This window comes from Leisingera sp. ABM4_101 (genome assembly GCF_056158725.1).
In genome coordinates this window covers 874644-929667 of the sequence record NZ_JBSWTV010000002.1, presented here as the reverse complement: position 1 = coordinate 929667, position 55024 = coordinate 874644, and the positions used below count along the sequence as shown (strand labels likewise).

Genomic DNA, 55024 nt, shown 5'->3' with positions numbered 1-55024 from the left:
TGCCGGCAGAGGAACAGCCCGGCATCCTGGGCCTCACCTTCTTCCTTGGCATGGCTGCGCACTATGTCATTTACGCCATTGGCATCCCGGTCCTGCGCACGCTGGCCTTTGCAGTGGCAGCGCTGTCTTCCGTTCTGCTGGGCTTCACGCTGCTGGGGGCCGCATAGAGTTTCTTGCCCGGGCGAATCACTTGGCATAGAATTGCTGCATGGCCACCTGTCTGCTCTACCGCCAAGCCCCCTCGCGCCCGTCGCGGTTCTACCGCATTGAGCTGGCGATGAACCTGTTTTCCGAAGTCTCCGTGCTGCGGGAATGGGGCGTGGCCGGCGGCAACGGGCAAAGCGTGATCAATATCTATGCCAACCTGCGCGAGGCCTCGCTGGCCGCCGACAAACATCGCAACCGGATGATCAAGCGCGGCTACGGCCGGGCCTGACCCGCGCCGCGCAAGCGGCGCCCGGCCCAACGGTGACGGTCCTCCGGCAGGAGGTCCGGGAACAGGCGGGAGTTCACCCGGCCATCGCCCGGGCCGCGCGGTCCAGCACCTGCAGGCCCAGCACCAGATCTGCCTCATCCGTGTCCTCGTCAAAGGCATGGCTGATGCCGCCTTTAGAGGGGACAAACAGCATCCCCGCAGGCATAACCGTTGCCAGATTGGCCGCATCATGCAGCGCGCCGGAGGGCATTTTCTGCCATCTTCCCGGGGCCAGCGCCTCCGCTGCCTTGCCCAGTTCAGCCTGAAGCCGCGCATCCATCGCCGCCGGTTCGATGCCCATCACCGGGCCGAGCGCTGCCTCTACATTGTGACCGGCCGCAATCTCCTGCGCGGTTTCATTGATGATGGTCTCCATCCGCGCCAGCCGGTCCGTATCCGCATCCCGCCACTGCATGGAAAATTCCACCCGCCCCGGCACCACGGAGGACGCATTGGGATGCAGCCCCACATGACCGATGGTCCAGACCGTGGCGGGCGTCACTACATGTGCAAACCGGCTGTTTAGAGCCGCATTGAAGGAAGACAGCGCCTGAAACGCATCCTGGCGCAGATGCATCGGCGTGGTGCCTGCGTGGTTCTGCCTGCCTTCAAAAGTGATCCGCATGTCCCTGATGCCAACGATGTCCGTCACCACCCCGATTCTCTGACCGGTTTCTTCCAGGTAAGGCCCCTGCTCGATGTGCATTTCAAGGAAACCGCTGAACCTGTCATGCGGCAGGAAATCCCCGGCCTGGCTCGCTATCCGCTCCCGCATGTCCGCAAGCGTATTACCCTGATTGTCGGCAAACCCGTCCGCCTCCGCCAGTTTCAGCTTGCCGCTCCAGACGTCCGAGCCGGTCAGCACCCCGAACCGCCCCTCCTCATCCTGGAAGCTGACGCAGGAAATGGGCGGACCTCCAGCCTCCTTGGCCGCCCTCGCAATCTCCAAACCGGCCACCACGCCCAGCGCCCCGTCCAGCCAGCCGCCTTCGGGCTGGCTGTCGCTGTGCGATCCCACCAGCAGGCCTTGCCTGCCCGCCAGTCCGAACAGATTGCCGAGCGGATCAAAATGCGGCTCTAATCCGGCCTCTTTCATCCGCTCCGCCAGCCACCTGCGCGCAGCGATGTCTGCATCAGAATAGGCCTGCCGCACCACTCCCTTGCCCACACCAGAGGCACCAAAGCTGCGCAGCTTTTGCAGGTCTTCGAGAAATCGCTGAGGGTCGAGCGGCATGGCAGGTCTCCAATCTGGCATGCGCACATTGCGCCATGTCTTTCCGGCCGGCAATGAATTTAGCAGGCGCGGCTTCAAGCTGCCCTTTTCTCTGCCTGCAAGCTCCCCTAAGACTCCCCCGGTAACAACGGAGCCGCTGCCCCATGTCCCATATCACGCTGATCCGCCACGGCCAGGCCAACACCGGCGCCCGGGACGAGGCCAGCTATGACCGGCTTAGCGATCTGGGCCACCAGCAGGCGGCCTGGCTGGGTGAGCATCTGCGCGCCAGCGGAAGCCATCATCCGCGTATCTATTGCGGCACGCTGACCCGGCATCTCGAAACCGCCGCCTCGATGGGCTTTGCGGACCCTGTTCAGGATGAACGCCTGAACGAGATGGAGTATTTCACCCTCGCCGAGGCTATGCGCGATCAGCACGGGCTACCGATCCCGGAAGAGCGCGAGGGCTTTGTCGACCATCTGCCTAAGGTCTTTGCCGCTTGGTCCGCCGGCGACATTGCCGCGCCTTACGAAAGCTGGGAACAGTTTGAGACCCGTACCCGGCAAGCTTTGGAGGAGATCGCATCAGGCTACGGTCCGGCCCTCGTGGTGACCTCCGGCGGGCTGATCTCCATGGCATTGCGGCAGGCTATGGGGCTGGACACCGCGGGCATGGCGCGGATTGCGCTGGCGGTAATGAACACCTCGATGCACCGGCTGTTCCCCATCGGCGGCCACTGGAGCCCGGTTTTGTTCAATGCGGTGCCGCATCTGGAAGCGCCGGACCGGCATTTTGCCCAGACACATCTCTGAGACACAAACGGGAGGGACGACATGCAGCTCTATTATGCCCCCAATACCATTTCGGTGGCTGTGGCTATCGCACTCGAAGAAGCCGGGGTCGAATATGAGGCGGTGAAAATCGACTTTGCCGCAAAGGAGCAGACCGGTGCGGCCTATGCCCAGATCAACCCCAAGGGCCGGGTGCCGGCACTGGCGGTTGAGGGCGGCATCCTGACCGAGACCGGTGCGCTTCTGGAGTATATCGCCGACATGGCACCCGAAGCGTCTTTGCGCCCGCAAGACCCGGTGGTGCTAGCCCGGATGCGGGAAGTGATGTTCTATCTCGCCTCCACCATGCATGTGAACCATGCTCACAAACTTCGCGGCGCCCGCTGGGCCAAGGAGCGCTCCAGCTGGAAGGACATGCAAAAGATGGTTCCGCAGACCATGACGGCCTGCTGCGAACACATCAGCCAGTTCGGCCTCCGCGGCCCGTTTGTGCTGGGCGAAGACGTCAGCCTGGCCGACTGCTACCTTTATGTGGTTTGCACCTGGCTGAAAGGCGACGGAGTCAAGGTCGCGGACTTCCCGAAAATCCAGAACTTCATGACGGCAATGGAACAGCGCGAGTTGGTGCGCGCGGTCTATGCCAAGGGAATGCTTTAAAGGACATGACAATGACGCATCTGTGGGTACGGGCGGAACAGCGCCCCAACGAAGAACGGGTTGGCCTGACCCCCGAAGGCGCCAAGGCACTGATGGCCGCGGGCATCAAGGTCACAGTCGAGGAAAGCTCTGTCCGGGCAATCCCGCTGCAGGGCTACATTGATGCAGGCTGCGAAATTGCGCCGGAAAACTCCTGGCCAGAGGCGCCTGCCGACGCGATCATCTTCGGCCTCAAGGAACTGCCCGAGGACGGCACTCCGCTGCCGCACCGCCACATCATGTTCGGCCATGCCTTCAAGGGCCAGCACTCCGGCAAGGCGCTCTTGGAGCGGTTCAAGGCTGGCGGCGGCACGCTTTATGACCTGGAATACCTGGTCGACGAGACCGGCCGCCGGGTTGCCGCCTTTGGCTATTGGGCGGGCTATGCCGGCGCCGCGGTGACGCTGAAAGCCTGGGCGGCGCAGCAGCGCGGCGAGCTCTGCGGCCCGGTTGGCGTCTACGGCGGCAAAGACGCGCTGCTGGCGGATCTGGGCGCCGAGCTGGATGCCCTGAACAGAGACCGCCCCACCGCCATCGTGATCGGCGCGCTTGGCCGCGTCGGCACCGGTGCTGCCGACCTCTGCGAGGCAATGGGCATCGCCGTCACCAAATGGGACATGGCGGAGACCGCCCACGGCGGCCCCTTCCCGGAAATCCTGGCCCATGACCTGTTCCTGAACTGCATCTTTGCACGTCCCGGCACCCCGGTCTTTGTCCCGCAAGAGGCGCTGACCGCGGACCGCAAGCTCACCGCCATTGGCGATGTCGCCTGCGATCCGGACAGCGACTACAACCCGGTGCCGGTCTACGACCGCGCCACCACCTGGGAGGCCCCCGCCCTGCGCGTCGCCGAAAACCCGGTGCTGGACGTGATGGCGATCGACAACCTGCCGTCAATGCTGCCGGTCGAAAGCTCCGAGGATTATGCGGCGCAGCTGCTGCCATCGCTGCTGACGCTGGCCGATTTGGACAGCGGCGTCTGGGGCCGGGCCAAGGCCACATTCCAGGAGCACCTGCCGGAATGACCGCAACCTACATCGGATTTCTGGCAGCTCTTCTCGGCACCGTTTGCTGGCTGCCGCAGGCCTGGAAAGCCTGGGCAACGCGCGATACCGCCGGTCTGTCCCTGCCAGCCAACCTGATGTTTCTCGGAACCGTCAGCCTGTGGCTGATCTACGGACTGCTGGTGGGCGATGCGCCCATCATTCTTGCCAATGCCTGCTCCATCGTCATCGTTCTGGCGATCATCGGGGCAATCCTGAAATACAAGAAAGGGACTGACACATGACTATTCACTGGTGCGGCACCGGCCTGTCGGCAATCCCCGGCCTGCGCCGTCTGCTGGAAGCGGGCCACGACGTGGCGGTCTGGAACCGGACCACCGACAAGGCGCGCGAGGCCGTGGGCGACCTGACCACCAACATTCACGCGTTCAGCATCGCCAACCTGGGCCAGATGCTGAGCCCCAAGGACGTCATCGTGTCGATGCTGCCGGGCGACTGGCATGTGCCGCTGGCGGAACTGGCGATCGAGCGCGGCGCGCATTTCGTCTCCTCCTCCTACATCGCGCCGGAAATGCGCGCGCTGGACCAGAAGGCCAAGGACGCTGGCGTTTGCCTGATCAACGAGGTGGGTCTGGATCCGGGCATCGACCACCTGATGGCGCATGCGCTGGTGGCGGACTACAAGGCCTCCGGTGCCTTCGACCCGGCAAACGAGATCAGCTTCATCTCCTACTGCGGCGGCATCCCCAAGACCCCGAACCCGTTCCGCTACAAGTTCAGCTGGTCGCCCCTGGGCGTGCTGAAAGCGCTGCGTTCGCCGTCGAAGTCGATCCGCGACTTCAAGGAGCTCGACGTTGCCCGGCCGTGGGATGCGATCTCCTCCTACGAGGCTCCGCTGCCCGCGCCGGAAAGCTTCGAGGTCTACCCGAACCGCGACTCGATCCCCTTCATGTCCCAATACGAATTCGGCGACGACTGGAAGGTCAAGGAATTCGTCCGCGGCACCCTGCGCCTCAACGGCTGGGCGGATGCCTGGGCGGATGTCTTCAAGGAGGTCGAAACCCTCTCCGGCCCCGAAGGCGACGCCCGGCTCAAGGAAATGTCGGATCAGTTCTGGGCCGAGAACGCCTATGACGAAGGCGAACCGGACCGGGTGGTGCTGTGTGTCGGCCTGAAGGCCGAGAAGGACGGCGCCGAGGTCTGGCACAAGACCTATGTGATGGACGCATGGGGCGACGCGCGCGGCACCGCCATGGCGCGCCTGGTGTCCTACCCGGTCTCCTTTGCCATCGAGGCTGCGATGAACGGCAAGATCGCCGCCGGGGTCCACGCCGCCCCCAGCGACTCTGCCCTGGTCGAAAAATGGATGGGCGAGATCGGCAAGCTGGCCCAGCATCTGGAGATCGTCGACAGCAAGGCCTGATCGCTCCGGATATCCCGGCGGCTTGCCGCAAGGATCCCCTGTTCTTCTGGCTGAAAATATCCCGGGGCCCGGGGCAGAGCCCCGGACGCCTTCCGGAACTCAAAGGGCGCCGTCACATGCGGCGCCCTATGTCCAAGAAACAGGCTCAAAAAACCTCAGCGGCCGATCACATCGTCCTCGACATCATTGACGTCGATCCCCAGCGCCTCCAGCCCGGCCTCCAGATTGTCGGCCAGATGCGGCGTACCAAGCAGGTAATCAACGGTCGGTGTGGTGGCTTCCTGCCGGGCGGTATAGATCGCCTCCCCCAGCTCCTCCGGTTCGAAACTGCCGCGGCCGACCCACATAATGCCGACCAGCTCCGATTGCTGATCCTCGCTCATCCGGTCGATAAACGCGCGCAGCTCACCCTCCGCCCGGCCCAGCTCCCGGGCCATCATCGCCACCTGTGCCACCTTGCGGGCCGAGATCTCCAGCATTGCTCCATTCCTTCTGTTCGCTGCCTCAGCATATCAAACAGTCAAGCAAACACCTAAGTCTTTGATCTGAGGCAAATGGCGCAGCGGCTACCCGGGCGCCTTGCCGAAGAGCGCGAGCCCCTTGCTGCGCCCGCGCAAAACCTCTGCCGGCAGCGCAGTCCAGCCTTCGCGCGCGGGCTCTGCTCCGGCCTCCTGCAGCAGGTCGGCAGAGGCGATCAGCGCCATCCCTTGCACCTTGGTAAGCTGCTCCAGCCGCGCCGCGGTGTTCACCGTGTCACCGAAGACAGAATACTCCAGGCGCGCCGAGGTCCCGGTCACCCCGGAGAACACCTCGCCCCAATGCACCCCGATCCCGACACCCAGGCCTGTGTCCCCGGCCTGCTCCCGCGTTTGGCGCCAGTCCTGCATTTGCACCGCCAGCCCTTCGGCGCACTCCAGTGCCCGCGCCGCCGCCCGCTTGCCGTCAAACAGGATCATCGCTGCATCGCCGATGTATTTGTCAATCAGCCCCCCGGTCCGGTCCGCCACATCTTCGACCTGACCCCGGAACCCAGTGATCAGCCGGCTTACCTCGTGCGGGGCGCGCCCTTCGCACCAGCTGGTAAAGCCACGGATATCGATGAACAGAATAGCCATGTGCTGCTGGCGGCCTTCCTGCATCGCCTCCAGCCCGCCGCCCGCCAGGCGGTCAGCCAGCTGCGCCGGCAAATAGCGGGTCAGATTGGCCTTTTGACGGGCTTCCTCGATGGAACGGTGCAAAAGAATCCGCATCCGCACGGACGCCACAACCAGGACGGCCCCGGCCAGGCACAGCATAACCAGGCGCATGAAATTCGGCGGCGCATCCAGCGTAAGCCTTATCCTTTCCACCAGATCCGGCGCAGCTTCGGGCGGCTGCCACAAGATCATCCAGCCAAACCCGGCTGCAATCAGCGCCAGCATCACCGCAAGCCTTAATGGGCTAAGTCTCAGCACCCCAAAGGCCAGCACAACGGGAGCCATCCAAACCGCTGGCATGGCAAACAGCGCACCGCCGGGCACACCAGTATTCACCAATGACAGAAAGGTATTGAGAAGCAGAAAGGCGCAGTCCGCCAAAACGGCCAGCCAGATCATCCAGGGTTTGAACAGACCTCTGCCAATCGCCCAGTAAATCAGCACACCAACTGCCAGGTAAGACAGCATAGTGGCTGCTGCCAGCCCGACCTGGCGCCGCAGATGCGGCTCCTCAATCACCCGGACGGACTCTATGGCCAGCATCATCGCCAGCATCAGGCCCAACGCCACCGCAATCCGCAGCAGCGCGACAATGCGTTCGGCCTCTACCTCCGCGGCGCTCAGAAGGGCCGCCTCGGCACGGCGGCCTGCGTGCAGGCCAAGGAGAGACCGCATCTACTCCTCCGCCAGCAGCGCGACCTGACGCGGCTCGACTTCCACCTGACCCGGGTCTTCCAGTTCCGCCCCGTTCGCCACCACGCCCATCGCCTCGAACCGGCGGGCCGAGGGCAGCACCCGGGCTTCCAGAGAGCCCACCGCCTTGTTGTAGTTGTTCACCGAAGAGGAAAGCGACCGCCCGACCGACGCCAGGTTCTTGGAGAAGGTCGCCAGCCGGTCATACAGCTCCTTGGCGGTCTTCTGCACTTCGACCGCATTTTCCGCCATCTTTTCCTGCTGCCAGCCATAGGCAATCGACTTGACCAGGGCCATCAGCGTGGTCGGGGTGGCGATCAGCACCTTGTTTTCAAAGGCATATTCGATCAGTCCCGGGTCCGCTTCCGCTGCCGCCGATACGAAGGTCTCGCCAGGGATAAACATCACCACGAAATCCGGCGTTTCACCCAGGGCGCTTTGATAGGATTTCGAGGCCAGCTGCCGCACGTGGGTCTTCACGTGGTTTGCGTGGCGGGCAAGCGCCGCCTGCTGAGCGTCGGGTGTCTCCGCCTCCAGCGCATCCAGATAGGCCTCCAACGGGGTTTTGGCATCCACTACGATGCTCTTGCCGCCGGGAATGCGCACCACTGCGTCGGGGCGGCGCAGGCCCTCATCAGTGCCGACGCTCTTCTCCAGCTCATAGTCCACGTGTTCAGCCATGCCCGCCATCTCGAACACCTGCCGCAGCTGCATCTCGCCCCAGCGGCCGCGGGTCTTGGGTGCGCGCAGGGCCTGCACCAGCTTGCGGGTCTCGCCGCCCAGCGCCGCCTGGCCTTCGGCCAGATGCTTCACCTGAGTTTGGATGGCGCCATAGGCCTCGTTGCGCGCCTGTTCGATCTCCTTGATCCGTTCCCCGAACTGGCCAAGCTTCTGGTCCAGCGGTTTCACCAGGTTTTCGATCGCGGCGTGGCGTTTGGCCAAATCCTCATCCGCCGTCTTGCTATGAGCCTGAAACCGCTCGCTGACCAAGCTCAGGAAGCTTTCGGAATTTTGCTTCAAAACGCCATTGGCCAGAGACGCAAACTTGTGCTCCATCTGCTGGTTCATGTGGCTAAGTTCCTCCAGCCGCGCGGCGTGCTCCGCCTTCAGCGCCTGCACCTGCGCCTCTGCCTGATACCGCGCTGTACGCTCGTTATCGCTGGTGCGGCGCAGGGTGGCCAGTTCATCCGTCAGCTCCGGCAGCCGCGCCACTTCGGCCTTCAACCCGGCAATATGGCTGCGCTGTTCTGCGTTGATTTGTTCCAACTGCCGCGCCGTGCTGCGCAGCCTCAGCGCGGCCAGCGCCAGAAGCGCGGCCAATCCGGCCAGCGCGTAGATCGCCCATTGGGCTTGTTCCAGTGTCACTGCTCGTCCTCCCTTAAACGGGGGTTCTTGTTCATGTGCGCCCGAACAGGCGCTCGATATCTGCCAGTTTCAATTCCACATAGGTGGGGCGGCCATGGTTGCACTGGCCGGAATGAGGGGTGGCCTCCATCTCCCGCAGCAGCGCATTCATCTCCTCGCCCCGCATCCGGCGGCCTGAGCGGATCGAGCCATGGCAGGCCACCCGGCTCAGAATCGCCTCGACCTTGGCCTGCACCAGCTGGCTTTCGCCCTGCTCCGACAGCTCGTCCAGGATGTCCTTGATCATCGCCTCGGCGTTGACCTCTCCCAAGATCGCCGGGGTTTCCCTGACTGCAATGGCATTGCCGCCGAAGGCCTCGATGCCGAGACCGAATTTCGCCAGCTCATCGGCCACGCCCAGCAGGCAAGCGCAGTCGTTGTCGCTCAGTTCGATGATCTCCGGGATCAGCAGCGCCTGCGCCGCGACACCGTTCTCTGCCATCTGGCGTTTCAGCTTCTCATAGACCAGCCGTTCATGTGCGGCGTGCTGGTCGACAATGACCATGCCGTCGGCGGTCTGGGCGATGATGTAGTTCTCATGCACCTGGCCGCGTGCCGCACCCAGCGGCAGGGCCTCGGCCCCGGGCGCGGCACCCTTGGGCGCACCCAAAGGCTGACCCGGGGCCATCGGGGCTTCCGGCGGTTCTGTCACCCGGCCGCTGTAGGCACCGGCCAGCTCGGCAAATCCCTGAGACGCCAGCGGCTGGTAGGCGGGTGCGGGCGCAAAGCTCTCTGGCTGCTGCGCCGTATAAGATGCCGTCCGTGCACCATAAGACGGCCGATCCATCTGATAGATCCGGGGGGCACCGCTCGCGGTGGGCTGCTCTACCTTCATTGCTCCGAGCGTGGCACCAGCCACGGTGGTCGAGGCGCGGTGCCCGGCTTCTGCCAGCGCATGGCGCAGGGAGGAAACGATCAGCCCGCGCGCCAAGCCGGGATCGCGGAACCGCACTTCGGACTTCGCCGGGTGCACGTTCACATCGACCAGCTGCGGATCGCAATCAATGAACAGCGCCGCCGCCGGATGCCGGTCGCGGCTGAGGAAGTCGAAATAAGCGGCGCGCAGCGCGCCGGTCAGCATCTTGTCCTTCACCGGGCGCGTGTTCACAAACAGGAACTGCGCCACCGCCGCACCGCGGGAATAGGTTGGCAGTGCCGCATAACCATAAAGCCGGATGCCCTCGCGGGTGGCGTCGATCTTCAGCGCATTTTCAGCAAACTCGCGCCCCAGCACCGAGGCCAGCCGCCCGTGCAGCGCATCAAACAGGTCGCCGGACAAAGGGTCGGCGCGGAAGGTGACCCGCCCCTCGCCGCCGCCAGAGACATCCCGCAAAGTGAAGCCCACCGAAGGCTCTGCCATCGCCAGCCGCTTCACCGTGTCGCCGATCGCCTGCGCCTCGGCCCGGTCGGTTCGCATGAATTTGAGCCGTGCAGGCGTTGCAAAGAACAGGTCGCGCAGCTCGACAATGGTGCCTGTGCGCAGGGCGGCTGGCTTCACCGGTTCCAGCTTGCCGCCGGAAACCCGGATCTGCGCTGCCTCATGGCCTTCGGCCCGGCTGGTGATGGTCAGCCGCCCAACCGCGCCCAAGCTTGGCAGCGCCTCGCCGCGGAAACCGAAGGTGTGGATATTCAGCAAGTCTGAACCGTCGATCTTGGAAGTCGCATGGCGGCTCAGCGCCAGCGGCAGGTCCTCCGGGGTCATGCCGCAGCCATCATCCGTGACCCGGATTAGCGTCTTGCCGCCATCGGCGATCTCCACCGTGATCCGGGTTGCACCGGCGTCAATGGCGTTTTCCACCAGTTCTTTCACCGCCGAGGCAGGCCGTTCCACCACCTCGCCGGCGGCAATCCGGTTAATGGCGCTGTCGTCCAGCTGGCGGATCACAGGCCGGCTGCCTGAAAGACCGTCTGCTTGCGGTTTGTCGCTGATATGGGGGTCTGCACTGCTCATACCGCTAAATTTAGCATGTGGAGGCGATTCTGCCACCGGAATGCGCAGCCCTGGGCTCAAAGACGCGGAAAACACGATTTTCACACCGCGCTGCTAGATTCAGGAGCTTTACGAGAGCTATGGTCCGGCCTTCGCGGAATTTTTTGTCCATTTAGTCAAAAAACATGCCCGCACGCCCCGGCCCTCGCTTGCCAAGATGCCGCACCCGTGCGATTTTCGCACGGAACTCTTCCGAGGATTTCCAATGGATAGCCATACCGCTGAACGAAGCGCGCAGCTGCCGCAGCTGGCAGAGCCGCGCAACCCGGGCATGGAGCTGGACCTGGACTGGGTCGCTGCCGTGCAGGCCAACACATCGGCCATCGAACGCCGCTGCGCCACCCTGCCGGGCCGCCGCAGCGTCAAGAAGGACCACCAGGCTGCCTGGCTCTTGAAAGCGGTCAGCCTGATTGACCTGACCACCCTGTCCGGTGACGACACCGAAGGCCGGGTCCGCCGCTTGTGCGCCAAGGCGCGCCAGCCGGTCAGCGCCGGCCTCCTGCACACGCTGGGCATGGAAGGCCTCACCACTGGTGCGGTCTGTGTCTACCACGACATGATCCCGACTGCGGTCAAGGCGCTGGAGGGCAATGGCATTCCGGTTGCCGCCGTCTCCACCGGCTTTCCGGCCGGCCTGTCGCCGTTCCACCTGCGGGTGGCGGAGATCGAGGAAAGCGTCAAGGACGGCGCCGAGGAGATCGACATCGTGATCACCCGCCGTCATGTGCTGCAAGGCAACTGGCAGGCGCTTTATGACGAGATGAAAGCCTTCCGCCAGGCCTGCGGCGACGCCCATGTGAAGGCGATCCTGGCCACTGGAGAGCTGGGCTCCTTGCGCAATGTGGCGCGCGCTTCGCTGGTCTGCATGATGGCCGGAGCCGATTTCATCAAGACCTCCACCGGCAAGGAAAGCGTCAACGCCACCCTGCCCGTGTCGCTGGTGATGATCCGCGCCATCCGCGACTACTATGACCGCACCGGCTACCGCGTCGGCTACAAACCCGCCGGCGGCATCTCCAAAGCCAAGGACGCGCTGGTGTACCTGTCGCTTATCAAAGACGAACTGGGCGACCGCTGGCTGCAGCCGGATCTGTTCCGTTTTGGCGCGTCTTCGCTCTTGGGCGATATCGAGCGCCAGCTGGAACACCATGTCACCGGGGCATACTCCGCCGGCTACCGCCACTCCATGGGCTGAGGGCTGAACATATGACCATCAAAGAGATTTTCGACACCATGGAATACGGTCCCGCCCCCGAAAGCGCCGCCGAAGCGCTGGCCTGGCTGGTCGATCAGGGCAGCCGGTTCGGCCATTTCATCAACGGTGAATTCACCGCGCCAGGCGACGGTTTCGACAGCAAGAACCCCGCCACCGGCGAAGTGCTGGCAACGCTGACCCAAGCCACGCAGGCGGATGTGGATGCCGCTGTTGAGGCTGCCCGCAAAGCGCAGGGCGGCTGGGCCGGTCTTGGCGGCGTGGGCCGCGCCAAATACCTTTATGCCATCGCGCGCCTGCTGCAGAAGCATTCCCGCCTGTTTGCCGTTCTGGAAACGCTGGACAACGGCAAACCGATCCGCGAGAGCCGTGACATCGACATCCCCCTGGCGCAACGGCATTTCTACTATCACGCCGGCATGGCCCAGCTAATGGACAGCGAATTGCCGGATGCAGAGGCCCTGGGTGTCTGCGGCCAGATCATCCCCTGGAACTTCCCGCTCCTGATGCTGGCCTGGAAAATTGCGCCGGCCATTGCCATGGGCAACACCGTGGTGCTGAAACCCGCGGAATACACCTCCCTGACCGCCCTGCTGTTTGCTGACATCTGCCGCCAGGCAGGCCTGCCCAAGGGTGTGGTCAACATCGTCACCGGAGACGGCGCCGTGGGTGAAATGATCACCGCAGCGGATGTGGACAAGATAGCCTTCACCGGCTCCACCTCCGTTGGCCGCAGGATCCGCGAGGCCACCGCAGGCAGCGGCAAGGCGCTGACGCTCGAACTCGGCGGCAAGTCGCCCTACATCGTCTTTGACGACGCCGACATCGACTCGGCAATCGAAGGCCTTGTCGATGCAATCTGGTTCAACCAAGGCCAGGTCTGCTGCGCCGGTTCACGCCTGCTGGTTCAGGAAGGCATCGCAGACCGCTTCCATGCCAAGCTGAAGGCCCGCATGGACGGATTGCGCGTCGGCAACCCGCTCGACAAATGTATCGACGTTGGCGCCGTGGTGGATCCGGTGCAGCTGAACACCATCAGCGAAATGGTCGCCGCCAACCAGGCGGGCCAAATGCATCAGGCACAGGTTGAAATGCCCGAAGGCGGCTGCTTCTACCCGCCGACGCTGATCGAGGGTCTCACCCCCGCCGATCCGCTGATGCAGGAGGAGATCTTTGGCCCAGTACTCGTGTCCTGCACCTTCCGCACGCCTGCCGAGGCGGTGGAACTCGCCAATAACACCCGCTACGGCCTGGCGGCGACGCTCTGGACCGAGAACGTGAACCTTGCGCTCGACATGGCGCCTAAGCTGGCTGCGGGCGTGGTCTGGGTCAACGGCACCAATATGTTCGACGCCGCGGCCGGCTTTGGCGGCGTGCGTGAGAGCGGCTTTGGCCGGGAAGGCGGCTGGGAAGGCCTCGCCGCCTATACCCGGGCCAGGACAAAGGCGAAACCGCTGGCCAAGGTGGATGCCTTCGAAGGCAACGGCGCCCCGGCAGACCCGCTGGACCGCACTGCCAAGATGTATGTCGGCGGCAAGCAGGCCCGTCCAGACAGCGGCTACAGCCAAGCCATCTACGGCAAATCCGGCGCGCTCCTGGGGCACGTGGGGCTGGCCAACCGCAAGGACGTGCGCAACGCGGTCGAGGCTGCGGCCGGCGCCGCCAAGTGGTCCAAGGCCACCGGCCACCTGCGGGCGCAGATCCTGTACTACATTGGCGAGAACCTCTCTGCCCGCGCTGAGGAATTCGCGGCCCGCATCGACGCCATGACAGCCAAGAAGGGCGGCGCGGCTGAAGTCGAAGCCTCGATCCAGCGCCTGTTCTCTGCGGCCGCCTGGGCCGACAAATACGACGGCCAGGTGCATGGCGTGCCGATCCGCGGCGTGGCGCTGGCGATGAAAGAGCCGGTTGGCGTGATCGGCGCGCTCTGCGCCGATGAGGCACCGCTGCTGGGTCTGGTTTCGGTGATGGCGCCGGCGATTGCCATGGGCAACCGGGTGGTGCTGGCGGCCTCCGAAGCCTTCCCGCTGGCAGCAACCGATTTTTATCAGGTTCTGGACACCTCAGACGTGCCCGGCGGTGTCGTCAACATCCTGACAGGCAGCCATGCAGAACTGGCGAAACCGCTAGCCTCGCATCTGAACGTCGACGCGGTCTGGAGTTTCTCCTCTTCTGATCTGTCAGCAGCGATCGAGGCGGCTTCTGCAGGCAACCTGAAGCGCACCTGGGTCAACAACTGCACAGCGACGGACTGGACACAGGACCATACCAAGCGCTTCCTGCAGGAGGCCACTGAGGTGAAGAACATCTGGGTACCCTACGGCGAATAACCCGGCTGAAACTGACAACGGCTGGCTTCTCTTGAGGCCAGCCGTGTTTTTTGCCCTGCGCAGGTTCAGGCACCAAGCGGTGTCAGCGCATAGATCAGCCCGGCTCCGACCGCCATCGTCAGGATCACCGCCAGGAAGGCCAGGATCATCGGCATCCGGAAAATGGCACGCAGCAGAATAACCTCTGTCAGACTGGCCCCGGCGCTGCCGATGATCAGCGCCATCACCGCCCCCAGCGACATGCCCTTGGCCGCCAGTGCCGCCGACAGAGGGATCACCGCTTCCGCCCGGATGTAGAGCGGGATGCCGATCACCGCGGCCACCGGAATGGCAAACAGGTTGTCGCTGCCCGCGTATTCGGTGATCAGCCCGGTTGGCATAAAGCCGTAAATGAACGAGCCGATGGCAATGCCTCCGAGCAGGTAGGGCAGCACGCCCTTGAAGTCCTTCCAGACCGATTTCCAGAGCCGCAGCCAGCGGTTCTCAGGCTGAGACGCCGCGCTGCAAGAGCTGCCGCAGCCGCTGGGAGCTGGGGCCTCATAGGCCGCAGGTTCCACATGGCGCTCGAACCCCAGCGCCTCCAGAAGCACGCCCGCAGCCACCGAGACCACCATCGCGATCAGGAAATAGACTACAGCCACCTGCAGGCCGAAGGTCACGGTGAACAATCCGATGATCACCGGGTTCAGCAGCGGACTGGAGAACAGGAACACCATCATCGGGCCAAACCCGGCCCGCGCCCTGAGCAGCCCCTTGAGGAAGGGAATCGTCGAGCAGGAGCAAAACGGTGTGATTGCTCCCATCAGCGCGGCAACCACATAGCCGCGGCCGTTGCGCGAGCTGAGGACCGCCTGGATGCGGGCCGGTGAGATATACTCCTGCAGCACCGCCACGCCGTAGCTGATCAGCAGGAACAGCGCCGTCAGTTCCACGGCGAGGAAAAGAAACATGCCGCCTGCTTCCTGCAGGGCAGCGGTGACTTCAGGTGACATCGGTCCAACCTCTGATTCTAAATTACTGGTTTTATCGAAATATTGATCACCAGAGTGCGAGTCAATATATTACCGGTAAATTCGTAACATCCAACCCGGAGCGCTCATGGACGTCGACGAAATTGCAAAGGTTCTCAAGGAGCTGGGCCACCCGCACCGGCTGCGGATTTTCAAGAGGCTGGTGAAGTCAGGCTTTGACGGGCTGCCGGTCGGGGTGCTGCGCGAGGATCTGGATATCCCGCATTCCTCGATGACCCACCATGTTGCCAGCCTGGTGGAGGCCGGGCTGATCAAACAGCAGCGGGAGGGGCGCATCCTGCGCTGCGTTCCGCAATACGGCCGCCTGTGGGATGTGATCGCCTATCTGCAAAGCGAATGCTGTCTGGATGAACGCAGCGCTCCGGCCCGCTGACTGCCCCCGGTGGACGGGTGGCCAAAAGAAAACGCCCGCTCCTTTCGGAACGGGCGCAGAAAATCCGGATTAGCGCGGATTAGCGGCGGATGCCCAGGCGTTTGATCAGGTCCTGGTAACGGGCCTCATCCTTGCCTTTGGTGTAGTCCAGCAGCTTGCGGCGCTGAGCAACCATTTTCAGGAGGCCACGGCGGCCGTGGTTGTCCTTCTTGTGGGTTTTGAAGTGCTCAGTCAGGGTGTTGATGCGCGAGGTCAGGATTGCAACCTGGACTTCCGGGGAACCGGTATCGCCGTCTTTGGTTGCGAATTCTTTCATCAGGCGCGCTTTTTCTTCCGCAGTGATCGACATCGGGGTCTCCTTCATAGGTTAGAGTGGATGGCGCAGGCCGGGATGTCGTCCAGCACAGGCCCATGGAGAAACCTGCCGCGGAATCGCAGCAGATGCGGGCGTATAAGATGTTTCCACTGCAAAGGCAAAGGATAAGTGCGCTGCCTGGTCAGCTGGCGCCGCCCGCTTGCGGCAGCAGCCCCGCCCAGGAGGCAGAGGCTTTGTCCACCAGTACCAGATCTTCTGCCGAAAGCTCCCCAGCACCGGACAACCGGATGGCAGGCTGCCCGTCAACCAGGACCAGTTGCTCCTCCTCGGCTTCGGGGTTTTGCTGCACCTCCACCAAGGGCTCCTCTCCCTCTGCAAAGTCCCAAATCAGCACCAGCTGATCCTCTGCGGCATCGAAATCCATCAGTTCTACAGCCGCCCCTGTTCCTGTCCAGCTGCCCAATGCAATCTGATCACCACCTGCCCCGCCAGTGACCGCATCGCCCGCCCCTGCGATCAGCGTGTCGTCCCCGTCACCGCCATTGACAAAATCACGCGCCGTGCCGTCGCCGGCGCCGGACACTACATCATCGCCGGAGCCGCCGAACAGAGCGTCCCGTCCAGCACCGCCCCAAAGACTGTCCTTGCCGTCATTGCCATGCAGCGAATCCTGGCCTTGGCCGCCCGCCAGCAAGTCACCGCCCTGGCCACCATGCATTTCATCCGCACCGCGGCCGCCCGACAGGCTGTCATTACCGAAATGCCCAAAGAGTTGATCCTGGCCGGAACCGCCCTGCAGCGTATCGGCGCCTTCTTCCCCGTGCAGCAGGTCGGCACCAGTTCCGCCCTGCAGGATGTCGCTGCCTTCGTCGCCATGCAGGACATCATTGCCGGAACCGCCCTGAAGCCAATCATCGCCGTCATAACCACCGATCTGATCATCGCCGCCGCCGCCGGCCAGCCGGTCCGCCGCACCGCTGCCAGCCAGCACATCGCCGCCATCGGTGCCCGTCACGGTTTCTCCGCCAGGTTCGATGAAGCCGCCATCCAAACCGTCGCCATCATCATCCGCTTCCGGACCGGGTGCGTCCTCCTCAGTCGAGGATCCTGCATCCACCAGAACTGCACCGCCCACCGCAACCAGGCCCAGCACGCTCGCAAGCCACAACATAACCAATCAACCTCGTATCAACCTGCACCCGCCGAGGATCTCATGTGCAGGCCGCGCGATCAAAACAAAACAGGAACATGGGTTAACAGATACCGATGCCCCGGCTAGGCTTCCCGCCACACCTCAGGCTGCTGGCTGTAGGCGATATAAAGCGGATGCTTGGGATGGCCTGCCTTGCTGAGACCCAGATGATGCAGCGGTTTGCCGGTCTGCCGCAGGGCTGCGGCCACCCGGGCCCCTTGCCCCAAATGTTCGCCATGCGTGCCCCAGGCGCAGATCACAGTATCAGCCCATTCCACACCGTCCAGAATGGCCGCCATATTCTCCGGCCCTTCCGGCGCTTGCAGCCGCCGCATTTCCCGCGGGTCCGTCACACGGCAGGCAAAGATGTTGGTGGCCCGGAAACTGCCGAATCCCAGCGCCCGGGCGCGGCGCTCGCAGCGTTCGATGGTTGGGTCGTTTTGCACTTCGGTCGCAGTCGAGGGGTTTAGCATCACGAACATCACCCGCCGTCCGGCAGGGTTCCAGACACGGGTCAGACTGTAACGGTAGGTCTCGCAATCGGAATAGACGGCGGTCGAGGGCGCGTCGCCCTTGGTGTGGCTGCGGGTAATCATGCCGGCGGTTTTAAAACGGCGCTGGTTGCATTCCAAGGGAGTTTACTGCAGCCTTTGGCAGAACCGCGGACGAGTTTTTACCGCGATAGCATTGTTCAATTTTTGTGATCCGGTCGACATGGAACTATTGATTTTTCTTGCACTTGCGGGCTCCGCCATTGCTGTCGGCTTCGACGGGGCCGAAATCTCCGGTGAAGAAACTGCTGAACCGGAAACACCAGTTGAACCTGATCCGCAGCCCCAAGCCGCCAATTTGTCCGGCACCGCCGGAACGGATGATCAGCTTAGCGGCGGAGATGGAAACGACACGCTGACAGGCAATGCCGGTGACCAGGATCTGCTGGCAGGCGGCAGCGGAGATGATGAGCTGCATCTAGGTGCAGACAATACTGCCACCGGCGGCGAAGGCGCGGACCGTTTCGTCCTGGACGATGAAGGCAGCCGTGAAACGGTGATCGAGGATTTTGAACTGGGCACCGACCAGCTGGCACTGACGCCCTATCACTCCGGTTACGTTGAGCTGATCGAGACCGAGGACGGCAGCGGCCTGCGCTTTATCGACACCCTCAACAACAAGACGATCCTGACCCTGCCCGGCATTTCGCTCGCAGAGGGAGAGGTTTTGGAAGTAGATTTTCTGCTTGGAAATGGAGACATTGAACGGACTGAGCAGTTTGAAAATCCCGGCTTCAGCGCCCCCTTTGCCCTGGATGCGATCCGCGGCACTCCGGACAGTGACACACTGGACGGCACCGCAGGCGATGATGTGATATTTGGCGAAGGCGGTGCCGACACGCTTACCGGCGGCGAAGGCGACGACACGCTCTACAGCGGCAGTGGCTCAGTCCACTATGAAGGGTCCTACAATCACTACCCCGGTGACCTGACCCGTGTGGGTGACGACGGTGATGTGCTCGACGGTGGAACTGGAGATGACCGCCTGTGGATCGGTCCCGGGACAACGGCCACCGGCGGCGCTGGGGCGGACACCTTCCACGCCTTTGCAAATGTGTACGAGGCCGGAACTCCGGCAGCCGAAATCACCGACTTCGATCCGTCAGAGGATCAGCTGCGAATCGACTTCCCGGTCGTTGCCGGCTTCGGGTCCATCCCCAGCTACAGCTTTGAAGATGCAATCGCCGGACTGAGCGTCAGCTACGACGCGGATCAGGACAGCACTCTGATCGCCATGGACGGTATTGCCATCGCAACCTTGCCCGGGGATCAGTCAGGGGTCAGTATCGCCTTCCACGACGACTACTCCACCAGCGAGGACCGTTGGCGCGATGCGGCGGGTAATCAGATCAGTGCCGAAGAGGGCGCGCAGGCCAGTATCCTCCTGACCGCACAGGAGTATTACTCTGTATTCGGAGACAACGGAACAGCCGAGCCCGCCTAGCCAGGGCGCAATGCCAGTGCAAGTTAATAGGTCAGCCTTGCTGTCCAAATGTTTCGCGCGCGAAACATCCGGTCAAAACTGCTGACCCAAAAAGTTACACTTTGTTAACCGGCGCTTGCATCTTGATTGAACACCCGGCTGGGATGCAGGCTGCCGGATTTGTAGACGCCGACGGCAACCGCATGGCCGTCGAGCGACGCCCAGGCCTCGTCGCCATATTCTACCTCATCATTGGGCATCACCATGCCCGGGTTGCCGTTGCGCAGCCGGACCGCGCCCTCTGGCGTGCATTTGACCTCCGGCAGATCCGCCAGGCCTTCCTCCAGCGGGCGCAGGTATGCGTCCAGTTCCGGGGTACGAGCCAGGTGCTCGATCTCTTCCAGGGAAATCCCGTCTTCAGCCGCATCAAACGGGCCGGACCAGATCCGGCGCAATTCCTTCACATGGCCGTGGCAGCCCAGTGCGGCCCCCAGGTCGCGGGCGATCGAGCGCACATAGCCGCCTTTGCCGCAGGTCATTTCCAGCACCGCGTGGTCCGCGTCGGGGCGATCCAGCATGATCAGCTCCTCGACCCACAGCGGGCGGGCTTCGATCTCCACATCCTCACCATCACGGGCGAGCTTATAGGCGCGCTGACCGTCGATCTTGACCGCGGAAAATTTGGGCGGCACCTGCATGATTTCCCCCAGGAAGGGCAGCAGCGCATCCTTGATCTGTTCATCAGTGGGGCGCTCGGCGCTTTCGGCAATAACCTCGCCCTCGGCGTCATCAGTGTTGGTCGCCTGGCCCAGCCGCACGGTGAAGGTATAGGCCTTCAACGCATCGGTGATATAGGGAACGGTCTTGGTCGCCTCGCCTAGCGCCACCGCCAGAACGCCGGTCGCCTCAGGGTCCAAGGTGCCCGCATGGCCCGCCTTCTTGGCGTCCAGCGCCCAGCGCACCTTGTTCACAACCGCGGTCGAGGTCAGCCCCGCGGGCTTGTCCACCACCAGCCAGCCGGAAATATCGCGCCCTTTGCGTTTGCGTGCCATGCCTTCACCCCAAAGTCCTGTGAGGCGCGCCGGTTACCGGATCGCCGGGACAGTGTCAATTTAGCAAATGGCAGGGCTCAAGGGAAAGAGACAGAGGCAGCGGAACCTGGCCGCGCTTGCCCTGGCCTGCCGGTGGCGCTAGGCAGGCGCCCATGGCCGTTTCAAGCGAATACACCCCGCCGCAGGACCCGCTGGAGATCCTGCACCACGACGCCGAACTGCTGGCCGTGAACAAGCCTGCCGGCCTGTTGTCGGTGCCAGGGCGCGGGGAGCATCTGGCCGATTGCCTGATCAGCCGCATCCAGGCAGTGTTCCCCGAGGCGCTGCTGGTGCACCGGCTCGACCGCGACACCTCCGGCGTGATGGTATTCGGCCTCACCCCCCATGCGCAGCGGCATCTGTCGATGCAGTTCGAGAAACGTACCACGAAAAAGGCCTATGTGGCACGGGTCGCAGGCAAGCTGGAGCCGAGAAGCGGCACCGTGGATCTGCCGCTGATCGTCGACTGGCCGAACCGGCCCAAACAGATGGTCTGCCACGAGACCGGCAAGCCCGCGATCACCGATTGGCGGGTGATGAAATACGAGGAGGACGCCACCCGTGTGCGGCTGACGCCCAAGACCGGGCGCTCGCATCAGTTGCGGGTGCATATGCTGTCGCTGGGCCATCCGATCCTGGGCGACCCGCTCTATGCCAGCGGCGGCGCATTGGAGCATCCGCGGCTGATGCTGCATTCCGAGGAGCTGCGGATCAAGCACCCCGACAGCGGCGAGTCGCTGAAGTTCCGGGTCAAACCCTCTTTTTAGAGCCTGACTACGGCGCTTCCATCACCATCATAAACAGCGTATCCGCCTGCAGCGCCTCATAGCTGTGCCGATGGTCGCCCGGGTAGCTGTAGTAGTCGCCGGCCTGCAGCTCCTCCTCCTGCCCCGCCGGCCCCACGCGCATCTGCCCGGCGCAGACCAGCATGTGCTCCACCGTGCCGCGCGGATGCGGCTGGGCACGGCGCACCTCCCCCGGCTGCATCACCACCCGGTAGACATCCCGGCGCACGTTGGGCGGGCAGCGCGACAACAGCACCGCAGCGAAATCCGACTGCTCCAATTCCAGAACCTCCCCCTCTGCGGCACGGACCAGTTTGGTCGCCGGTGCCTCCGTCTCAAACAGCAGGCTCAGCGGCACATCCAAGGCGGCGGCCAGCGCCCAAAGCGTCTCTACACTGGGGTTTCCGTTGCCTGCTTCCAGCTGCGACAGGGTGGATTTGGCAATGCCTGCCTCGGCCGCAAGTGCCGAGAGCGACTTCCCGGCCCGGCTGCGTTCCCGCTGGATAGCGGCGGCGATCATCTGATGCGGCGCTGACATGTTCTGTATTTCGCCCTTTCGTTCGACTTGACGAACGCGCCGTTCGTTCGGTACACAATTCATGTGTTCGGTATAGACGAATATATGAGCCGCTTCCAGAGGAGCCCCCACCATGATTATGCAAGATCTTGCCCCGTCCTCGTGCCGAGATGAACTGGCCGCGGGTTTGCGTGACATTTTGCCTTTGGCGGCAGGGGTCGGCGTCTATGGGCTGGCCTTTGGCCTGCTGGCCGCGCAGGCACAGATGGACGCGCTGCAGACTGGCGTGATGGGCAGCATCGTTTTCGCCGGCTCGGCACAGATCATCGCGGTTGAGCGTCTGATCGCGGGCGCCGGAGCCGGGGCCGCCGTGCTGGCGGGCCTCGCGCTGAACCTTCGGCTGTTGCTAATCACCGCGTCCTTGCGGGATGAGCTGGCCGGACGTCCCTGGTGGCAAATCCTCATAGGGGGGCATCTGGCAACGGATGAAAACTGGGCGCTGATGCACGCCATGCGCGCCCGCGGCCATCGCGCGGGCTACTGGTATCTGGTGGGCGGCGGATTGGGGCTGGTCGCGGTCTGGGTGCTGGCCACTGTGGCGGGGGCCAGCGTCGCCACGGCAGTACCGGAGCCCAAGGCCCTGGGCATGGATTTCGCCTTTACCGCTGCCTTTATCGCCATCCTGCGTTCCCTGTGGAGCGGCAGGGCCATGCTACTGCCGTGGGGCGTGTCCATCGCCACCGTGCTGCTGGCGGGCCTGCTTACGCCGCTGGATCCCACCTGGACGCTGATCCTGGGCGGCGCGGCAGGGGCTGCCATTGCCGGAGTGCTGGGCAATGACTGAGACTTGGACCCTGATCTTCGGCCTGGCAGCGGCAACCTTTGCTGTGCGGCTTTCGGGCTATCTGCTGGGCCGGCGGCTGCCGGACCACGGCCCCTGGGCGCGCGGGCTGCAGGCGCTGCCGGGCTGCCTGATCCTGTCGCTGGTCACCTATCTGCTGATGCAGGGCGGGCCGCAGGAATGGATCGCAGGCACGGCCGCCTTGACGGTGGCGCTGACCACCCGCAGCCTGCCATTGACGATGGGCGCCGGAATCGCCGTAATCTGCCTGCTTAGAGCCTATTTTTAATCTCACACCCCTTTACCCGTGCGCAGCACGGGCCACGCCCAAGCCTGAATGCGGCCCGGCGCAGCCGGGGGGCTTGAGGGCGCGGGAGCACCACCGGACGCAAGCCCTGTGCACGCAAAAAGAAAGCCGCCCCGGAAGGCGGCTCTCTACAAGGTCCGTAGCGAAGGCTTATTCAGCGGCCCAGCCGCCGACCGCTTTGACTTCCAGGAAATCCTCGATCCCCCATTTGCCGCCCTCGCGGCCCTTGCCGGACTGCTTCATGCCGCCAAAAGGCGAACCTGCCGAGCGGGACTTGCCGTTCATCTCCACCATGCCGGACCGCAGCGCGCGGGCCATGCGGTTGGCGCGGGCGCCATCCTGGGTCTGCACATAATTGGTCAGGCCATAGGGCGTGTCGTTGGAGATCTCGACCGCCTCCTCTTCACTCTCGAAGGGAATGATCGACAGCACCGGGCCAAAGATCTCTTCGCGGGCGATGGTCATCTGGTTGTTCACATCGGCAAAGACAGTGGGCTTCACATAGTAGCCCTTGTTCAGCCCGTCCGGACGGCCGGTGCCGCCGGCCACCAGTTTGGCGCCTTCGTCGATGCCCTTCTGGATCAGATCCTGGATCTTGTTCCACTGCAGCTCATTGACCACCGGCCCGATGTGGCGGCCTTCCTGGCTGGCCGGGCCAACCTCGACCTTGGCGGCCACTTCCGCTGCCTCGGCGACCACCCGGTCATAGATGCTCCGCTGCACCAGCATACGCGAGGGTGCGTTACAGCTCTGACCGGTGTTCTGCATCATGTGCAGCACGCCGCGCTTCACTGCCTTCTCGTCGGCATCTTCAAAGATCACGTTGGCGCCTTTGCCGCCCAGCTCCAGGTCGACCTTTTTCAGGGTCGGCGCCGCAGCCTGGGTAATCGCAATGCCCGCGCGGGTGGAACCGGTGAAAGAGATCATGTCCACATCCGGGTGGGTGGTCAGCTGAGAACCGACACCCGGGCCGTCGCCGTTCACCAGGTTGAACACGCCTGCCGGGAAGCCGGCCTCATCCATCAGCTCGGCAAAGATCATCGCGTTGAGCGGGCTCTGTTCCGACGGCTTCAGCACCATGGTGCAGCCGGCCACCGCTGCCGCGCCGACCTTCAGGGTCACCTGGTTCATCGGCCAGTTCCAGGGCGTGATCAGGGCGCAGACGCCGACCGCCTCGTGAATGATGCGGTCGTTGGGGCTGCGGTCGTTCAGCGGTGCGTCAAAGGGGAACTCCTTGGCCGCGGCGATGAAATTGCGCAGGTGCCAGCTGCCGGCCCCCACTTGAGAGGTACGCGACATGTCGATCGGCGCGCCCATCTCCAGCGACATCGCCTGGGCGAGATCTTCGGCGCGGGTTTCATAAATTTCGATCAGCTTCTCGACCAGCGCGATGCGCTCTTCCACCGGGGTGGCCATCCAGCCCGGCAGCGCCGCCTTGGCCGCAGCCACGGCAGCGTTGGTGTCAGCCTCAGAGCCCAATGAGATCACTGCACAGGGGTCTTCGGTCGAGGGGTTGATCACCTCGAAGTCGTTAGGCGCAGCAGGGGCAACCCACTGGCCGTTGATGTAAAAATCGCGTTTCTCGATCATCTGGGGTCTCCCAATTCAGATGTTCTCTCCCAGCCGCCGGCCGGTTTGGCGGCCACTTTGTCACCAGGCCGGGAAGGGGGCAAGTGGCTTTGGCTGCATAATTTGATCAAATTATCGGAGCGCCTGTCAACGCTTTTCCAGCGGTGTTTGCAACCCTCTGGCGGGCAAGGACATTAGAGATTTTCCGTGGCAACCTGCGGCAGGGGCTGTAACGTGACGGAAGACTGCATAAGTGGTTTCCCAGGCGACTCAGCCGCCTGACAGCAACCAAACATAACCCCCTGACAAGGAGGATACTGCCATGGGTTTACGCATCAACGACGTGGTTCCTGATTTCAATGCCGAAACCGATCAGGGCAGCATCAGCTTTCACGACTGGATCGGCGACAGCTGGGCAATCCTGTTTTCGCACCCCAAGGATTTCACCCCCGTTTGCACCACAGAGTTTTCCGCGGTTGCCCAATTGAATGACGAATGGTCCAAGCGCAACACCAAGGTGATCGGCGTTTCGGTTGATGGTGTTGAAGATCACAAGAAGTGGAAGAAGGACATCGCGGAATACGGCAAGGCAGAACCCGGCTTCCCGATCATCGCCGACGATGGCCTGGCAGTTTCAAAGGCGTTCGACATGCTGCCTGCCGAAGCCTATCTGCCCGATGGCCGCACGCCTGCCGACAGCGCCACTGTGCGCTCTGTCTTCATCATTGGTCCGGACAAACAGCTGAAGCTGTCGATGACCTACCCGATGACCGTGGGCCGCAACTTTGCCGAGATCCTGCGAGCCTTGGACGGGCTGCAGATGAGCGCCAAGGGTGTCGCCACCCCGGCAAACTGGGTGCCGGGCGAAGACGTGATCATTCCGCCGACTGTCTCCAACGAGGATGCCAAGGCGAAATTCGGCGAATTCGAGACCATCTTCCCCTACCTGCGCAAGGTAAAAGCGCCGGAATAGTCCGGACGCTTTCGAACCTCCTGCAAGCCGCCTTTGGGCGGCTTGTCTTATTCAGGTGTTAGCCCGCATTTCCTGCTGCGGGCGGGAAATCCGGCGCCCGGGTTTGCCGCAACTGCAGCGCTTCGGCTGCGATGGCCCGGCCTTCCTCCCCTTCCAGCTTCGATGCAAAGCCCAAGGTGATGTCCGACCCGTCCCGGGTGAGCCAGCAGGGCGATTTCTTGAGAAAGGCAAACCCATCCTCAGCATGCAAATAGGCAGGCAGCGTGTAGCTGACACCCTGTGTGGCCACCGCAGTCAGAACAAATGCCGCAAAATCCTGCGGCGGGGTGTCTTGCGACAGCAGCTTGGCCTTAAGAGCCTCGAGACTGGGGCGGCCGAAGATCACGGTTTCCTCTACAACACGCCTGATCGCCGCCGGGGACAGCCGGCCAAGCCGCTGGTCCAAGTCCGCTGTCCGCAGGACCGCACCGTGCGAATACCCATGTGACAGCACCCATTGAGTGAGTCCGGTCTCTCCCCGGCGGACGATGAATTTCTTGTTGTTGGTCAGGGGAAAGCGTTTCCAGAACCTGAGGAAAGCGGGATCATTCAGCAGCCGCCCTGACAGCATCAGCGCATAGGAACAGTACTGGAAATTCCGGCTGGCCGTGGAATAGCCCCAGTTGATGCCCCGGAAATGTTCTGCCTCCACCCGCGGATGGCCATAGTTGCAAGCGGCGGCGGCAAAATCCACTCCCAGCGCCTCAGCCTCCGCAAGCCAATCACGCGCGCCCGGCAGCGGGAACCATGAAGAATTGTTCAGCAGCACCAGCCGGTCAATGCGGTCCAGATGTGCCCGGGCGGCCAGAAGACCGTCCCTGTAGCCGCCAAAGTCATATCCAAAATTGGGACGTTCAATGCAGAGCCAGCTGACACTGCGCAAGCGTTCCCGATCGGTATCACTGAGCGGGATGTTAGACACCACGACAGGAGCATATCCGCTGCGGATCAAGTAGCGCAGGGCCAGAAAATGGGAGTCTAGCAGGCCCTGGCTTGGGAAGATCAGATAGATTGCTGGCAGCGGGCCCGGTGGCACGGCCCCCTTGGTGCAACGGATCCGGCGGGCCAGGGCTGCATCGTAGTACCAGCGCCCCAGCAAAAGAGACCCCAACCGGCTGGGCAATTGGGAAAACTGCTGCAGCGGGCGCTTCAGCTCACGGGTGATTTTCCATAGCGGGGGGCGTTTCATGCAGGGCACCTGTCGAGTGTCACTGAAAAAGCCAGCATCAGCGCGTCTGCCACGGCGGCGGCCGGTCCGCTGAACCCAGGCCGCGGCTGACGAGGATTGCGCGGAAATAGTACCAACTTTTGGCGCGCTTGCGTGCTGACAAAAGGTTTAGAGGGGAGACCAGCTGCAAGGCGGCCTCAGCCAATGCCCGAAGGAAGCCCAAGGGCTGGTTGTGCTTGCGGGCTGCGTAGACGCGGGATTGCCCCATGTACCAAGCTTTGAGCGCAGCGGTCCTGGCAGAGCGTTCCGTGGAATGCCCCAAGAGGTGCCGGACCTGCGCCCCATAGACATAGCGCAACGGGCCGCAGTCAGCTTTTAGCCTGAGGCTCAGGTCATCATCCTCGTGGAAGAGGAAAATTTTGCGGTCGAAGCCGCCCACCTTCTCAAATGCGGAGCGGCGCACCAGCAACGCCCCGCCGGACAGCACAGGCACTTCGCCATCCTGCGTGGCGGCTTCGCGGCCAAGCCAAAGCGATTTCGGAATCAGTTTGCTGCGGCGTTTGAAAAAGAGCGAACCGTCGCCTTTGACGATGCGGGTGTTAAAGGCTGAAACCTCAGGATGGGATTCAGCAGCCGCCAGCAGAGCCTCCAAAGTGTCCGGAAAAAGCTCGGCATCCGGATTCACAAAGAACAGGAATTCGGCATCCGCAAGCTCCGCCCCTTGATTGCAGGCGCGGCCAAAACCCAGGTTTTCGGAATTGGCAATGAAGCGCGCGCCATGTTCTGCGGCCAAGGTCCGGGTTGCGTCCGCGTCGCGCGATGCGTTGTCGACGAGAACAACAGGAACTTCATCCGGAATGGAACGCAGCAGATTCTCAACAATCACCGAGGAATTATAGGTGACCGTGATGATGGAAACACGGGATTTCAAAGACTTGTCCATGCGCGTCCCGGCAGAAATTGAATAGCCCGGGGCACGATTTGGCGCGTGCCCCGGGCTGTTTATGTCAGATCAAAGGAGGATTAGTCCTGCTCTGCCTTTTCTTTCTTCTCCGGCTGGATTTCCTCGCCGGTTTCCTGGTCGACAACTTTCATCGACAGGCGGACCTTGCCGCGGTCGTCAAAGCCCAGCAGCTTCACTTTCACTTCCTGGCCTTCCTTCAGAACATCCGACGGATGGTTCAGGCGGCGGTTTTCGATCTGGGAGACATGCACCAGGCCGTCACGCTTGCCGAAGAAGTTCACGAAGGCGCCGAAGTCGACGATCTTCACAACTTTGCCGGTGTAGATCTGGCCCTCTTCCGGCTCTGCCACGATCGAATAGATCATGTCATAGGCCTTTTGGATGGCTTCGCCGTTGGGGCTGGCGATCTTGATCACGCCGTCGTCGTTGATGTCGACCTTGGCGCCGGAGGTTTCCACGATCTCGCGGATCACCTTGCCGCCGGAGCCGATCACTTCACGGATCTTGTCGGTCGGGATCTGCATGGTTTCGATGCGCGGGGCGTGGACCGAGAACTCATTGGTTTCGGACAGCGCCTTGGCCATCTCACCCAGGATGTGCATCCGGCCGTCCTTGGCCTGAGCCAGGGCTTTCTCCATGATTTCCGGGGTGATACCGGCAACCTTGATGTCCATCTGCAGCGAGGTGATGCCGTTTTCGGTACCCGCCACCTTGAAGTCCATGTCGCCCAGGTGGTCTTCGTCACCCAGGATGTCCGACAGGATCGCGTAAGAGCCGTCGTCTTCCAGGATCAGGCCCATCGCAACACCGGCAACCGGTGCTTTCAGCGGCACGCCCGCGTCCATCATCGACAGCGAGCCGCCGCAGACGGAAGCCATCGAGGAGGAACCGTTAGATTCGGTGATTTCCGACACAACACGCACGGTGTAGGGGAAGTCGGTCGGGGCCGGCAGAACCGCCTGAAGCGCGCGCCAGGCCAGTTTGCCGTGGCCGATTTCGCGGCGGCCAGGGGAGCCGACACGGCCCACTTCACCAACCGAGTACGGCGGGAAGTTGTAGTGCAGCAGGAAGTTGGATTTGAAGTTGCCGTGCAGCGCGTCGATGAACTGCTCGTCGTCGCCGGTGCCCAGGGTGGTCACAACCAGGCCCTGAGTCTCGCCGCGGGTGAACAGCGCCGAGCCGTGGGTCCGCGGCAGCAGGCCGGTTTCCGACACGATGTCGCGAATCTCGTCGGTCTTGCGGCCGTCGATACGCTTGCCGGTCTTGACCACGTCGCCGCGCAGGATGCCTGCTTCCAGCTTCTTCAGCGCGGAGCCGAGGTTGGCATCTTCCAGCTGCTCTTCGGTCAGCTTTTCCTTGATGGTCTCACGGGCAGCGGCAACAGCGGCGGTGCGCTCCTGCTTGTCGGTGATCGCAAAGGCGGCGCGCATCTCGGTCTCACCTGCGGCTTTGACCGCCTCATAGAGGTCGGCGTAATCCGGCGGGGTGAAGTCGAAGGGCTCGTTCGCGGCTTCTTCGGCCAGCGAGATGATCAGGTCGATCACCGGCTGGATCTGCTCGTGCGCGAATTTCACCGCACCCAGCATCTCGGCCTCGGACAGCTCATAGGCTTCCGATTCCACCATCATCACCGCGTCTTTGGTGCCGGCAACAACCAGGTCCAGGCGCTGCTCGGGGTTCAGGCGCAGGTCCTGCATGTCGTCGACGGTCGGGTTCAGAACGTATTCGCCGTCCTCGAAGCCAACGCGCGCACCGGCGATCGGGCCCATGAAGGGCGCGCCGGACAGGGTCAGCGCAGCGGAGGCCGCGATCATCGCGACGATGTCGGGGTCGTTGACCAGGTCGTGGCTCAGCACGGTGCACATCACCAGCACTTCGTTCTTGAAGCCGGGGACGAACAGCGGGCGGATCGGACGGTCGATCAGACGCGCGGTCAGGGTTTCTTTTTCGGTCGGGCGCGCTTCGCGCTTGAAGAAGCCGCCGGGCACCTTGCCCGCAGCATAGTATTTTTCCTGGTAGTGCACGGTCAGCGGGAAGAAGTCCTGGCCGGGCTTCTGCTGACGGGCAAAGGTCACGTTGGCCATGACCGAGGTCTCGCCCAGGGTGGCAATCACGGAGCCATCCGCCTGGCGGGCAACTTTGCCGGTTTCCAGTGTGAGCGTCTCTTCGCCCCACTGCATCGATTTTTTCGAAACGTTAAACATCTAGCGTATCCTGATTGGGAGCGCTCCCGGCCCTCCGGGTCTCCCGTTTGCGTGGCGGCCCCATTGCCGCCGGCCCAATCTATCTTTCTTTCGCGTGCCAGGGCCCGGGCACATCGTCTCAGATAGGCCCGCCCATACAGCAGTTTGCCCCCGATTGAAAGGAAAAGCGGAAAGCCGCGCGGTCCGGCGGCAGGAGTCAGCGTGAAGCCGCCCGGATGCCGGCCCGGCAGTAAAAACGCCCGCTCCATGCGGGGCGGGCGCTGATCGGGGCTGATCCATAGCCAGGAGCGGCCTCAGTTTGTGGTCTCCAGCCCTTCCGGGCGGCCGGCGATGGTGAAATGCAGCCCGCCGGGGTCCATGAACTCCGCCGCAAAGCGGTTGATGTCTTCCAGGGTGACCGCGTTGATGCGGTCGTTACGGGTTTCCACATAGCTGACCGGCAGATTGTCCATCTGCATCCCCGCCATGATTGAGGCAATGCGGCCATTGCCGTCAAAGCGCAGCGGGTAGGCGCCGGTCAGATAGGTCTGGGCATCCTTCAGCTCTTTCGCGGTTACGCCTTCCTCGGCCATGCGGCGCCATTCGTTGCGGATGACCTCCACCGCTTCGGCCATCTTGCCGTTGGCCGAGGCCACCGACCCCATGTAGACCGCTGCCAGATCGCGCGGCACCAGGTAGGAATAGACCCCGTAGGTCAGCCCGCGCTTTTCCCGCACCTCAGTCATCAGCCGGGCCTCGAAAGAGCCGCCGCCCAGAATCTGGTTCATCACATAGGCGGTGAAGAAATCCGGGTCCTCGCGCTTGATGCCTTTCTGGCCGAAAAGGGCCACCGACTGCGGTGTATCAAAGTCGACAACCGTGACACCGCCTTCGATGGTCACGTCTGCCGGGCCCGGGATCGGTGCACCCTCCGCAGGCAAGGCGCCCAGCAGATCATCCAGCAGTGTGCCAAGCTCCTCAGCAGTGATGTCGCCAACAGCACTGACATAGAGCCTGTCGCGGGCGAATACTGCCTCATAGGCATCAAAAATGTCCTGCCGGCTGAGGGCGGAAACGCTGTCCACTGTGCCTTTGCCATCACTGCCGTAGGGGTGGCTGCCAAAGGCCATGCTAGCAAACGCCTGCCCCGCAATCTTATTTGGATCCTTGGCGTCTGAGCGCAGCCCGGCAAGCACCTGAGCCCTCACCCGGTCCAACGCGTCCTGGTCAAACCGCGGCTCAAACAGGGTTTGCCGCAGAAGCGCTGCAGCCTCGTCGCGGTTTTCCGTCAGAAACCTGGCGGAAATGGAAACAGCATCCTTATCCGCGTCATAGGAAAAATCTGCGGCCAGGGATTCCAGCGCACGGGCATATTCCTGTGCACGCAGATCCCCGGACCCTTCTTCCAGCAATCCTGTCATAAGATAGACCGCGCCGCGTTTGCCTTCTGCATCCAGTGACGTGCCGCCGCGAAACCGCAGTTCCAGCGCCGAGAAAGGAATAGCGTGATCTTCCACCAGCCAGGCGGTAATGCCGCCGGGGGAGGTCACTTCCTGAATCTTGATGCCAGCCAAAGCGGGAAAAGCCATGAAGCAGGCAGCCAGTGACGCCGCAATCAGTTTCAGCAGTGTCATTGGGTCACCTCCTGACTGCGTGTCATCCAGCCTGTCACCGATGTTTCCGGGCGCAGCACTTCATTGGCCGCGGCGATGATCTCGTCCGCTGTGACGGACTGCAGTATTTTCGGCCAATCCTGCACATCCTGCACCGTCAGCCCGATGCTGAGCGCCTGGCCATATCGGTTGGCAATGCCGTTCACATTGTCCCGGTCATAGATCTCGGCAGCGCGCAACTGCAGTTTGATCCGGTTCAGCTGGGCCTCGTCCACCCCCTCCTCGAGGAAGCGGGCGATGGTGGAATCCAGCGCGGTTTCAGCTTCTTCCATGCTCACGCCGTCAGCGGGGACCACGAGGAACGTAAACGAGGTGTCATCCAGCGAGCTGCCGGAGTAGAAGGCGCCAGAGTAGACAGCAACTTGCTGGTCGAATTGCAGAGCATTGGCCAGGTAAGACGTGCTGCTACCCCCCAGAAGCTCTGCCAGCAGGTAAAGTGCCGCGGCCTTTTGCTGCGCGCCGGGGTCACGCTCCGGCGCCAGATAAGAACGCTGGACATAGGGCTGGGCGACGCGTGGATCCTGGTATGTGACGCGCCGGGCCGCGGTTTGCGGCGGCTCCTGGCTGCGGAACCGTTCCGGCAAATCCGGATTAGCCGGAATCACGCCGTAGTATTTTTCCGCCAGGGCCTGCACGTCATCCGGCTCAACATCCCCGGACACCACCAGAATGGCGTTATTGGGCGCGTAATACGTCTGGTAGAAAGACAGCGCATCCTCCATGTCCAGGCTTTCCATCTCATGCCGCCATCCGATCACCGGCTGGCCGTAGCGATGGTTGAGATACTGCACAGCCTGCAGCTGCTCGCGGAACAGCGCCACCGGGTCATTGTCCGTGCGCTGGTTGCGCTCTTCCAGGATCACCTCGCGCTCGGTGACGATATCCTCCTCGCTCAGGCGGAGGTTGGTCATCCGGTCGCTTTCCATCTGCATCATCAGTTCCAGCCGGTCGGCAGCAACACGCTGGAAATAGGCAGTGTAGTCGTAGCTGGTGAAGGCATTGTCCTGACCGCCATTGGCGCGCACCGTCGCAGACAGCTCACCCGGCGCCAGCTTGTCTGTGCCCTTGAACAGAAGGTGCTCCAGGAAATGGGCGACACCGGACTGGCCCGGCGGCTCATCGGCAGAGCCGGCCCGGTACCAGACCATCTGCTGCACGACGGGCGCGCGATGATCCTCGATCACCACTACATCCATGCCATTGTCGAGGGTGAACGCGGTCACTGACTCATCCTCAGCCCGTGCCGGGATAGACAAGACAGCACTCAGCGCTGCGGCGGCCAATGTGACCCTTTGGATCATCTGGCATCCTCCAATTTCTGCACCATTGCCCTTGCCCGGGGCAGTGCGGTTACTGCTCTTTTGCGTAATGCAGCCACAATTCGGCGCGCATTGCCAGCAGAAAGACTGCTGTCAACCTACGCTGCTGCTGGCGTCTTGCAAGATTGGCTGGCGGAAAAGTGAGTTCAGAAATCGCCAGGCGGCGGTGCGGACGGCGTGGCCGCGCCGGCACGGCGGTACTGCTCGTTTGCGGCGTGAGGATCCAGCGTCTGCTTCCTGTACAGCTGTTCATAACGGTCAACCGGGAACAGCTTGATCCGGCCCACGCGGCGGTTGCGGTGGCGGAACTTGGCATCCTCTTCGGCGACAGTTTCCCTCACGCCCGCCTCGACTCCATACCGGCTGGATGCCGTTACCAGGGCTGCATCGCTGGAGGGAACGCCGCTACCGGGCACCAATGCGCCGGGCTTGCCGCCAAGGGCGGCAACCGCTTCGGCCTGCGGGTTGGGGTCCGTCAGGTTTGCGCCGCCAGGCGTCGGCGCGGGCAGGCTGCTGAAGTTTTCAGGAGTGCTCAGCGGTTTGCTGGGCAGAACTAGAAATTCGTCAGGGCCGGTGCCGGGCTTCTGGATGAGCCGCAGCCCCTTTTGGCCGCACCCGGCCACTGCCAGCGCGCCAGCCAGAACCATCACTCCGAACGGGATCCGCATTGCCCCAAACTCCTGCCTGTTTCCCAGCGCTTTTAACGCAATTGCCTGACGAGGTCTACGCAGGCTTTTTATGCCGGCCGTCGAAGAAGATCAGCCCGGCTGCGCCGCCAAAGATAAATATATCAGCGACATTGAACACAAAGGGATTCTGGATGCCGCAGCAGGACGTGTTGAGAAAATCCAGCACATAACCGTAGAGCAGCCGGTCCGCGACATTGCCCAAGGCGCCGCCGATCACCAGCCCTGCGGATAGCTGCATGCCCCAGAACTTGCCTTGGCCACGCAGAATCCAGATCGCCAGCGCAGCGCAGATCACCAGCGACAGCGCAATCAGAATCCAGCGCGCGGCTTCATCGCCGCCGCCGAACAGGCCGAAATTGATGCCGGTGTTCTCGCCGTAGCGGAAATTCAGGAACGGCGGCAGCACGTCGATCCTGTGGCGCTGGTCCAGCCCCATCACATGGATCACCCAGTATTTGCTAGCCTGATCGGCCAGCAAGGAAAGGGCGGCGCCCCAGATCATGCAACGTGCTGCCATGTGCCCTGCTCTGCTTAGTGGCGGAAGTGGCGCATGCCGGTAAAGACCATGGCCAGACCTTTTTCGTTGGCCGCCTTGATCACCTCGTCATCGCGCATCGAGCCGCCCGGCTGAATGACGCAGGCACCGCCCGCGGCCGCCGCTTCCAGCAGGCCGTCGGCAAAGGGGAAGAACGCGTCCGAAGCCACGGCACAGCCCTTGGCCAGGCTCTCTTCCAAACCCAGCTCGGCGGCCATGCGGCCTGCCTTGGCCGCGGCCACATTGGCGCTGTCCAGGCGGCTCATCTGGCCTGCGCCGACGCCGACAGTGGCACTGTCCTTCACATAGACGATGGCGTTGGATTTGACGTGCTTGGCAACTTTCCAGGCAAACAGCAGATCCTGCATCTGGGCCTCGGACGGCGCCTTCTCGGTCACCACCTTGAGGTCGTCCATGCCGACGTAGCCGACGTCCTTGTCCTGCACCAGCATACCGCCTGCGACTTGCTTGTAAGCCGTGATGGCTTTGCGCGGATCGGGCAGACCGTCGGTCAGCAGCAGGCGCAGGTTCTTCTTGGCGGCAAAGATTTCCTTTGCCTCGTCAGATGCGCCCGGTGCAATCACCACCTCTGTAAAAATCTCTGTAATCTTGGCAGCTGTTTCCGCGTCCAGCGGCTGGTTGAGCGCCACGATACCGCCAAAGGCCGAGGTGCGGTCGCAGTCAAACGCCTTCTGGTAGGCTTCGGCCAGGGTCGCGCCCTTGGCCACGCCGCAGGGGTTGGCGTGTTTGATGATTGCCACGGCCGCGCTGTCAGACGGATCGAACTCCGCGGCCAGCTCATAGGCCGCATCAGTGTCGTTGATGTTGTTGTAGCTCAGTTCCTTGCCCTGCAGCTGCACGGCAGTCGCAACGCCCGGACGATTGGAACCGTCGGTGTAGAAAGCCGCTTCCTGGTGACTGTTCTCGCCATAGCGCAGGGTCTGTTTCAGCTCACCGGCAAAGGCGCGGCGGCGCGGGGTTTTCTCTTCAATTGCGGAGGCCATCCAGTTCGACACAGCCGCGTCATAGGCAGCAGTGCGGGCATAGGCGGTCTGCGACAGGCGCTGGCGGAAGGCGTAAGAGGTCTGGCCGTCTTTGGCGTCCAGTTCAGCCAGCAGCGCGTCATAGTCCTGCACGTCGGTGACCACATTCACGAACAGGTGGTTCTTGGAGGCTGCGCGGATCATCGCCGGGCCGCCGATGTCGATGTTCTCGATCATCTCGTCATAGCCGGCACCGCGCGCCAGAGCTGCCTCGAACGGGTAAAGATTCACGACCAAGAGATCGATGGCGCCGATGCCGTGCTCGTCCATTGCGGCGACGTGGGAGTCATTGTTGCGCAGGGCCAGCAACCCGCCATGCACCATCGGGTGCAGGGTCTTCACCCGGCCGTCCATCATTTCCGGGAAGCCAGTGACTTCCGATACGTCCTTGACGGTGAGGCCGGCATCGCGCAACGCCTTGGCGGACCCGCCGGTGGACAGCAGTTCAACACCGCGCGCAGCCAGCGCCTTACCCAGCTCAATCAGGCCGGTCTTGTCGGATACGGAAAGCAGCGCACGGCGTACGGGGTGAAGGTCGGTCATGGCAGGGCAGGTCCTTTTAAAGGCTCAGTCAAACGTCTCGGGTTCGTCCCGGTTCAGGTCTCGCACGGCAACTGCAGTCTCCTGCGCCTTGCTGAGCGTCCACCGGACGCGGGTGGCATATCCCATCGCCCGCCCGGATAAAACGATCTGCTTTGCCGCACGCGGCTTCAAGCGGGTCTTTTCCAGGAAAACGCTTGGCTCCAGCCGCAATTGGCAGTGCCCGTCATGGCGGAACACCCAGATTTCCCCGCTCTTGAGCGCCATGGATACTGCCGCGCCGCCCAAGTCAAGGGCTGCGTCCACTTCCGGATGCAGATGCAGACGGATGTCAAAGCCGACACCGCCATCCGGATTACTTGCGCTGGCCTTGTCAAAGCGGCGCTTTGCCGGGTCTTCCAGCGCCAGCAGCATGTCCTCCCCAGCCAGGGAACGGCCGTCAAAGGACAGATCCAGCGAACGGGCATGTGTCAGCCCGAAGTGAGCCGCATAGCCATTATGGCCACCCTGAAACCGGAAGCCGTCCGCAAGATCGCTCAGTTCCAACGGAACGTCATCCGGAGCCTCAATCAGCTCTTCATGGCCCGTCGTCCGGTGCGGCGCGGACAAACGGGCGCTGGAATGCCCTTCAATGCACAGCGTCGTGTGCGACGGCGTCGCCCGTCCGGCCCGGCGCCATTCCACACCGAAAGTTTCACCGGACCCGCAGTTCACGACCAAGGGCCGCCGGCCGGATGTCAGTTCGAACGCCAGGGTAGATGCATGGCCGTTATAAGAAGCCTTGCCCTGGGGTGGCGCCGATGCATCAACAATCACCGAAGTGCGCCGTGCAGACAACCGGGCAAAGCCCATTGCCAGCCCGTCCGCATGGCGCTCCGCCACATGGCTGGCCGCCAGTGCGTGGTCCAGCCGCCCTTCCAGCCCGCGGCCGCCGCCATGAAACCGCGCCAGCCCGCCGTCGCTGTGGCGCAGGGTACGCAGGGTCGGTGCAATCCGTTCGATGGCAGCGAAGTGGGCAGGCGGCACGGTACGGCCGGCCTCATGCAGGGCCGCAGCCGCCCAGGTCAGAAGGGTGAACACTTCCAGCAGCTCTTCCGGGTTGCGGGTCGGCAAGCCGCCCTGCCCGTCGATCTGGGTTTCACACTCCATCGCCAGCGCCCGGACTGCCGGATCTGCCAGTTCCTCCCTGCCCTGCAGGGCAAGCCCCGCATAGATCAAGCCGCACAACGCCTCGAACCTTGGCAACCCAGGAGCGGCCCCCTGCCAGCGCTGTGCCAGATACCAGGTCTGCTGCGCCAACGAGCCATAGAAGGCCTCGGTTTCGTCTTTCTCTTTGCCGCTCAGCAGGAACAGGGCGTGGTTGATCCAGCGGATCACCCGGCGTCCGGTCAGATCCGGGAGCCAGCCCAGCCCGCTGCCGCGCCCGTGCTGTTCTATCCAGCCCCAGACCCATTTCTGCGCCTTGAGCCGCGCCTTGAAATCCCCAACAGCCGCCAGATCGTCGAGCCAGGCAAACCCGTGCCGCTCCGCATCAAAGGCGGCATCTGGAGCCGCGACTTCCCACAGGCCGGTATCCGGCGATTCGACCAGGTAGCCCGCAAACAAAAGGTTGCCCGCCACCAGCTGCCGCCCGCGGGCAAAACTGCCGATGGTGCGCGGCTCGGGCTGCGAGACAAAACCGGTCGCAGCCGGCTGGCTGCGCGCGCGCCAGGCGTAATACCGGTTCAGCAGCCGGGTGCCGCGGCCTGCCATTCTGTCATAAGTGGACATGCTCTGTTGCCTCACGCCGGGTTTGCCAGGGCGTTTTGGCAGGAGCATAGCGCGGGGTGCGGCTCAAGTCACCGGCGAATGCCGGGGACGCCCCGGGGTCACGCGGATTTGCGCAAAAGGGCCATGTAGAAACCGTCCATACCGCCGCGCTCCGGCCAGTAATCCGGGCGCAGGCGCAGGCCGCCTTCCTCGGTGATCCAGTCTGGCTCCACACCGGGCACCAGCAGCGCCTCGCGGTCTGCTGCCATCTCCGGAAACATGTCCAGCGCGTCCTCGACCTGGCATTCGCCTTCATCCGGCAGCAGCGAGCAGGTGCAGAACATCAGCCGCCCGCCGGGTTTCAACAGACTCCAGGCATGGGCCAGCATCTGCGCCTGCAGCTCGATCAGCCCTCCGAACTCACTGCCATCCTTGGCCTGCGGCAGGTCAGGGTGGCGGCGAATGGTGCCGGTCGCGGAGCAAGGCGCGTCCAGCAGCACGGCGTCATACTGGCCGGTCTGCGCCAGCGCATCCCCTACGATCAGCTCCGCTCGCAACCCCGTGCGCTCCAGGTTTTCCCTAAGCCGGGCAACCCGGCCCTCCGAAACATCAACAGCCGTGACCTTGGCGCCTGTGGCCGACATCTGCATGGTCTTGCCGCCCGGTGCCGCGCATAGTTCCAGCACGTGTTCATCGGGCTGAACATTCAGAATGCGGGCAGGCAATGCCGCAGCAGCGTCCTGCACCCACCAATCGCCAGCTGTATAGCCTGGCAGAGCGGAAACCTGGCCTGCATTGGCGAGTTTGACAGAGCCGGTTGGCAGCATTTCACCGCCAAGTGCAGCAAGGTCTGCACCGGGCTTGCCTGTGATATCCAGCGGCGCGCCAGCGAGATGCGCAGCCTCAATGCCCAGCATCGCTTCTGCGCCCCAGGCCTGGACCAAGGGTTTCCGGATCCAGTTCGGCAGGCGCGGCGTGCGCAGCTTGGCCCATTCCGCCGGCCCTGCTTCAGCCACCCTGCGCAGTACCGCATTGACCATCCCCTTGAGCTGCCCATGGCGGCGGTGTTTGGAGATAATTGCCACCATCGCATTGACCACCCCATGCGCCGCGGCGCCGGAACAGAGCTCCACCGTTCCCAGCCGCAAGACATTCATGACCGTCAGCGGCGGAGATTTCTTCAAGTGCTTTTTCAGAACCCGGTCAGCGCGCTCCAGACTGCGCAGTGTCTCCACGGCCAGCCGCTGTGCGCGGGCGCGATCCTCTGGTGCCAGCTTCTCCAGCGCTCCGGCAGCATAGCATTCCGCCAACAGCCGCCCCTCTCCCAGCACCTGATCCAGCAAGTAGACCGCAGTGCGGCGGGCGTGGTTGGCATCGGACATGGGGCAACTCCTTGGGGCACGCCTTGTGCGCGCGGGACAGGGGCGTATATCATGGCCGAAGGATAAAGGAACCCGCGATGAGCGACGAGACAGTGCCTGTGAAAAAAGACCTGCCGCCTGCTGCCCGGCGCGCCCTGGCCGAGGCTGAGGAACGCCGCAAGGCTGCAGAAGCGCAGGAACCGCGCCCCAAAGAGCTGGGCGGCCGCGACGGCCCTGACCCCGCGCGCTACGGCGATTGGGAGAAAAAGGGCATCGCCATCGACTTCTAGGCGATGGTCATGGGGCGTCGCCCCCCTCGCAGGCAATGCCTGCTCACCCCCAGAGTGTTTTAGACAAAGAAGAAACCGTGGTTCTCTTTTGCTGAAATACTCCCGCCGGAGGCAGCGCCCCTTGAGGGCCGCTTTCTACAGTTCAGAGTCCCAGTACGTCCACCATGTCGTACTGGCCCGGCCTCTTGTCCTGCCCCCAAAGCGCGGCTTTCAGTGCACCGCGGGCAAAGATCGCGCGGTCGGTGGCCAGGTGGCGCAGCACGATTCGCTCGCCTGCGGCGGCAAACAGCACGTCATGCTCGCCCACGATGTCGCCGCCGCGGATAGCGGTAAAGCCGATGTCGCCGCGTTTGCGGGCGCCGATGATACCGTCGCGGCCGGAATCGCGCACATCCGCCAGTTTAACACCGCGGCCTTCAGCGGCAGCCTCACCCAGCATCAGCGCGGTGCCGGAGGGCGCATCGACCTTGTGGTGGTGATGGGCTTCGATCACCTCGATGTCGAAATCCTCGTCCAGAGCTGCCGCGACCTTTTTGGTCAGCTGGGTCAGGAGGTTGACGCCGAGGCTCATGTTACCCGCGCGCACAATCACCGCGTGGCGGGAGGTCGGCTCCAGCTGGGCGATCTGCTCATCACTCATGCCGGTGGTGCCGATCACATGCACCGCACGGGCCTGGGCTGCGAGCTTGGAAAAGGCCAGCGTTGCCTCGGGCGCGGTGAAGTCGATCACCGCCTGTGCCTTGGAGAAAGCTTCCAGTGCATCCGCGGTCACGGTGACACCAACCGGCGCGCCGCCCATTGCTTCGCCCACGTCGCGGCCGACCCAGCCGTGGCCCTCGCGCTCGACCGCGCCTGCCAGCGTGGCCTTATCGCTTTCCAGCACCGTTTTGATCAGCATCTGCCCCATACGGCCCGATGCGCCGGTGATCACGATCCCTGGTTTATGAGTCATTGGCCAATTCCCTTGTTCAAGCTGGATTTGTCCTACAGTGCCGGGCAGCGCTTGGCAAAGGCTGCGATCCGGCATAGATCGGGAATATGGCTAAGAATAAATTCCATGACGGCCCCGGGCCTTCGCAGCGCCAGCTTCGCGTCGGCGAACTGATCCGCCGCACTCTCTCCGAAGTGCTGGCGCGCGGCGATGTACATGACCCGGACCTGAACCGCATGTCGATCACCGTGGGCGAAGTGCGCACCTCCCCGGATCTGAAAATCGCCACCGCCTTTGTGCTGCCGCTGGGCGGCAAGGGGCAGGAGGACGTGCTGAAACTGCTGGCCCGCAATAAGGCCGAGCTGCGCCGCAGTGTCGGCAAGAAGCTGGGGCTGAAGTTCACCCCCGATCTGCGCTTCCGGCTGGACGAGACTTTCGACCAGATGGATGACACCCGCCGGATGCTGTCGCAGGACGCGGTGCGCCGCGACGTGGAAGAGTGATCCGCCGGGCCGGATTGCTGCTGGCCGCGCTGTGGGCCGCTCCGGCGGCAGGCGCGGTCGAGTGCAGCGATGCGGCCTACGGCGGCAACCGGTATTCGATCTGCGAGGTGGATGCGTCGCATGAGCAGCTTCGGCTGTTTCTGCGCGATGGCGAGGGCCAGGTTTATGGCCATTTCTCTACACTGAATGAAGCACTGGCGGCGGACGGCAAGGCCCTGGTCTTTGCCACAAATGCCGGCATGTATCACGCCGACCGCTCCCCCGTTGGCCTCTACGTTGAGGACGGCGATCAGGAGATGCGGCTGGTGACCAATGCAGGCCCCGGCAATTTCGGCCTGCTGCCCAATGGGGTGTTCTGCATCCGCAAGGGCCGGGCCGATGTGTTTGAAACGCTGGTCTTTGAAAAATCCGCCCCGCCCTGCGCGTATGCCACTCAATCCGGGCCGATGCTGGTGATTGATGGCGAATTGCATCCGCGTTTCCTGCCCGATTCGGACAGCTATTATGTGCGCAACGGCGTTGGCACCTCAGCGGATGGCAGCCGGGTGGTCTTTGCCATTTCGCGCAACGCGGTGACCTTCCACCAGTTCGGCAGCCTGTTCCGCGATCACCTGAAGCTGCCAAATGCGCTCTACTTCGACGGTAATATCTCGCGCCTGCACGCGCCGCAGCTGGGACGCAGCGATGCCGGCTTCATGATGGGACCGGTGGTGGGTGTGGTTGAGGACGCGCCCGCGGGCGAGTAATCAGGCTCTAACCCGGCCGTTTTCGCATCTGCCGCAGCATCGGCACGGTGTAGATCACCAGCGCCGCCCAGATCATTGGGAAGGCAATCATCCGGGCGCGCCCGAATTCCTCGCCGAACAGCAGCACTGCCGCTAGCATGATCATTGTCGGTGCAATGTATTGCAGAATTCCCATCGTCGACAGCCGCACCAGCTTTGCCCCATTGGCATAGACAATGAGCGGCACCGCGGTGACCACGCCGCAGCCCAAGAACAGCGCAGTGTCTGAAAAAGAGACGCCGAAATTGCTGCTGCCGGTCGCGGTGAGATAGGCGAAATATCCCAGCGCGGGGGGCAGCAGAATCAGCACCTCCAGCAGGAAACCCTGATTGGGGCCGATCGGCAGCGACTTCTTGAAGAAAGCGTAGAACCCCCAGGTGAAGGTCAGGCCAACCGCAACCCAGGGCACCCGGCCCGCCTCCAGCGTCAGCACAACCACCGCAGCTGCCGCCATGGCAACAGCTGCCAGCTGCGCCTTGCTGAGCGGCTCGCGGAGCAGCAGGGCACCCAGAGCAATGCTGAAAAGCGGGTTGATGTAGTAGCCAAGCGCGGCATCCAGCGCGCGTCCTGCAGCGATGGACCAAACATAGATCCCCCAGTTGACGGAGATCAGCGCCGCAGTGATGCAGGCCATGCCCAGCATCCGCGGGTTCTTCAGCGCCGCTTGCAGATCCTTGGTCCGGCGCAGGATAATCAGCAGCGCCCCCGCCACCGGCACCGACCAGATCACCCGGTGGGTGACAATCTCAGCTGCAGGGATATGCGATAGCGCCTTCATGTAGAGCGGCAGGAACCCCCACAGCAGATAGGCGGTGATGGCAAAGGCCAGCCCGCGGGGGGTGTCCATGTTTTCAGGGGTTTGCTGAGTCATGCGGCGCTCCTGTGCAGGGCGCCGTTATGACCGGTTTTGCGCGGCTTGAAACTTCGTTTTCTGTGATACCGGGCATTCAGCGGTGTTATGGGTAACGCCAACGCAACAAAAAACGGCTCCGGAAACCGGAGCCGCAAGTCATATTTTGGGGTGCGGATGCGCGTCAGGCTTCCAAGGACCGGCGCAGCATTTCCACGTCTTCGGCGATCTGCCCGTCGGTGAGCTTCAGCTCCTCAATGCGCTTGACGCCATGCATCACGGTGGTGTGGTCGCGCCCGCCAAAGCGGCGGCCGATTTCCGGCAGGCTGCGGCTGGTCAGCTGCTTGCACAGATACATCGCCACCTGGCGCGGGCGCGCATAAGAACGCAGGCGCTTTGGGCCGATGATGTCGGACATGCGGATATTGTAGTACTCCGACACCTTGCGCTGGATCTCCTCGACGGTGATCTTGCGCTCAGAGGCGCGCAGCACATCTGCCAGGCAGTCCTGGGTCAGGTCCATGTCGATCTCGCGGCCGACCAGCGAGGCAAAGGCGAACAGCCGGGTCAGCGCGCCCTCGAGCACACGCACGTTGGTCGAGATCCGATGCGCCAGGAACTCCAGCACGCCGTCGGCAATGCGCAGATCCGGGTAGGTCTCGCGCTGCTGCTGTACTTTGGTCTGCAGGATGCCCAGACGCAGCTCATAATCGGTCGGATGCAAGTCTACCACCAAACCGCACTGCAGGCGGGATTTCACCCGGTCCTCCAGGTCCTTGATCTCCCCCGGGGCGCGGTCGGCCGAGATGATGATCTGCTTGTTCTGATCCACCAGCGCGTTGAAGGTGTGGAAGAATTCCTCCTGCGTAGAATCCTTGCCCGCGATGAACTGGACGTCATCCACCATCAGCACGTCGACCGAGCGGAACAGGTGCTTAAAGTCCATCATCTTGCGCTCGCGCAAGGCCTGCACAAAGCGGTACATGAACTGCTCTGCGGAGAGATACAACACGTTCAGATGCGGGTTCTTGTCCTTCAGCTCCCAAGCAATGGCGTGCATCAGGTGGGTCTTACCCAGACCCACACCGCCATACAGAACCAGCGGGTTGAAGGTCACCGGACCGCCCTCGCCGACACGGCGGGCAGCAGCATGCGCCAGCTCGTTCGGCTTGCCGACAACAAAGCTGTCGAAGGTAAATCGCGGATCCAGCGGCGCGGCCTGCAGAGCCTCCAGGGTGTCTTTGCCCGAAGAAGAGGCCGCAGGCGCGGTCATCACGGCCGCATCGCCGTCAGCGCTGCCATAGGCCTCAGTCCCAGCGGCAGGTTCTGCCGGGCGCGCGGGGCTGTTGGCCGCGACCCGGAAGGCCAGGCGCTGCACTGGCTCGCCAGACATGGTCAGCTCATGCAGGATAAGGTCTGCAAAGTTCTGGCTGACATAGTTCCCCATGAAATTCGTAGGCACTTTGAATACGGCCACACCGCTGTCCACGGCATCAAATTCCAGGGGTTCAATCCAGGTTGTAAAGTTGTTCTGGCCAACCGTTTTCAACAGCCGGTTCCTGAGCTGTCCCCATTTTTCTTCTGTCATGCTGCGCCTCACGCGTCCCCAAAAAGCAGCGGTCCATTTCGCCGGACCAATTCTATCGTTACCCCCAACCACCCGGGGGCCGTTCACGCACAGGGTTATCGTGTGCGGACCATTGCTGACCGCATTGCCCGAAGGCTTCTCGTTCGTCTGGAACAGCAAAAACTGCCGCTGAAAGCGGCGGATCAGCCGTTACGAACAGTGTCGCACACAATTGAGACAAGGCTGCTGTCCAAAAACGATACAGCAGTGGATTCCGGCCAGATCCGTGCACCGTAGTGCCGTCTGTGCCGGACAACCTGACCATCTTGATGCCCGTCAAGATAGCCGCGAGCAGCCTGTCCCCCCAGCGAGTGAATCGCTGACTTATTGGTAGCAATTTGAGGGGGGCGGCAGCAACGAAACTATGATGTTGACTCTGTCTTTGGCCGCAAAGAATCTCTCGCGCCTGCAGAACTCCGCCTAGGCTTTCCCCAAAAAACAAGGCGCTGCAATCTGCAGCGCCCTGACAACTTTTCACTGGCCCGTGAGCCTGCTCAGCGGAGCGAATCTCAACCCAGCGCCTTCACGCGTGCGGACAGGCGGGAGATTTTGCGGGAAGCGGTGTTTTTGTGATACACACCCTTGGTGACGCCGCGCATCAGTTCGGGCTGAGCCGCGCGCAGAGCAGCGGTTGCAGCTTCCTTGTCGCCGGACGCGATGGCTTCTTCAACTTTACGCAGGTAGGTGCGGATGCGCGAACGACGGGCTTTGTTAACGGCAAAGCGCTTTTCGTTCTGACGTGCGCGCTTCTTGGCCTGGGGCGAATTTGCCATGGTGTCTAACCTTATCTTCGGGTTCTGTTTCTATCGGACGCAATGCCAGCCAGCCCCGGATCAGCCACCGGTGTGATTTTAGCCAAAGCGGGCTGCACGCGCATGTATGAGGGCGGCGTTTACCCAACTCCGTGCAGAATTGCAAGGGCGCCGGCCCGGAAAGCAAAACGGCGGGCCGGGCGGCCCGCCGTTTCGTATCTTCTGTAACAGGCCGGGCCTGGGGCTCTGCCTGTTCCGCCCAGAAACCATCCCCCGGACAGTTTCCGAGACGGGCCTCACTTGTCGCGGAACTGCGCCTCGCGCTTTTCCAGGAATGCGGCCATGCCCTCTTTCTGATCCTCGGTCGCAAACATCGAGTGGAACACCCGGCGCTCAAACAGCAAGCCCTCGCTCAGCGGCAGCTCATAAGAGCGGTTCACCGCTTCCTTGACCGCCATCGCGGTCAGCAGGGATTTTTCAGCGATCTTATGAGCCGCCGCAGTGGCTTCTTCGATCAGTTTCTTTGCCGGAACCACACGCGAGACAAGCCCTGCCCGCTCGGCTTCCTCGGCGTTCATGAAGCGGCCCGTCAGGTTCATGTCCATCGATTTGGACTTACCCACGAAACGGGTTAGGCGCTGGGTGCCCCCAATGCCCGCAACAACACCCAGATTGATTTCAGGCTGGCCGAATTTGGCGGTCTCTGCAGCAATGATGAAATCGCAGAGCATTGCCAGCTCGCATCCGCCGCCCAGCGCATAGCCTGCAACAGCCGCAATGACCGGCTTGCGGATTGCTGAGATGCGGTCATTGGCATCGGCAAACAGATTGGTGGAAAACACTTCGGTAAAGCTCAGCTCCGACATCTCCTTGATGTCGGCACCGGCAGCAAAGGCCTTCTCCGAACCGGTCAGGACAATGCAGCGCACCTTGTCGCTGGCATCGGCCTCTTCCAAAGCATCGCAGAGCTCGCCAATGAGCTCCTTGTTGAGAGCGTTCATCGCCTCCGGGCGGTTCAGCTTGATAAGGCAAACGTGGTCCTGCACATCGACGTTGATCGTCTCGTAGGCCATGATTTCTCTTTCGGTTGTTCCGTTCAGTCCTGAGTCCTTACCAAAAGGGTCCTTCTGATCAAGCTATCTTTGGCACTTTACACAGTAGAAGGTGGAGCGCCCCGATTGGGTGATTCTGGCAATTGACCCGGCGCAACCTTCGCGCCGGCACGATTCACCCTCGCGCCCGTAAGCATCAAAACTGTGCTGAAAATATCCAAGTTCACCAGAGGCTTGCCTGAAATCCTTGAGCGATGAGCCGCCCGCGCGGATGGCATCCTGCAGCACCTGGCGGATGATCGGCACCAGCGCCGCCACCCGATGCGCGGCAATCTGCCCGGCTTTGCGGCGTGGCGAAATTCCCGCACGGAACAGTGCTTCGCAGACGTAGATGTTACCGAGACCTGCAATGATTTCCTGATCCAGTAATGCGGATTTCACCGGCGTGTTACGCCCCTTGAAGGCAGCCACCAGGTGATCCTCGTGGAAATCATTGCCCAAGGGCTCCGGCCCCAGCACCGACAGGAGCTTGTGGGATTCGGCCGTCGCGGTTTCCAGCAGATCCATCGCCCCGAACCGGCGCGGATCGTTGAAGGTGATGCGGGCGCCGTTGTCCATGTCCAGCACCACATGGTCGTGCTTTTCCGCCTGCGGGTGCTCATGGGCAAACTGCCCCAGCGGATCGCCAGACACCGTCATACGTCCCGACATGCCGAGGTGAATGAGCAGAGTCTCATCTGTGTCGAGATCGGCCAGGATGTATTTCGACCGCCGCCGCAGCGCATTGACCTTTGCCCCGGTCAGCCGCTCTGCCATCCTTTCCGGAAACGGCCAGCGCAGATCCGGGCGGTTCACGGACGCCTTTGTGATCACCGCCCCCTCCATCGCAGGCGCCAAACCGCGTTTCACCGTCTCGACCTCGGGCAATTCTGGCATTACACCCCTCCTGAACCAACGGGCCGCATTGTGCCTGCCCCACAGCGCCTTATAACAAGGGCGAAACTCAGCAAACGGCAAGCCTGATGAGCAAAACGAGCGACAACACCACCCATTTCGGGTTTGAAACCGTCCGCGAGGAGGAGAAGGCAGGCCGCGTGCAGGGGGTCTTCAACTCGGTCGCCTCGAAGTACGACATCATGAACGATGTGATGAGCGTCGGCATCCACCGGGTCTGGAAGGACGCGATGATGGACTGGCTGGCGCCGCGCCCCGGCCAGCGCCTCCTGGATGTGGCAGGCGGCACCGGCGACATCTCCTTCCGCTTCCTGAAACGCGCAGGCCATGGCCATTCTACCGTACTGGACCTCACCCGCCCAATGCTGGAAGAGGGCCGCAAACGCGCCGAGGCCGAGCAGATGGCCGACAGCCTTGATTGGGTCACCGGCGATGCGATGAAGCTGCCGTTCAAGGACAACACCTTTGACGTCTACACGATCTCCTTCGGCATACGGAATGTGACCCGCCCGCAGGAGGCGCTGAACGAAGCCTACCGGGTGCTGCGCCCCGGCGGGCGCCTGATGGTGCTGGAATTCTCGCAGTTGCCGAATGACGGGCTGCAGAAGCTTTATGACCTTTATTCCTTCAACGTGATCCCGCGGATGGGGCAGATGATTGCGGGTGATTACGAAAGCTACCAGTATCTGGTGGAATTGATCCGCAACTTCCCGGATCAGGAGACCTTCCTGGGCATGGTGAAACAGGCAGGGTTCGGGAACGCCAAATACCGCAACCTGTCGATGGGCATCGCAGCCTTGCATTCCGGCTGGAAGATCTGACCCATGCGCGGCCCTCATAATATCCTGCGCCTGATCCGCACAGGCGCCACTTTCGAGCGCACCGGCGCCATGCATTCGGTGCTGGAGGCGTTCGAGGCGCCCAAACCCCTGCGGATGCTGGCCCGGGCCTTAGGCTGGCCGTTCAAATGGCTGGGCTACAAGGGCGATCCGGCGATGCCGCCGGAAACCCGGGCGCTGAACGCGCTGGGGCCGGCCTATATCAAGTTCGGACAGGTGCTTTCGACCCGGCCCGATGTGGTGGGCAAGGATCTGGCCAAGCAGCTGCGCGTCCTGCAGGACAAGCTGCCGCCGTTCTCCCGCGCCGAGGCGCTGGCTGAGGTGGAAAAGGAACTGGGCCGCCCGGCCTCGGAAATCTTCTCGGATTTCAGCGATCCGGTGGCTGCAGCCTCCATCGCGCAGGTCCACCGCGCAACGCTGGCCGAGACCGGCGAGGAGGTCGCCGTCAAAGTGCTGCGCCCCGGCATCGAACGCGCCTTCAACAAAGATGTGGACGCCTTCTATTTCGCCGCCCGCATTGTCGACCTGTTCGCCCCCGCGGCCCGGCGCCTCAAGCCGATGGACGTGATCGAACATTTCGACGGCGTTGTGCAGGGTGAGCTGGACCTGCGGCTGGAAAGCGCCGCGGCTTCGGAATTTGCCGCCAACACCGCCAAAGACGAAGGCTTCCAGCTGCCGGAAATCCGCTGGGCCTATTCCGCCCGCCGGGTGATGACCATGGGCTGGGCCGACGGCATCGCGCTTGGCGACAATGACGCGCTGGATGCGGCAGGCCACGACCGCAAGATCCTGGCCGACCGGGTGCTGTCATTGTTCCTGCGCCACGCGCTGCGCGACGGTTTCTTCCACGCTGATATGCACCAGGGCAACCTCAAGGTGGCAAGCAATGGCGACATCATCGCCTATGACTTCGGCATCATGGGCCACATCGACGAATACACCCGCCGGGTCTACGCCGAGATCCTCTATGGCTTCATCAAGCGCGACTACAAACGCGTGGCCGAGGTGCATTTCGAGGCAGGTTATGTGCCCGCCAACCGCGACGTCGATGAATTCGCCCGCGCCCTGCGCGCGGTGGGGGAGCCGATCTTCGGTATGGACGCCTCGCAGATCTCCATGGGGCGGCTGCTGAATTATCTGTTTGAAGTCACTGAACGTTTCGGCATGGAAACCCGCACCGAGCTGATCCTGCTGCAGCGCACCATGGTGGTGGTCGAGGGGGTCGCGCGTTCGCTCGATCCGCATATCAACATCTGGGAAGCCGCCCGTCCGGTGGTCGAGGATTACATCAAAAAGTCCATCGGCCCGCGCGCTGTGGCCTCCGACCTGCTGGAGACTGCCAAAGTCATGGCCCGCTTCGGTCCCCGCCTGCCCGCATTGGTGGAGCAGGCGCTGATCGCACAAGCCGCACAAAACGGAACCCCTGTCCGCAGCCCGCACAGCTGGGTTGTTCCAGCCGCCCTGGGTGCAGCCGGCGGCGCGGCGCTCTTTGCCGCTATTGCGCTATTGGCTTGAATGATTGCGGCGCTGCGGCAAACGGGCGGTCAGCGCGCGCTATGGCCTGTGGCGGAATTCGACAACACTCCCGCATAGATTGCAGATTTAAGGTGTGACGGAATTGCCCGCCGCCGGAACCCGCGCTAGGCGTTGATGATGCGGTCTTTCTTCTTTCAAAGCCGCCTCAGCCTCCGGCTTGTGGTTGCGTCTCTTATTATCAGCTCCGTGCTGTCGGTCTTCGCAACCGGGCTGCAGCTGTACTTCAGCTACGCGTCGCAAAAGCGCGATGCCGTCGCAGGCCTTCAGCTTGTCGAGGAAACACTGGCAGATCCCCTTTCCAGAGGTCTTTGGGAATTCAACCTGGAGATTGTCCAGGCCATTCTGGAGGGCGTTACCGCCAGCGACTTTATCAAGGCAGTGGCGCTTGATGCACCCACGGGTCATGCATGGCATCTGGGCGAACCGGAGCCAGGACAATACCAGGAAATCTTTCCGCTGATCTACACCGAGCCGCAGGGAACAGCGCATCAGGTAGGTGTGCTGAGGTTTTCTCTCGATTTCAGCACAATAAACCAGCGAATCTGGTCACAGCTATGGACGACCCTGGCATCTAACATTGCCAAGGCTTATCTGGGCGCCCTTGGGCTGCTGCTGCTTTTTCACCTCATGATTGCACGGCATTTGCGTAAAATTGCACATCATATTGATGCTGCAGCCGCCGCACCAGCTCACCATAATCTTCGCCTGCAAAGAAGGGCGCCTGAAAAGCCCGACGAACTGGACAAAATCACCGGTGCGTTCAATGACTATGAAGCACGTATCCTGCATCATCTTGCAGCGCTGGAAACCGAGGTTCACGAGCGCAAACAAGCGGAGAATGCCGCACGGGAAGCCCTGTCCATCCGGACTGCGTTTCTGACCACTGTAAGCCACGAGATCCGCACCCCATTGAATGCAATACTGGGTATCTTGCACCTTATCGAGATCATGCAGGAGAATCCCCCGAAGACACGTCAGCACGCGCGTACTGCACTCGCCGCTGGGCAGAACCTTCTGGAAATGCTGACAAATACGCTGGAAGCTGCCCGCCTGGAGGCGAAGGCAGTTGAGGTCAGGCCGGTCCGGACTGACATGCGGACACTTTCAAACCACTGGCTGGAGACCACACGCGCTGCGGTCCACCGGCGCGGGAAAGGCGATTGTGTCAACGTCACGCTGCACCTGCATAGCAACCTGGCTGAACATTACCTCCTGGATGGGGCACGGCTGTCACAAGTTGTAGGCAACCTGACCGACAATGCCGCGAAATTCACGAGTCACGGGGAAATCGCCATCAGCATCGAACAACGCGGGGAAAACACTTCAGATCAACCGGTATCAATTGCGGTTTCTGTCAGAGACACCGGTATAGGAATTCCGCAAAACACCCGTAAGATGATTTTCGAACGCTTCAGCCAAGTTGACCACGGGCTGAAACGGCAGCATGATGGCAGCGGGCTTGGCCTGGCTATTTCCTCGGAAATTGCGGAGTTGATGGGGGGCTCATTGGATATTCTCGAACACCCCACGAACGGTTTTGCCACAGAGTTTGTGTTTCTGATCCCAACCGAAACAATAGCGGAACAAGCTGATGAACAACCCACGAAAAGTCCTGCTTGTTGAGAACGACGAGTTTACCCGGTACATGATGCGCGAGATCATCGTGGCACTGGGCGTGGATGTGGAGATTGCCGAGGACGGGCAGGAAAGCATCGACATTCTAACCAGCTCACCGAACGAATTCGGTCTGGTTCTCATGGACCTTCACATGCCCCGGGTATCCGGCATCGAGGCCGCACGGCGGATCCGTTCCGCACCGGCTGATCCGCCAAAGGGCGTGCCGATTGTCGCAGTCACAGCTGATGTGAGCTATCACGATGATGCTGTGGTCAAGGATCTGGGCATGAATGGTTTTGCATCCAAGCCCGTCACTCCGGGCCAGTTGCTGAATTTGATCGACCAATACTGTTCAGCCGCCTGAGCCGCCCCGCGTGACGAGCAGGGGACTTCCCCTGCCCCGCTTTTGTTATAGGCGCTCAATCGCTATCGCGATGCCTTGACCGCCACCGATGCACATTGTGATCAACCCCTTTGAGCCGCCGGTCCGTTCCAGTTCATACAGCGTTTTCAAAGTGATAATGGCACCAGTGGCGCCCACCGGGTGGCCCAGCGCGATGGCGCCGCCGTTGGGGTTCACCTTGGCCGGATCCAGCCCCAGCTCCTTGTTGACCGCCAGCGCCTGAGACGCAAAAGCCTCGTTGGATTCGATCACATCGAAATCGCCCGCGGACAGGCCGGTTTTCTCCAGCAGGCTGCGCACGGCAGGCACAGGGCCGATACCCATCACCTCCGGCCTTACCCCGGCATGGGCATAGCCCAGAATCCGTGCCTTGGGTTTCAGCCCGGCCCGTTCTGCCGCGGCTGCCGTGGCCAGCACCATGGCGGCGGCGCCATCGTTAATTCCGCTGGCATTTCCGGCAGTTACCCGGCCGTCCTTCTGGAACACCGCGCGCAGGCCCGCCAGCGCCTCCGGGGTGGTGGCTTTGGGGTGCTCGTCCACTTCGAACGGCACCAGATCGCGCTTCACCTTCACCTCAACTGGCGTGACCTGGGACTTGAAATACCCGGCCTCAATCGCCGCTGCGGCACGGGTCTGGCTGGTGAGGGCAAATGCGTCCATCTGTTCGCGGGTAATGCCGTGCTCATCGGCGACATTCTCTGCTGTCACGCCCATATGGCCGGTGCCGAACGGGCAGTTCAGCGCGCCCAGCATCATGTCGAGCGACTTCACATCGCCCATCTTGGCGCCCCAGCGGCTTTGCTGGAGGATATAGGGGCTGCGCGACATGTTCTCAGCCCCGCCCGCCAGGGCGAACTCTGCGTCGCCAAGGGCAAGCGATTGATAAGCCGAGACAATTGCCTGCACGCCGGAGCCGCAGAGGCGGTTCACATTCATTGCCGGCACCACGTCCGGGACGCCTGCCTGCATCGCCGCAACCCGGCTCAGATACATGTCGCGGGGTTCGGTGTTGATGATGTGGCCGAACACCACATGGCCGATCTGGCCGCCCTCCACCCCGGAGCGTTCAAGTGCTGCCTTGGAGACGGTGGCAGCCAGGTCGATGGGGGCCGTGCCCGCCAAGGCGCCGCCGAAAGTGCCGATGGCGGTGCGGGCGCCGTCCAGGATCACGATGTCGGTCATTGTCTCATTCCTCCTCAGGTCCAGCGCCACTATGCACCCGCAGCATGGGCCTGTCTGCCCGGACGTGCCGTCATTGAAACGCTGCGTCACCACCCGTGCACCGCTTGTACACCCCCTGTGCACCGCCGCGGCGCAGCATCCGCGTTTTGCCAGAGCATTTGACAAATCCGCCCCGCCGGCGCAGAGAATCCGTCATGACGGAAAACACAGACGATATCCTGACCCTGCTGCCCGCCCGCCTGAAGGAGGCGCGCCGCGCCCAGGGCCTGAGCCTGGAGGCGGTGGCGAACCTGTCGGGCGTCAGCCGCTCGATGGTGAGCCAGATCGAGCGCGGCGAAAGCTCCCCCACCATTGCGACGCTGTGGAACCTGACGCGCGCACTGCAGGTGGATTTTGCCGGGCTGCTGGAAGCGGGCGACATGCAGGACCGGATCGAGGTGCTGCGCGCGAGCGACGTGCCCAAGATCGAGAACATGGGCCAGGGCTGCCGCATCCGCATCCTGTCGCCGCCGGAAGAGGCCGGGGGGCATGAGGTCTATGACATCCGTTTCGACCAGGGCGGCGCGCTGGTCAGCCAGCCCCACACCCGCGGCGCGGTGGAGCAGCTGACGGTGCTGGAAGGCGAGATCGCGGTGAGTTCCGGCAATGCCAGGGACCAGCTGCAGGCCGGCGACACCGCCCGCTATGCCGCCGATGTGGCGCATTCGATCACCGCGCCCGAGGGGCCTGCGCGGGTGTTTCTGATCGTGAAGAATGCGTAGCAAGAATTTTGGCCTAAAAGATGTACTGTATGTGTTGATTGGTTCGACGGCATATCTGCCGCTTGTGGTCATAGACTTGCTCGGAATCTTCTCGCCCTTTTGCCTTAGTGAGCCTCTCTTTTATCTCGGTCTCTCATCCACTGCTGTTTTGATCCTCGTTGCAGCAGCATATCTTGCGGTACTTACGTTCCTGCCAGCCATGGCATGAGCGGCGCTTCGAAGGCTGAGAATTTTCCAAGGATAACAGCCGGTTTCCCCCCCTGCTCTTGGGACTGCGCCCCATGCCTGGAGGGCCAGGCCCTTTCATGAAATTCGGAAACGGCATCCATCGGCAGGAAATCCCCACCTTGTGCCTTTTATGCACATTCCCCTTGAACAACTCGGGGGTCCGGCCCATATGTGGACCGCTAACGTTATTCTTGTCGATCCACTGTCTCCCGTTTACCGGCGCTTTCAGTCTCTCGATCCAGACCGACTACGCCAGGCTGCCGCACTTCCGCGGGCAGCAAAAACTCTAGGAGACTACGGATATGGCCACCGGCACCGTAAAATGGTTCAACACCACCAAAGGCTACGGCTTCATCGCGCCCGAGGGCGGCAGCAAAGATGTGTTCGTGCACATTTCCGCTGTTGAGCGTTCCGGCCTGACCGGCCTGGCAGACAACCAGAAAGTCACCTTCGACATCGAGCCCGGCCGTGACGGCCGCGAGTTGGCGGTGAACCTGGAACTGGTGTAAGCCAGACAGCTTTGCTGATTGGAAGCGCGGCTCCCGAAAGGGGGCCGCGTTTTCTTTTGGGCCGGCGTCAGCCCTTGTTCTTCTCATCCCAGAGCTTCGGCTCCCACAGCTCCACCTTGTTGCCTTCCGGGTCCATGATCCAGGCGAAGGGGCCGTTCTCATGGGTGTCCGGGCCTTTCAGGATGGCAATATCTGCGTCCGTGAGCTGTGCGATCATCCCGTCCATATCGTCGATCCGGTAGTTGATCATGAAACCGGCGGTGCTGGGGGCAAACCAGGTGCCGTCCGCATCGGCAGTGCTCCAGACGGTGAGGCCGCCGTCCTCTGCGGTGTCGTCCTGCCAGTTCAGGACTGCGCCGCCGAATTCCTGCAGGTCCAGCCCCAGATGGTCGCTGTACCACTTTGCCAGCGCCCTGGCATCGCCGCGTGCCTTGATGAATACCCCGCCAATTCCTGTGACTCCGGCCATCCCGTGCCCTCCCTGATGCAGGGGCAGATAGTCCGGTTTGGCGGATTTTCACCTGCCGCATCCAGTTTGACGGATTTTTTTCCGCAATGATGAAATCCTGTATTCCGGAAACACATCCGCTATGCTAGACACGCGACTCGAGACACCAAGGGAGTTTGCGCATGTCCACTGCTTTTCTGACCGACATCTCCAACACGCTGGCCCAGATCGAGGGCGAGGGGCTGTACAAGCGCGAGCGAATGATCACCTCCCCGCAGGGGGGCGAGATCACGGTTGGCGGGCGCGAGGTGATCAACCTGTGCGCCAACAACTATCTGGGTCTGGCGGACCACCCGGCGCTGATCCAGGCGGCCAAGGACGCGATGGAGCCGAAGGGGTTCGGCATGGCGTCGGTGCGCTTCATCTGCGGCACCCAGGACATTCACCGGGAGCTGGAGCAAAGGCTGGCCAAGTTCCTGGGCAAGGATGACGCGATCCTGTTTGCGGCCTGTTTCGACGCCAACGGCGGTTTGTTCGAGCCGCTCTTGGGGCCGGAGGATGCGATCATCTCCGACAGCCTGAACCATGCCTCGATCATCGACGGCATCCGGCTGTGCAAGGCCAAGCGCTACCGCTACCTGAACAGCGATATGAACGATCTCGAGGCCTGGCTGAAACAGGCCCGCGAGGATGGCGCGCGGCATATCATGATCGCCACCGACGGCGTGTTCTCGATGGACGGCTATCTGGCCAAGCTGCCGGAAATCCGGGCGCTGGCGGACAAATACGATGCGGTTGTGATGGTGGATGACTGCCACGCCACCGGGTTCATGGGGGCGACGGGGGCTGGCACGCCGGAGCACTTCGGAGTGGACGTGGATATCGTCACCGGGACATTGGGCAAAGCACTTGGGGGGGCCATCGGCGGTTATATCGCCGGGCCGCAGCCAGTGATCGACCTGCTGCGGCAGCGGGCGCGGCCCTATTTGTTCTCCAATTCGCTGCCGCCATCGATTGTTGCTGCCGGGCTGGAGGCGATCCGGCTGGTGGAAGAAGGGGACGGGCTGCGGGCGCAGCTGTTCGAGAATGCACAA

The 55024-nt window shown here is 62.6% G+C and carries 55 protein-coding genes (2 of these 55 only partly in view); 25 read left to right on the top strand and 30 right to left on the bottom strand.

Annotation, left to right across the window (positions count from 1 at the left end):
• Positions 1 to 167, top strand: the end of a protein-coding gene (locus tag ACXAEK_RS05535) for an MAPEG family protein (protein WP_475040319.1). It extends 232 nt beyond the left edge of the window; the window shows 167 of its 399 coding nt (coding positions 233–399); its start codon lies off the left edge, out of view; its stop codon occupies positions 165 to 167.
• A 41-nt stretch (positions 168 to 208) separates the two neighbouring features.
• Positions 209 to 436, top strand: coding sequence for a WGR domain-containing protein (locus ACXAEK_RS05530; protein WP_065268519.1), 228 nt, complete (start codon positions 209 to 211; stop codon positions 434 to 436).
• A 73-nt stretch (positions 437 to 509) separates the two neighbouring features.
• On the opposite strand, the gene ACXAEK_RS05525 is transcribed toward ACXAEK_RS05530, so the two are convergent.
• Positions 510 to 1709, bottom strand: coding sequence for a hydantoinase/carbamoylase family amidase (locus ACXAEK_RS05525; protein WP_475040318.1), 1200 nt, complete (start codon positions 1707 to 1709; stop codon positions 510 to 512).
• Between the two features lie 143 nt (positions 1710 to 1852).
• Here ACXAEK_RS05525 and ACXAEK_RS05520 point away from each other — a divergent pair, with 143 nt between their 5' ends.
• The 5 genes from ACXAEK_RS05520 to ACXAEK_RS05500 are packed head-to-tail and all read left to right on the top strand — an operon-like array spanning position 1853 to position 5605.
• On the top strand, positions 1853 to 2503 hold the full coding sequence (locus ACXAEK_RS05520; RefSeq protein ID WP_475040317.1) for a histidine phosphatase family protein: 651 nt from the start codon (positions 1853 to 1855) through the stop codon (positions 2501 to 2503).
• A 21-nt stretch (positions 2504 to 2524) separates the two neighbouring features.
• Entirely contained in the window at positions 2525 to 3139 is a 615-nt protein-coding gene (locus tag ACXAEK_RS05515) for a glutathione S-transferase family protein (RefSeq protein WP_475040316.1), read from the top strand.
• 11 nt (positions 3140 to 3150) lie between these two features.
• Positions 3151 to 4203: a saccharopine dehydrogenase gene (locus tag ACXAEK_RS05510; protein WP_475040315.1), complete on the top strand. Its 1053-nt coding sequence runs from the start codon at positions 3151 to 3153 to the stop codon at positions 4201 to 4203.
• Positions 4200 to 4466 (top strand): SemiSWEET family sugar transporter, encoded by a 267-nt coding sequence (locus ACXAEK_RS05505; protein ID WP_226429894.1) that lies wholly within the window; start codon positions 4200 to 4202, stop codon positions 4464 to 4466. Before ACXAEK_RS05510 ends, ACXAEK_RS05505 begins: the two co-directional genes overlap by 4 nt.
• Entirely contained in the window at positions 4463 to 5605 is a 1143-nt protein-coding gene (locus tag ACXAEK_RS05500) for a saccharopine dehydrogenase family protein (protein WP_475040314.1), read from the top strand. The genes ACXAEK_RS05505 and ACXAEK_RS05500 overlap by 4 nt, the downstream gene beginning before the upstream one ends.
• Before the next feature lie 155 nt (positions 5606 to 5760).
• Here the strand turns inward: ACXAEK_RS05500 and ACXAEK_RS05495 are convergent, their stop codons facing one another.
• The 4 genes from ACXAEK_RS05495 to mutL all read right to left on the bottom strand — a co-directional run bounded on the left by ACXAEK_RS05495 (position 5761) and on the right by mutL (position 10849).
• A complete protein-coding gene (locus ACXAEK_RS05495; RefSeq protein ID WP_475040313.1) occupies positions 5761 to 6084 on the bottom strand; it encodes a DUF3775 domain-containing protein in 324 nt (107 codons plus the stop codon).
• 87 nt (positions 6085 to 6171) lie between these two features.
• A complete protein-coding gene (locus tag ACXAEK_RS05490; protein WP_475040312.1) occupies positions 6172 to 7476 on the bottom strand; it encodes an adenylate/guanylate cyclase domain-containing protein in 1305 nt (434 codons plus the stop codon).
• The gene (locus ACXAEK_RS05485; protein ID WP_475040311.1) at positions 7477 to 8859 is read right to left on the bottom strand and encodes a DNA recombination protein RmuC; all 1383 of its coding nucleotides are present in this window, start codon (positions 8857 to 8859) and stop codon (positions 7477 to 7479) included. It lies immediately after the preceding gene.
• Positions 8860 to 8890: 31 nt separating this feature from the next.
• The gene (gene mutL / locus ACXAEK_RS05480) at positions 8891 to 10849 is read right to left on the bottom strand and encodes a DNA mismatch repair endonuclease MutL (RefSeq protein WP_475040310.1); all 1959 of its coding nucleotides are present in this window, start codon (positions 10847 to 10849) and stop codon (positions 8891 to 8893) included.
• Positions 10850 to 11093: 244 nt separating this feature from the next.
• On the opposite strand from mutL, the gene deoC reads away from it, so the two are divergent.
• Together deoC and ACXAEK_RS05470 are read left to right on the top strand one after the other, a co-directional pair.
• Positions 11094 to 12083, top strand: a complete 990-nt coding sequence (gene deoC, locus ACXAEK_RS05475) for a deoxyribose-phosphate aldolase (RefSeq protein WP_475040309.1) — start codon at positions 11094 to 11096, stop codon at positions 12081 to 12083.
• 11 nt (positions 12084 to 12094) lie between these two features.
• A complete protein-coding gene (locus ACXAEK_RS05470) occupies positions 12095 to 14431 on the top strand; it encodes an aldehyde dehydrogenase family protein (protein WP_475040308.1) in 2337 nt (778 codons plus the stop codon).
• Between the two features lie 65 nt (positions 14432 to 14496).
• On the opposite strand, the gene ACXAEK_RS05465 is transcribed toward ACXAEK_RS05470, so the two are convergent.
• On the bottom strand, positions 14497 to 15381 hold the full coding sequence (locus ACXAEK_RS05465) for a permease (protein ID WP_475040307.1): 885 nt from the start codon (positions 15379 to 15381) through the stop codon (positions 14497 to 14499).
• A 148-nt stretch (positions 15382 to 15529) separates the two neighbouring features.
• Between ACXAEK_RS05465 and ACXAEK_RS05460 the strand changes: the two genes are divergently transcribed.
• A complete protein-coding gene (locus tag ACXAEK_RS05460) occupies positions 15530 to 15835 on the top strand; it encodes an ArsR/SmtB family transcription factor (RefSeq protein ID WP_475040306.1) in 306 nt (101 codons plus the stop codon).
• A gap of 79 nt (positions 15836 to 15914) precedes the next feature.
• Here ACXAEK_RS05460 and rpsO read toward each other — a convergent pair whose 3' ends face one another.
• From rpsO to ACXAEK_RS05445, 3 genes are all read right to left on the bottom strand, one after another.
• Positions 15915 to 16184, bottom strand: a complete 270-nt coding sequence (rpsO, locus tag ACXAEK_RS05455; RefSeq protein ID WP_008555454.1) for a 30S ribosomal protein S15 — start codon at positions 16182 to 16184, stop codon at positions 15915 to 15917.
• A gap of 148 nt (positions 16185 to 16332) precedes the next feature.
• Positions 16333 to 17322 (bottom strand): calcium-binding protein, encoded by a 990-nt coding sequence (locus ACXAEK_RS05450; RefSeq protein WP_475040305.1) that lies wholly within the window; start codon positions 17320 to 17322, stop codon positions 16333 to 16335.
• A gap of 104 nt (positions 17323 to 17426) precedes the next feature.
• The gene (locus tag ACXAEK_RS05445) at positions 17427 to 17939 is read right to left on the bottom strand and encodes a DUF1643 domain-containing protein (RefSeq protein ID WP_475040304.1); all 513 of its coding nucleotides are present in this window, start codon (positions 17937 to 17939) and stop codon (positions 17427 to 17429) included.
• Positions 17940 to 18057: 118 nt separating this feature from the next.
• Between ACXAEK_RS05445 and ACXAEK_RS05440 the strand changes: the two genes are divergently transcribed.
• Complete coding sequence (locus tag ACXAEK_RS05440) at positions 18058 to 19338, top strand: calcium-binding protein (protein WP_475040303.1); 1281 nt, start codon at positions 18058 to 18060, stop codon at positions 19336 to 19338.
• A gap of 104 nt (positions 19339 to 19442) precedes the next feature.
• On the opposite strand, the gene truB is transcribed toward ACXAEK_RS05440, so the two are convergent.
• Positions 19443 to 20369: a tRNA pseudouridine(55) synthase TruB gene (gene truB, locus ACXAEK_RS05435; RefSeq protein ID WP_475040302.1), complete on the bottom strand. Its 927-nt coding sequence runs from the start codon at positions 20367 to 20369 to the stop codon at positions 19443 to 19445.
• Positions 20370 to 20521: 152 nt separating this feature from the next.
• On the opposite strand from truB, the gene ACXAEK_RS05430 reads away from it, so the two are divergent.
• Positions 20522 to 21175, top strand: coding sequence for an RluA family pseudouridine synthase (locus tag ACXAEK_RS05430; protein WP_475040301.1), 654 nt, complete (start codon positions 20522 to 20524; stop codon positions 21173 to 21175).
• Between the two features lie 7 nt (positions 21176 to 21182).
• Here the strand turns inward: ACXAEK_RS05430 and ACXAEK_RS05425 are convergent, their stop codons facing one another.
• Entirely contained in the window at positions 21183 to 21731 is a 549-nt protein-coding gene (locus ACXAEK_RS05425) for a helix-turn-helix domain-containing protein (protein WP_475040300.1), read from the bottom strand.
• Between the two features lie 112 nt (positions 21732 to 21843).
• On the opposite strand from ACXAEK_RS05425, the gene ACXAEK_RS05420 reads away from it, so the two are divergent.
• Both ACXAEK_RS05420 and ACXAEK_RS05415 read left to right on the top strand, forming a co-directional pair.
• Entirely contained in the window at positions 21844 to 22554 is a 711-nt protein-coding gene (locus ACXAEK_RS05420; protein ID WP_475040299.1) for an AzlC family ABC transporter permease, read from the top strand.
• Complete coding sequence (locus tag ACXAEK_RS05415; protein ID WP_475040298.1) at positions 22547 to 22840, top strand: AzlD family protein; 294 nt, start codon at positions 22547 to 22549, stop codon at positions 22838 to 22840. The genes ACXAEK_RS05420 and ACXAEK_RS05415 overlap by 8 nt, the downstream gene beginning before the upstream one ends.
• A 168-nt stretch (positions 22841 to 23008) precedes the next feature.
• Here the strand turns inward: ACXAEK_RS05415 and ACXAEK_RS05410 are convergent, their stop codons facing one another.
• The gene (locus ACXAEK_RS05410; RefSeq protein WP_475040297.1) at positions 23009 to 24448 is read right to left on the bottom strand and encodes an aldehyde dehydrogenase family protein; all 1440 of its coding nucleotides are present in this window, start codon (positions 24446 to 24448) and stop codon (positions 23009 to 23011) included.
• Positions 24449 to 24749: 301 nt separating this feature from the next.
• Here ACXAEK_RS05410 and ACXAEK_RS05405 point away from each other — a divergent pair, with 301 nt between their 5' ends.
• Positions 24750 to 25400 carry a peroxiredoxin gene (locus tag ACXAEK_RS05405; protein WP_475040296.1) on the top strand — a complete coding sequence of 217 codons (651 nt, stop codon included), beginning with the start codon at positions 24750 to 24752 and terminating at the stop codon, positions 25398 to 25400.
• Between the two features lie 58 nt (positions 25401 to 25458).
• On the opposite strand, the gene ACXAEK_RS05400 is transcribed toward ACXAEK_RS05405, so the two are convergent.
• From ACXAEK_RS05400 to ACXAEK_RS05355, 10 genes are all read right to left on the bottom strand, one after another.
• Positions 25459 to 26628: a rhamnan synthesis F family protein gene (locus tag ACXAEK_RS05400; RefSeq protein ID WP_475040295.1), complete on the bottom strand. Its 1170-nt coding sequence runs from the start codon at positions 26626 to 26628 to the stop codon at positions 25459 to 25461.
• A 37-nt stretch (positions 26629 to 26665) separates the two neighbouring features.
• On the bottom strand, positions 26666 to 27550 hold the full coding sequence (locus ACXAEK_RS05395; RefSeq protein ID WP_475040294.1) for a glycosyltransferase family 2 protein: 885 nt from the start codon (positions 27548 to 27550) through the stop codon (positions 26666 to 26668).
• A gap of 80 nt (positions 27551 to 27630) precedes the next feature.
• Positions 27631 to 29775, bottom strand: a complete 2145-nt coding sequence (pnp, locus tag ACXAEK_RS05390) for a polyribonucleotide nucleotidyltransferase (RefSeq protein WP_475040293.1) — start codon at positions 29773 to 29775, stop codon at positions 27631 to 27633.
• A 293-nt stretch (positions 29776 to 30068) separates the two neighbouring features.
• Positions 30069 to 31388, bottom strand: coding sequence for a M16 family metallopeptidase (locus tag ACXAEK_RS05385; RefSeq protein ID WP_475040292.1), 1320 nt, complete (start codon positions 31386 to 31388; stop codon positions 30069 to 30071).
• Positions 31385 to 32728: a M16 family metallopeptidase gene (locus ACXAEK_RS05380; protein WP_475040291.1), complete on the bottom strand. Its 1344-nt coding sequence runs from the start codon at positions 32726 to 32728 to the stop codon at positions 31385 to 31387. Before ACXAEK_RS05380 ends, ACXAEK_RS05385 begins: the two co-directional genes overlap by 4 nt.
• A 164-nt stretch (positions 32729 to 32892) precedes the next feature.
• A complete protein-coding gene (locus ACXAEK_RS05375; protein ID WP_475040290.1) occupies positions 32893 to 33414 on the bottom strand; it encodes a DUF3035 domain-containing protein in 522 nt (173 codons plus the stop codon).
• 55 nt (positions 33415 to 33469) lie between these two features.
• Positions 33470 to 33952, bottom strand: coding sequence for a signal peptidase II (gene lspA / locus ACXAEK_RS05370; RefSeq protein ID WP_475040289.1), 483 nt, complete (start codon positions 33950 to 33952; stop codon positions 33470 to 33472).
• Between the two features lie 14 nt (positions 33953 to 33966).
• Positions 33967 to 35556 (bottom strand): bifunctional phosphoribosylaminoimidazolecarboxamide formyltransferase/IMP cyclohydrolase, encoded by a 1590-nt coding sequence (gene purH, locus ACXAEK_RS05365; RefSeq protein ID WP_475040288.1) that lies wholly within the window; start codon positions 35554 to 35556, stop codon positions 33967 to 33969.
• A 24-nt stretch (positions 35557 to 35580) separates the two neighbouring features.
• Entirely contained in the window at positions 35581 to 37323 is a 1743-nt protein-coding gene (locus ACXAEK_RS05360; protein ID WP_475040287.1) for a heparinase II/III family protein, read from the bottom strand.
• A gap of 98 nt (positions 37324 to 37421) precedes the next feature.
• Entirely contained in the window at positions 37422 to 38684 is a 1263-nt protein-coding gene (locus ACXAEK_RS05355; protein WP_475040286.1) for an RsmB/NOP family class I SAM-dependent RNA methyltransferase, read from the bottom strand.
• A 77-nt stretch (positions 38685 to 38761) separates the two neighbouring features.
• On the opposite strand from ACXAEK_RS05355, the gene ACXAEK_RS05350 reads away from it, so the two are divergent.
• The gene (locus ACXAEK_RS05350; RefSeq protein ID WP_475040285.1) at positions 38762 to 38953 is read left to right on the top strand and encodes a DUF1674 domain-containing protein; all 192 of its coding nucleotides are present in this window, start codon (positions 38762 to 38764) and stop codon (positions 38951 to 38953) included.
• 142 nt (positions 38954 to 39095) lie between these two features.
• Here ACXAEK_RS05350 and dapB read toward each other — a convergent pair whose 3' ends face one another.
• Entirely contained in the window at positions 39096 to 39905 is an 810-nt protein-coding gene (gene dapB, locus ACXAEK_RS05345) for a 4-hydroxy-tetrahydrodipicolinate reductase (protein ID WP_475040284.1), read from the bottom strand.
• Between the two features lie 86 nt (positions 39906 to 39991).
• Here dapB and rbfA point away from each other — a divergent pair, with 86 nt between their 5' ends.
• Both rbfA and ACXAEK_RS05335 read left to right on the top strand, forming a co-directional pair.
• The gene (gene rbfA / locus ACXAEK_RS05340) at positions 39992 to 40387 is read left to right on the top strand and encodes a 30S ribosome-binding factor RbfA (protein WP_039162831.1); all 396 of its coding nucleotides are present in this window, start codon (positions 39992 to 39994) and stop codon (positions 40385 to 40387) included.
• On the top strand, positions 40384 to 41133 hold the full coding sequence (locus ACXAEK_RS05335; RefSeq protein ID WP_475040283.1) for a phosphodiester glycosidase family protein: 750 nt from the start codon (positions 40384 to 40386) through the stop codon (positions 41131 to 41133). The genes rbfA and ACXAEK_RS05335 overlap by 4 nt, the downstream gene beginning before the upstream one ends.
• Before the next feature lie 7 nt (positions 41134 to 41140).
• Here ACXAEK_RS05335 and rarD read toward each other — a convergent pair whose 3' ends face one another.
• The 5 genes from rarD to mutM all read right to left on the bottom strand — a co-directional run bounded on the left by rarD (position 41141) and on the right by mutM (position 46389).
• Positions 41141 to 42043, bottom strand: coding sequence for an EamA family transporter RarD (gene rarD, locus ACXAEK_RS05330; protein WP_475040282.1), 903 nt, complete (start codon positions 42041 to 42043; stop codon positions 41141 to 41143).
• Between the two features lie 163 nt (positions 42044 to 42206).
• The gene (gene dnaA / locus ACXAEK_RS05325) at positions 42207 to 43610 is read right to left on the bottom strand and encodes a chromosomal replication initiator protein DnaA (protein WP_475040281.1); all 1404 of its coding nucleotides are present in this window, start codon (positions 43608 to 43610) and stop codon (positions 42207 to 42209) included.
• 548 nt (positions 43611 to 44158) lie between these two features.
• Complete coding sequence (gene rpsT / locus ACXAEK_RS05320) at positions 44159 to 44422, bottom strand: 30S ribosomal protein S20 (RefSeq protein WP_475034080.1); 264 nt, start codon at positions 44420 to 44422, stop codon at positions 44159 to 44161.
• 275 nt (positions 44423 to 44697) lie between these two features.
• On the bottom strand, positions 44698 to 45474 hold the full coding sequence (locus ACXAEK_RS05315; RefSeq protein ID WP_475040280.1) for an enoyl-CoA hydratase: 777 nt from the start codon (positions 45472 to 45474) through the stop codon (positions 44698 to 44700).
• Positions 45475 to 45537: 63 nt separating this feature from the next.
• Positions 45538 to 46389 carry a bifunctional DNA-formamidopyrimidine glycosylase/DNA-(apurinic or apyrimidinic site) lyase gene (gene mutM, locus ACXAEK_RS05310; protein WP_475040279.1) on the bottom strand — a complete coding sequence of 284 codons (852 nt, stop codon included), beginning with the start codon at positions 46387 to 46389 and terminating at the stop codon, positions 45538 to 45540.
• An 86-nt stretch (positions 46390 to 46475) separates the two neighbouring features.
• On the opposite strand from mutM, the gene ubiE reads away from it, so the two are divergent.
• The 4 genes from ubiE (at position 46476) to ACXAEK_RS05290 (ending at position 50763) form a co-directional block, all read left to right on the top strand.
• Positions 46476 to 47228 (top strand): bifunctional demethylmenaquinone methyltransferase/2-methoxy-6-polyprenyl-1,4-benzoquinol methylase UbiE, encoded by a 753-nt coding sequence (ubiE, locus tag ACXAEK_RS05305; RefSeq protein ID WP_475040278.1) that lies wholly within the window; start codon positions 46476 to 46478, stop codon positions 47226 to 47228.
• Positions 47229 to 47231: 3 nt separating this feature from the next.
• On the top strand, positions 47232 to 48761 hold the full coding sequence (gene ubiB / locus ACXAEK_RS05300) for a 2-polyprenylphenol 6-hydroxylase (RefSeq protein WP_475040277.1): 1530 nt from the start codon (positions 47232 to 47234) through the stop codon (positions 48759 to 48761).
• Positions 48762 to 48899: 138 nt separating this feature from the next.
• Positions 48900 to 50405, top strand: a complete 1506-nt coding sequence (locus ACXAEK_RS05295; protein WP_475040276.1) for an ATP-binding protein — start codon at positions 48900 to 48902, stop codon at positions 50403 to 50405.
• Entirely contained in the window at positions 50374 to 50763 is a 390-nt protein-coding gene (locus ACXAEK_RS05290) for a response regulator (protein WP_475040275.1), read from the top strand. Before ACXAEK_RS05295 ends, ACXAEK_RS05290 begins: the two co-directional genes overlap by 32 nt.
• 45 nt (positions 50764 to 50808) lie before the next feature.
• On the opposite strand, the gene ACXAEK_RS05285 is transcribed toward ACXAEK_RS05290, so the two are convergent.
• The gene (locus ACXAEK_RS05285; protein WP_475040274.1) at positions 50809 to 51984 is read right to left on the bottom strand and encodes an acetyl-CoA C-acyltransferase family protein; all 1176 of its coding nucleotides are present in this window, start codon (positions 51982 to 51984) and stop codon (positions 50809 to 50811) included.
• 194 nt (positions 51985 to 52178) lie between these two features.
• Here ACXAEK_RS05285 and ACXAEK_RS05280 point away from each other — a divergent pair, with 194 nt between their 5' ends.
• Together ACXAEK_RS05280 and ACXAEK_RS05275 are read left to right on the top strand one after the other, a co-directional pair.
• On the top strand, positions 52179 to 52745 hold the full coding sequence (locus ACXAEK_RS05280) for a helix-turn-helix domain-containing protein (protein ID WP_039147698.1): 567 nt from the start codon (positions 52179 to 52181) through the stop codon (positions 52743 to 52745).
• Positions 52746 to 53275: 530 nt separating this feature from the next.
• Positions 53276 to 53482 carry a cold-shock protein gene (locus tag ACXAEK_RS05275; RefSeq protein ID WP_475040273.1) on the top strand — a complete coding sequence of 69 codons (207 nt, stop codon included), beginning with the start codon at positions 53276 to 53278 and terminating at the stop codon, positions 53480 to 53482.
• A gap of 67 nt (positions 53483 to 53549) precedes the next feature.
• Here ACXAEK_RS05275 and ACXAEK_RS05270 read toward each other — a convergent pair whose 3' ends face one another.
• Positions 53550 to 53951 (bottom strand): VOC family protein, encoded by a 402-nt coding sequence (locus tag ACXAEK_RS05270; RefSeq protein WP_475040272.1) that lies wholly within the window; start codon positions 53949 to 53951, stop codon positions 53550 to 53552.
• Between the two features lie 161 nt (positions 53952 to 54112).
• On the opposite strand from ACXAEK_RS05270, the gene ACXAEK_RS05265 reads away from it, so the two are divergent.
• Positions 54113 to 55024, top strand: the 5' portion of a protein-coding gene (locus ACXAEK_RS05265) for a glycine C-acetyltransferase (protein ID WP_475040271.1). 273 nt of this gene lie beyond the right edge of the window; the window shows 912 of its 1185 coding nt (coding positions 1–912); the start codon lies at positions 54113 to 54115; its stop codon lies beyond the right edge, outside the window.

Coding starts and splice junctions, on each gene's coding strand:
- ACXAEK_RS05470 (WP_475040308.1), top strand. CDS start 12,095: ATGACCATCAAAGAGATTTTCGACACCATGGAATACGGTCCCGCCCCC.
- ACXAEK_RS05395 (WP_475040294.1), bottom strand. CDS start 27,550: ATGGACAAGTCTTTGAAATCCCGTGTTTCCATCATCACGGTCACCTAT.
- ACXAEK_RS05530 (WP_065268519.1), top strand. CDS start 209: ATGGCCACCTGTCTGCTCTACCGCCAAGCCCCCTCGCGCCCGTCGCGG.
- rpsT (WP_475034080.1), bottom strand. CDS start 44,422: ATGGCAAATTCGCCCCAGGCCAAGAAGCGCGCACGTCAGAACGAAAAG.
- ACXAEK_RS05505 (WP_226429894.1), top strand. CDS start 4,200: ATGACCGCAACCTACATCGGATTTCTGGCAGCTCTTCTCGGCACCGTT.
- ACXAEK_RS05270 (WP_475040272.1), bottom strand. CDS start 53,951: ATGGCCGGAGTCACAGGAATTGGCGGGGTATTCATCAAGGCACGCGGC.
- deoC (WP_475040309.1), top strand. CDS start 11,094: ATGGATAGCCATACCGCTGAACGAAGCGCGCAGCTGCCGCAGCTGGCA.
- ACXAEK_RS05460 (WP_475040306.1), top strand. CDS start 15,530: ATGGACGTCGACGAAATTGCAAAGGTTCTCAAGGAGCTGGGCCACCCG.
- ACXAEK_RS05315 (WP_475040280.1), bottom strand. CDS start 45,474: ATGGCCTACGAGACGATCAACGTCGATGTGCAGGACCACGTTTGCCTT.
- ubiE (WP_475040278.1), top strand. CDS start 46,476: ATGAGCAAAACGAGCGACAACACCACCCATTTCGGGTTTGAAACCGTC.
- ACXAEK_RS05425 (WP_475040300.1), bottom strand. CDS start 21,731: ATGTCAGCGCCGCATCAGATGATCGCCGCCGCTATCCAGCGGGAACGC.
- ubiB (WP_475040277.1), top strand. CDS start 47,232: ATGCGCGGCCCTCATAATATCCTGCGCCTGATCCGCACAGGCGCCACT.
- ACXAEK_RS05510 (WP_475040315.1), top strand. CDS start 3,151: ATGACGCATCTGTGGGTACGGGCGGAACAGCGCCCCAACGAAGAACGG.
- pnp (WP_475040293.1), bottom strand. CDS start 29,775: ATGTTTAACGTTTCGAAAAAATCGATGCAGTGGGGCGAAGAGACGCTC.
- ACXAEK_RS05350 (WP_475040285.1), top strand. CDS start 38,762: ATGAGCGACGAGACAGTGCCTGTGAAAAAAGACCTGCCGCCTGCTGCC.
- rarD (WP_475040282.1), bottom strand. CDS start 42,043: ATGACTCAGCAAACCCCTGAAAACATGGACACCCCCCGCGGGCTGGCC.
- ACXAEK_RS05495 (WP_475040313.1), bottom strand. CDS start 6,084: ATGCTGGAGATCTCGGCCCGCAAGGTGGCACAGGTGGCGATGATGGCC.
- ACXAEK_RS05405 (WP_475040296.1), top strand. CDS start 24,750: ATGGGTTTACGCATCAACGACGTGGTTCCTGATTTCAATGCCGAAACC.
- ACXAEK_RS05385 (WP_475040292.1), bottom strand. CDS start 31,388: ATGACACTGCTGAAACTGATTGCGGCGTCACTGGCTGCCTGCTTCATG.
- ACXAEK_RS05490 (WP_475040312.1), bottom strand. CDS start 7,476: ATGCGGTCTCTCCTTGGCCTGCACGCAGGCCGCCGTGCCGAGGCGGCC.
- ACXAEK_RS05520 (WP_475040317.1), top strand. CDS start 1,853: ATGTCCCATATCACGCTGATCCGCCACGGCCAGGCCAACACCGGCGCC.
- ACXAEK_RS05355 (WP_475040286.1), bottom strand. CDS start 38,684: ATGTCCGATGCCAACCACGCCCGCCGCACTGCGGTCTACTTGCTGGAT.
- dapB (WP_475040284.1), bottom strand. CDS start 39,905: ATGACTCATAAACCAGGGATCGTGATCACCGGCGCATCGGGCCGTATG.
- ACXAEK_RS05450 (WP_475040305.1), bottom strand. CDS start 17,322: ATGTTGTGGCTTGCGAGCGTGCTGGGCCTGGTTGCGGTGGGCGGTGCA.
- rpsO (WP_008555454.1), bottom strand. CDS start 16,184: ATGTCGATCACTGCGGAAGAAAAAGCGCGCCTGATGAAAGAATTCGCA.
- mutL (WP_475040310.1), bottom strand. CDS start 10,849: ATGAGCAGTGCAGACCCCCATATCAGCGACAAACCGCAAGCAGACGGT.
- ACXAEK_RS05440 (WP_475040303.1), top strand. CDS start 18,058: ATGGAACTATTGATTTTTCTTGCACTTGCGGGCTCCGCCATTGCTGTC.
- ACXAEK_RS05290 (WP_475040275.1), top strand. CDS start 50,374: ATGAACAACCCACGAAAAGTCCTGCTTGTTGAGAACGACGAGTTTACC.
- ACXAEK_RS05525 (WP_475040318.1), bottom strand. CDS start 1,709: ATGCCGCTCGACCCTCAGCGATTTCTCGAAGACCTGCAAAAGCTGCGC.
- ACXAEK_RS05280 (WP_039147698.1), top strand. CDS start 52,179: ATGACGGAAAACACAGACGATATCCTGACCCTGCTGCCCGCCCGCCTG.
- rbfA (WP_039162831.1), top strand. CDS start 39,992: ATGGCTAAGAATAAATTCCATGACGGCCCCGGGCCTTCGCAGCGCCAG.
- purH (WP_475040288.1), bottom strand. CDS start 35,556: ATGACCGACCTTCACCCCGTACGCCGTGCGCTGCTTTCCGTATCCGAC.
- mutM (WP_475040279.1), bottom strand. CDS start 46,389: ATGCCAGAATTGCCCGAGGTCGAGACGGTGAAACGCGGTTTGGCGCCT.
- ACXAEK_RS05285 (WP_475040274.1), bottom strand. CDS start 51,984: ATGACCGACATCGTGATCCTGGACGGCGCCCGCACCGCCATCGGCACT.
- ACXAEK_RS05295 (WP_475040276.1), top strand. CDS start 48,900: ATGCGGTCTTTCTTCTTTCAAAGCCGCCTCAGCCTCCGGCTTGTGGTT.
- ACXAEK_RS05465 (WP_475040307.1), bottom strand. CDS start 15,381: ATGTTTCTTTTCCTCGCCGTGGAACTGACGGCGCTGTTCCTGCTGATC.
- ACXAEK_RS05445 (WP_475040304.1), bottom strand. CDS start 17,939: ATGATTACCCGCAGCCACACCAAGGGCGACGCGCCCTCGACCGCCGTC.
- dnaA (WP_475040281.1), bottom strand. CDS start 43,610: ATGACAGAAGAAAAATGGGGACAGCTCAGGAACCGGCTGTTGAAAACG.
- ACXAEK_RS05380 (WP_475040291.1), bottom strand. CDS start 32,728: ATGATCCAAAGGGTCACATTGGCCGCCGCAGCGCTGAGTGCTGTCTTG.
- ACXAEK_RS05275 (WP_475040273.1), top strand. CDS start 53,276: ATGGCCACCGGCACCGTAAAATGGTTCAACACCACCAAAGGCTACGGC.
- truB (WP_475040302.1), bottom strand. CDS start 20,369: ATGGCACGCAAACGCAAAGGGCGCGATATTTCCGGCTGGCTGGTGGTG.
- ACXAEK_RS05515 (WP_475040316.1), top strand. CDS start 2,525: ATGCAGCTCTATTATGCCCCCAATACCATTTCGGTGGCTGTGGCTATC.
- ACXAEK_RS05500 (WP_475040314.1), top strand. CDS start 4,463: ATGACTATTCACTGGTGCGGCACCGGCCTGTCGGCAATCCCCGGCCTG.
- lspA (WP_475040289.1), bottom strand. CDS start 33,952: ATGGCAGCACGTTGCATGATCTGGGGCGCCGCCCTTTCCTTGCTGGCC.
- ACXAEK_RS05400 (WP_475040295.1), bottom strand. CDS start 26,628: ATGAAACGCCCCCCGCTATGGAAAATCACCCGTGAGCTGAAGCGCCCG.
- ACXAEK_RS05415 (WP_475040298.1), top strand. CDS start 22,547: ATGACTGAGACTTGGACCCTGATCTTCGGCCTGGCAGCGGCAACCTTT.
- ACXAEK_RS05420 (WP_475040299.1), top strand. CDS start 21,844: ATGATTATGCAAGATCTTGCCCCGTCCTCGTGCCGAGATGAACTGGCC.
- ACXAEK_RS05360 (WP_475040287.1), bottom strand. CDS start 37,323: ATGTCCACTTATGACAGAATGGCAGGCCGCGGCACCCGGCTGCTGAAC.
- ACXAEK_RS05430 (WP_475040301.1), top strand. CDS start 20,522: ATGGCCGTTTCAAGCGAATACACCCCGCCGCAGGACCCGCTGGAGATC.
- ACXAEK_RS05375 (WP_475040290.1), bottom strand. CDS start 33,414: ATGCGGATCCCGTTCGGAGTGATGGTTCTGGCTGGCGCGCTGGCAGTG.
- ACXAEK_RS05410 (WP_475040297.1), bottom strand. CDS start 24,448: ATGATCGAGAAACGCGATTTTTACATCAACGGCCAGTGGGTTGCCCCT.